At 63.8% G+C, this 54,789-nt stretch carries 57 protein-coding genes, 1 tRNA gene, 1 other RNA gene and 1 riboswitch (2 of these 60 running past the window's edge); of the genes, 34 read left to right on the forward strand and 25 right to left on the reverse strand.

The window, feature by feature from the left end:
- A protein-coding gene (locus CWE16_RS02425) for a multicopper oxidase family protein (RefSeq protein ID WP_330848514.1) crosses the window boundary here: on the forward strand, nt 1-1,106 show its 3' portion. 352 nt of this gene lie to the left of the window's left edge; the window shows 1,106 of its 1,458 coding nt (coding positions 353-1,458); the start codon falls outside the window, past its left edge; its stop codon occupies nt 1,104-1,106.
- A gap of 24 nt (nt 1,107-1,130) precedes the next feature.
- On the opposite strand, the gene CWE16_RS02430 is transcribed toward CWE16_RS02425, so the two are convergent.
- A complete protein-coding gene (locus CWE16_RS02430) occupies nt 1,131-1,508 on the reverse strand; it encodes a MerR family transcriptional regulator (RefSeq protein WP_236629518.1) in 378 nt (125 codons plus the stop codon).
- Nucleotides 1,509-1,566: 58 nt separating this feature from the next.
- Between CWE16_RS02430 and CWE16_RS02435 the strand changes: the two genes are divergently transcribed.
- From CWE16_RS02435 to CWE16_RS02445, 3 genes are all read left to right on the forward strand, one after another.
- On the forward strand, nt 1,567-2,268 hold the full coding sequence (locus CWE16_RS02435) for a DUF305 domain-containing protein (protein ID WP_131592648.1): 702 nt from the start codon (nt 1,567-1,569) through the stop codon (nt 2,266-2,268).
- 89 nt (nt 2,269-2,357) lie between these two features.
- The gene (locus CWE16_RS02440; RefSeq protein WP_236629541.1) at nt 2,358-2,516 is read left to right on the forward strand and encodes a DUF3721 domain-containing protein; all 159 of its coding nucleotides are present in this window, start codon (nt 2,358-2,360) and stop codon (nt 2,514-2,516) included.
- A complete protein-coding gene (locus CWE16_RS02445) occupies nt 2,513-2,782 on the forward strand; it encodes a hypothetical protein (protein ID WP_131455619.1) in 270 nt (89 codons plus the stop codon). The genes CWE16_RS02440 and CWE16_RS02445 overlap by 4 nt, the downstream gene beginning before the upstream one ends.
- Nucleotides 2,783-2,816: 34 nt before the next feature.
- On the opposite strand, the gene CWE16_RS12235 is transcribed toward CWE16_RS02445, so the two are convergent.
- Nucleotides 2,817-3,083 carry a DUF411 domain-containing protein gene (locus tag CWE16_RS12235; protein ID WP_236629519.1) on the reverse strand — a complete coding sequence of 89 codons (267 nt, stop codon included), beginning with the start codon at nt 3,081-3,083 and terminating at the stop codon, nt 2,817-2,819.
- Nucleotides 3,084-3,613: 530 nt separating this feature from the next.
- On the opposite strand from CWE16_RS12235, the gene CWE16_RS02455 reads away from it, so the two are divergent.
- The 3 genes from CWE16_RS02455 (at nt 3,614) to CWE16_RS02465 (ending at nt 6,814) form a co-directional block, all read left to right on the forward strand.
- The gene (locus tag CWE16_RS02455; protein ID WP_236629520.1) at nt 3,614-4,363 is read left to right on the forward strand and encodes a recombinase family protein; all 750 of its coding nucleotides are present in this window, start codon (nt 3,614-3,616) and stop codon (nt 4,361-4,363) included.
- Complete coding sequence (mutT, locus tag CWE16_RS02460) at nt 4,363-5,646, forward strand: 8-oxo-dGTP diphosphatase MutT (protein WP_131593013.1); 1,284 nt, start codon at nt 4,363-4,365, stop codon at nt 5,644-5,646. Before CWE16_RS02455 ends, mutT begins: the two co-directional genes overlap by 1 nt.
- Before the next feature lie 121 nt (nt 5,647-5,767).
- A complete protein-coding gene (locus CWE16_RS02465; RefSeq protein ID WP_131592650.1) occupies nt 5,768-6,814 on the forward strand; it encodes a carbohydrate kinase family protein in 1,047 nt (348 codons plus the stop codon).
- Here the strand turns inward: CWE16_RS02465 and tsaE are convergent.
- The gene (gene tsaE / locus CWE16_RS02470) at nt 6,787-7,317 is read right to left on the reverse strand and encodes a tRNA (adenosine(37)-N6)-threonylcarbamoyltransferase complex ATPase subunit type 1 TsaE (protein ID WP_131592652.1); all 531 of its coding nucleotides are present in this window, start codon (nt 7,315-7,317) and stop codon (nt 6,787-6,789) included. The genes CWE16_RS02465 and tsaE overlap by 28 nt on opposite strands.
- A gap of 24 nt (nt 7,318-7,341) precedes the next feature.
- On the opposite strand from tsaE, the gene ahcY reads away from it, so the two are divergent.
- Both ahcY and CWE16_RS02480 read left to right on the forward strand, forming a co-directional pair.
- Nucleotides 7,342-8,772 carry an adenosylhomocysteinase gene (gene ahcY / locus CWE16_RS02475; protein ID WP_131592654.1) on the forward strand — a complete coding sequence of 477 codons (1,431 nt, stop codon included), beginning with the start codon at nt 7,342-7,344 and terminating at the stop codon, nt 8,770-8,772.
- 60 nt (nt 8,773-8,832) lie between these two features.
- Nucleotides 8,833-9,492, forward strand: coding sequence for a DedA family protein (locus CWE16_RS02480; RefSeq protein WP_131455623.1), 660 nt, complete (start codon nt 8,833-8,835; stop codon nt 9,490-9,492).
- Between the two features lie 108 nt (nt 9,493-9,600).
- Here the strand turns inward: CWE16_RS02480 and CWE16_RS02485 are convergent, their stop codons facing one another.
- Complete coding sequence (locus CWE16_RS02485) at nt 9,601-9,978, reverse strand: single-stranded DNA-binding protein (protein ID WP_131455624.1); 378 nt, start codon at nt 9,976-9,978, stop codon at nt 9,601-9,603.
- 164 nt (nt 9,979-10,142) lie between these two features.
- On the opposite strand from CWE16_RS02485, the gene CWE16_RS02490 reads away from it, so the two are divergent.
- From CWE16_RS02490 to CWE16_RS02520, 7 genes are all read left to right on the forward strand, one after another.
- Nucleotides 10,143-11,195, forward strand: coding sequence for a rod shape-determining protein (locus CWE16_RS02490; RefSeq protein ID WP_131592656.1), 1,053 nt, complete (start codon nt 10,143-10,145; stop codon nt 11,193-11,195).
- Nucleotides 11,196-11,199: 4 nt separating this feature from the next.
- Nucleotides 11,200-11,946 carry a rod shape-determining protein MreC gene (gene mreC, locus CWE16_RS02495; RefSeq protein WP_131592658.1) on the forward strand — a complete coding sequence of 249 codons (747 nt, stop codon included), beginning with the start codon at nt 11,200-11,202 and terminating at the stop codon, nt 11,944-11,946.
- Nucleotides 11,946-12,452: a rod shape-determining protein MreD gene (gene mreD / locus CWE16_RS02500; protein WP_131592660.1), complete on the forward strand. Its 507-nt coding sequence runs from the start codon at nt 11,946-11,948 to the stop codon at nt 12,450-12,452. Before mreC ends, mreD begins: the two co-directional genes overlap by 1 nt.
- A gap of 4 nt (nt 12,453-12,456) precedes the next feature.
- Complete coding sequence (locus CWE16_RS02505; protein WP_131592662.1) at nt 12,457-13,776, forward strand: ABC transporter substrate-binding protein; 1,320 nt, start codon at nt 12,457-12,459, stop codon at nt 13,774-13,776.
- Between the two features lie 111 nt (nt 13,777-13,887).
- Nucleotides 13,888-14,658 carry a response regulator transcription factor RpaB gene (gene rpaB / locus CWE16_RS02510; RefSeq protein WP_131592664.1) on the forward strand — a complete coding sequence of 257 codons (771 nt, stop codon included), beginning with the start codon at nt 13,888-13,890 and terminating at the stop codon, nt 14,656-14,658.
- 47 nt (nt 14,659-14,705) lie between these two features.
- Complete coding sequence (lysS, locus tag CWE16_RS02515) at nt 14,706-16,187, forward strand: lysine--tRNA ligase (protein ID WP_131592666.1); 1,482 nt, start codon at nt 14,706-14,708, stop codon at nt 16,185-16,187.
- A gap of 45 nt (nt 16,188-16,232) precedes the next feature.
- Entirely contained in the window at nt 16,233-16,496 is a 264-nt protein-coding gene (locus tag CWE16_RS02520) for a hypothetical protein (RefSeq protein WP_131455631.1), read from the forward strand.
- Between the two features lie 4 nt (nt 16,497-16,500).
- On the opposite strand, the gene CWE16_RS02525 is transcribed toward CWE16_RS02520, so the two are convergent.
- From CWE16_RS02525 to egtB, 4 genes are read right to left on the reverse strand one after another with little or no spacing between them, the layout of a single operon-like run.
- The gene (locus CWE16_RS02525; protein ID WP_131592668.1) at nt 16,501-16,986 is read right to left on the reverse strand and encodes a hercynine metabolism protein; all 486 of its coding nucleotides are present in this window, start codon (nt 16,984-16,986) and stop codon (nt 16,501-16,503) included.
- Nucleotides 16,986-17,225 carry a hercynine metabolism small protein gene (locus CWE16_RS02530; protein ID WP_131455967.1) on the reverse strand — a complete coding sequence of 80 codons (240 nt, stop codon included), beginning with the start codon at nt 17,223-17,225 and terminating at the stop codon, nt 16,986-16,988. The genes CWE16_RS02525 and CWE16_RS02530 overlap by 1 nt, the downstream gene beginning before the upstream one ends.
- 28 nt (nt 17,226-17,253) lie before the next feature.
- Entirely contained in the window at nt 17,254-18,225 is a 972-nt protein-coding gene (gene egtD / locus CWE16_RS02535; RefSeq protein WP_236629521.1) for an L-histidine N(alpha)-methyltransferase, read from the reverse strand.
- Nucleotides 18,226-18,245: 20 nt separating this feature from the next.
- On the reverse strand, nt 18,246-19,463 hold the full coding sequence (gene egtB, locus CWE16_RS02540; RefSeq protein WP_201737944.1) for an ergothioneine biosynthesis protein EgtB: 1,218 nt from the start codon (nt 19,461-19,463) through the stop codon (nt 18,246-18,248).
- 93 nt (nt 19,464-19,556) lie between these two features.
- Here egtB and CWE16_RS02545 point away from each other — a divergent pair, with 93 nt between their 5' ends.
- Nucleotides 19,557-21,632, forward strand: a complete 2,076-nt coding sequence (locus tag CWE16_RS02545; RefSeq protein ID WP_131592670.1) for a serine/threonine protein kinase — start codon at nt 19,557-19,559, stop codon at nt 21,630-21,632.
- A gap of 7 nt (nt 21,633-21,639) precedes the next feature.
- On the opposite strand, the gene smpB is transcribed toward CWE16_RS02545, so the two are convergent.
- The gene (gene smpB, locus CWE16_RS02550; protein ID WP_131455634.1) at nt 21,640-22,134 is read right to left on the reverse strand and encodes an SsrA-binding protein SmpB; all 495 of its coding nucleotides are present in this window, start codon (nt 22,132-22,134) and stop codon (nt 21,640-21,642) included.
- A 51-nt stretch (nt 22,135-22,185) separates the two neighbouring features.
- On the opposite strand from smpB, the gene ruvB reads away from it, so the two are divergent.
- The 6 genes from ruvB (at nt 22,186) to thiC (ending at nt 27,755) form a co-directional block, all read left to right on the forward strand.
- On the forward strand, nt 22,186-23,313 hold the full coding sequence (ruvB, locus tag CWE16_RS02555) for a Holliday junction branch migration DNA helicase RuvB (RefSeq protein WP_131592672.1): 1,128 nt from the start codon (nt 22,186-22,188) through the stop codon (nt 23,311-23,313).
- Complete coding sequence (locus CWE16_RS02560; RefSeq protein ID WP_131592674.1) at nt 23,310-24,107, forward strand: tetratricopeptide repeat protein; 798 nt, start codon at nt 23,310-23,312, stop codon at nt 24,105-24,107. Before ruvB ends, CWE16_RS02560 begins: the two co-directional genes overlap by 4 nt.
- Complete coding sequence (locus CWE16_RS02565; protein ID WP_236629522.1) at nt 24,104-25,297, forward strand: amidohydrolase; 1,194 nt, start codon at nt 24,104-24,106, stop codon at nt 25,295-25,297. Before CWE16_RS02560 ends, CWE16_RS02565 begins: the two co-directional genes overlap by 4 nt.
- Nucleotides 25,294-25,539 carry a DUF3188 domain-containing protein gene (locus tag CWE16_RS02570; RefSeq protein ID WP_131592676.1) on the forward strand — a complete coding sequence of 82 codons (246 nt, stop codon included), beginning with the start codon at nt 25,294-25,296 and terminating at the stop codon, nt 25,537-25,539. Before CWE16_RS02565 ends, CWE16_RS02570 begins: the two co-directional genes overlap by 4 nt.
- The gene (locus CWE16_RS02575; protein WP_131592678.1) at nt 25,539-26,171 is read left to right on the forward strand and encodes a HEAT repeat domain-containing protein; all 633 of its coding nucleotides are present in this window, start codon (nt 25,539-25,541) and stop codon (nt 26,169-26,171) included. The genes CWE16_RS02570 and CWE16_RS02575 overlap by 1 nt, the downstream gene beginning before the upstream one ends.
- A 32-nt stretch (nt 26,172-26,203) precedes the next feature.
- Nucleotides 26,204-26,310, forward strand: a riboswitch (TPP riboswitch).
- A gap of 44 nt (nt 26,311-26,354) precedes the next feature.
- Nucleotides 26,355-27,755 carry a phosphomethylpyrimidine synthase ThiC gene (thiC, locus tag CWE16_RS02580; protein ID WP_131592680.1) on the forward strand — a complete coding sequence of 467 codons (1,401 nt, stop codon included), beginning with the start codon at nt 26,355-26,357 and terminating at the stop codon, nt 27,753-27,755.
- Here thiC and CWE16_RS02585 read toward each other — a convergent pair whose 3' ends face one another.
- The 7 genes from CWE16_RS02585 to acpP form a co-directional block, all read right to left on the reverse strand.
- Nucleotides 27,756-29,435 (reverse strand): hypothetical protein, encoded by a 1,680-nt coding sequence (locus CWE16_RS02585; RefSeq protein ID WP_131592682.1) that lies wholly within the window; start codon nt 29,433-29,435, stop codon nt 27,756-27,758.
- Between the two features lie 317 nt (nt 29,436-29,752).
- Complete coding sequence (locus CWE16_RS02590; protein WP_131592684.1) at nt 29,753-30,685, reverse strand: UDP-glucuronic acid decarboxylase family protein; 933 nt, start codon at nt 30,683-30,685, stop codon at nt 29,753-29,755.
- Nucleotides 30,686-30,692: 7 nt separating this feature from the next.
- A complete protein-coding gene (locus CWE16_RS02595; RefSeq protein ID WP_131592686.1) occupies nt 30,693-31,385 on the reverse strand; it encodes a glycosyltransferase family 2 protein in 693 nt (230 codons plus the stop codon).
- A complete protein-coding gene (locus CWE16_RS02600) occupies nt 31,385-31,801 on the reverse strand; it encodes a GtrA family protein (protein ID WP_161567564.1) in 417 nt (138 codons plus the stop codon). Before CWE16_RS02600 ends, CWE16_RS02595 begins: the two co-directional genes overlap by 1 nt.
- A gap of 82 nt (nt 31,802-31,883) precedes the next feature.
- Nucleotides 31,884-33,893: a transketolase gene (tkt, locus tag CWE16_RS02605; RefSeq protein ID WP_131592690.1), complete on the reverse strand. Its 2,010-nt coding sequence runs from the start codon at nt 33,891-33,893 to the stop codon at nt 31,884-31,886.
- A gap of 41 nt (nt 33,894-33,934) precedes the next feature.
- Nucleotides 33,935-35,182: a beta-ketoacyl-ACP synthase II gene (gene fabF, locus CWE16_RS02610; RefSeq protein ID WP_131592692.1), complete on the reverse strand. Its 1,248-nt coding sequence runs from the start codon at nt 35,180-35,182 to the stop codon at nt 33,935-33,937.
- A 9-nt stretch (nt 35,183-35,191) separates the two neighbouring features.
- Nucleotides 35,192-35,434, reverse strand: coding sequence for an acyl carrier protein (gene acpP / locus CWE16_RS02615; protein ID WP_131455659.1), 243 nt, complete (start codon nt 35,432-35,434; stop codon nt 35,192-35,194).
- A 138-nt stretch (nt 35,435-35,572) separates the two neighbouring features.
- On the opposite strand from acpP, the gene psaC reads away from it, so the two are divergent.
- Nucleotides 35,573-35,818 carry a photosystem I iron-sulfur center protein PsaC gene (psaC, locus tag CWE16_RS02620; RefSeq protein WP_131592693.1) on the forward strand — a complete coding sequence of 82 codons (246 nt, stop codon included), beginning with the start codon at nt 35,573-35,575 and terminating at the stop codon, nt 35,816-35,818.
- Between the two features lie 53 nt (nt 35,819-35,871).
- Complete coding sequence (glmS, locus tag CWE16_RS02625; RefSeq protein WP_131592695.1) at nt 35,872-37,758, forward strand: glutamine--fructose-6-phosphate transaminase (isomerizing); 1,887 nt, start codon at nt 35,872-35,874, stop codon at nt 37,756-37,758.
- Here the strand turns inward: glmS and CWE16_RS02630 are convergent.
- Together CWE16_RS02630 and rimM are read right to left on the reverse strand one after the other, a co-directional pair.
- Nucleotides 37,745-39,223: a mannose-1-phosphate guanylyltransferase/mannose-6-phosphate isomerase gene (locus CWE16_RS02630; protein ID WP_131592697.1), complete on the reverse strand. Its 1,479-nt coding sequence runs from the start codon at nt 39,221-39,223 to the stop codon at nt 37,745-37,747. The genes glmS and CWE16_RS02630 overlap by 14 nt on opposite strands.
- A gap of 71 nt (nt 39,224-39,294) precedes the next feature.
- Nucleotides 39,295-39,918: a ribosome maturation factor RimM gene (gene rimM / locus CWE16_RS02635; RefSeq protein ID WP_131592698.1), complete on the reverse strand. Its 624-nt coding sequence runs from the start codon at nt 39,916-39,918 to the stop codon at nt 39,295-39,297.
- Nucleotides 39,919-40,010: 92 nt separating this feature from the next.
- Here rimM and CWE16_RS02640 point away from each other — a divergent pair, with 92 nt between their 5' ends.
- Nucleotides 40,011-40,193 (forward strand): NAD(P)H dehydrogenase subunit NdhS, encoded by a 183-nt coding sequence (locus CWE16_RS02640; protein ID WP_131455665.1) that lies wholly within the window; start codon nt 40,011-40,013, stop codon nt 40,191-40,193.
- A gap of 5 nt (nt 40,194-40,198) precedes the next feature.
- Nucleotides 40,199-41,017, forward strand: coding sequence for an ion transporter (locus CWE16_RS02645; protein WP_131592700.1), 819 nt, complete (start codon nt 40,199-40,201; stop codon nt 41,015-41,017).
- Here CWE16_RS02645 and CWE16_RS02650 read toward each other — a convergent pair.
- Nucleotides 41,007-41,729, reverse strand: coding sequence for a ribonuclease III family protein (locus CWE16_RS02650; RefSeq protein ID WP_131592702.1), 723 nt, complete (start codon nt 41,727-41,729; stop codon nt 41,007-41,009). The genes CWE16_RS02645 and CWE16_RS02650 overlap by 11 nt on opposite strands.
- 81 nt (nt 41,730-41,810) lie before the next feature.
- Nucleotides 41,811-42,210, reverse strand: an RNA gene (gene rnpB, locus CWE16_RS02655) — RNase P RNA component class A.
- A gap of 23 nt (nt 42,211-42,233) precedes the next feature.
- Here rnpB and CWE16_RS02660 point away from each other — a divergent pair.
- The 3 genes from CWE16_RS02660 to CWE16_RS02670 all read left to right on the forward strand — a co-directional run bounded on the left by CWE16_RS02660 (nt 42,234) and on the right by CWE16_RS02670 (nt 43,246).
- Nucleotides 42,234-42,307, forward strand: a tRNA-Arg gene (locus CWE16_RS02660).
- A 94-nt stretch (nt 42,308-42,401) separates the two neighbouring features.
- Nucleotides 42,402-42,752, forward strand: a complete 351-nt coding sequence (locus CWE16_RS02665) for a hypothetical protein (RefSeq protein WP_131455671.1) — start codon at nt 42,402-42,404, stop codon at nt 42,750-42,752.
- A 38-nt stretch (nt 42,753-42,790) separates the two neighbouring features.
- Nucleotides 42,791-43,246: a hypothetical protein gene (locus CWE16_RS02670; protein ID WP_131455672.1), complete on the forward strand. Its 456-nt coding sequence runs from the start codon at nt 42,791-42,793 to the stop codon at nt 43,244-43,246.
- Nucleotides 43,247-43,252: 6 nt separating this feature from the next.
- Here CWE16_RS02670 and CWE16_RS02675 read toward each other — a convergent pair whose 3' ends face one another.
- Genes CWE16_RS02675 through CWE16_RS02685 form a run of 3 tightly spaced genes read right to left on the reverse strand, consistent with a single transcriptional unit; the run spans nt 43,253 to nt 49,310 of the window.
- The gene (locus CWE16_RS02675) at nt 43,253-44,305 is read right to left on the reverse strand and encodes an acetate/propionate family kinase (RefSeq protein WP_131592704.1); all 1,053 of its coding nucleotides are present in this window, start codon (nt 44,303-44,305) and stop codon (nt 43,253-43,255) included.
- Nucleotides 44,305-46,833: a glycogen/starch/alpha-glucan phosphorylase gene (locus tag CWE16_RS02680; protein WP_131592706.1), complete on the reverse strand. Its 2,529-nt coding sequence runs from the start codon at nt 46,831-46,833 to the stop codon at nt 44,305-44,307. The genes CWE16_RS02675 and CWE16_RS02680 overlap by 1 nt, the downstream gene beginning before the upstream one ends.
- Nucleotides 46,834-46,880: 47 nt before the next feature.
- Nucleotides 46,881-49,310 (reverse strand): phosphoketolase family protein, encoded by a 2,430-nt coding sequence (locus CWE16_RS02685; protein WP_131592708.1) that lies wholly within the window; start codon nt 49,308-49,310, stop codon nt 46,881-46,883.
- A 206-nt stretch (nt 49,311-49,516) separates the two neighbouring features.
- Here CWE16_RS02685 and CWE16_RS02690 point away from each other — a divergent pair, with 206 nt between their 5' ends.
- A complete protein-coding gene (locus CWE16_RS02690; protein ID WP_131592710.1) occupies nt 49,517-50,911 on the forward strand; it encodes a cation:proton antiporter in 1,395 nt (464 codons plus the stop codon).
- 21 nt (nt 50,912-50,932) lie between these two features.
- Here CWE16_RS02690 and CWE16_RS02695 read toward each other — a convergent pair whose 3' ends face one another.
- Nucleotides 50,933-51,253: a hypothetical protein gene (locus CWE16_RS02695; protein WP_131455974.1), complete on the reverse strand. Its 321-nt coding sequence runs from the start codon at nt 51,251-51,253 to the stop codon at nt 50,933-50,935.
- 53 nt (nt 51,254-51,306) lie between these two features.
- Between CWE16_RS02695 and CWE16_RS02700 the strand changes: the two genes are divergently transcribed.
- Entirely contained in the window at nt 51,307-52,257 is a 951-nt protein-coding gene (locus CWE16_RS02700) for an alpha/beta fold hydrolase (protein WP_443081596.1), read from the forward strand.
- A gap of 49 nt (nt 52,258-52,306) precedes the next feature.
- Nucleotides 52,307-53,167, forward strand: a complete 861-nt coding sequence (locus CWE16_RS02705; RefSeq protein WP_131592712.1) for an aldose epimerase family protein — start codon at nt 52,307-52,309, stop codon at nt 53,165-53,167.
- Here CWE16_RS02705 and CWE16_RS02710 read toward each other — a convergent pair.
- Nucleotides 53,160-54,413, reverse strand: a complete 1,254-nt coding sequence (locus tag CWE16_RS02710; protein WP_131593023.1) for an FAD-binding oxidoreductase — start codon at nt 54,411-54,413, stop codon at nt 53,160-53,162. The two genes, CWE16_RS02705 and CWE16_RS02710, sit on opposite strands and share 8 nt — an antisense overlap.
- Before the next feature lie 32 nt (nt 54,414-54,445).
- Here CWE16_RS02710 and CWE16_RS02715 point away from each other — a divergent pair, with 32 nt between their 5' ends.
- Nucleotides 54,446-54,789: the start of a four-carbon acid sugar kinase family protein gene (locus CWE16_RS02715; RefSeq protein ID WP_131592713.1), read on the forward strand. The gene runs 1,093 nt beyond the window's last position; 344 of the gene's 1,437 nt are visible here — the first part of the coding sequence; the start codon lies at nt 54,446-54,448; the stop codon falls past the right edge of the window.

A 54,789-nucleotide genomic window follows, 5' to 3' on the forward strand; every position in this document is an offset into this window, starting at 1 on the left:
ACAATGTGTTCCTGAGGGTTGCTCCTGGCCAGCGACAGAGCTACAGCTTCTCCTTGCCGGACAATCACCCGGCGGGCCTCTTCTACTACCACCCCCATCACCATGGAACGGTGGCTGACCAGGTGTTTGGTGGCCTGGGTGGTGCGCTGCTGGTGAGAGGCGATCTCGATCGCATCCCTGAAGTGCAGGCGGCCCAGGAAGAAGTGCTTGTGCTCAAGGATCTTCCAGCCGCCAACCAGCGCTCCGGTTCTGGTGTGATGCTTGGCCGAGAAGGCTCGATTCTGAGCGTGAACGGCCAGGTGAAGCCCGAGCTGCAGGTTGCAGCCGGCGGCTTGCTGCGCCTACGCCTTCTCAACGCCTCCAATGCCCGCTTCTGGCGACTGGCGCTGGAGGGTCACACCATGCATCTGATTGCCACTGATGGTGGTGCACTGGAGCAACCACTGCCGTTGCAGGAGTTGCTGCTGGTGCCCGGCGAGCGTGCCGATGTGTTGGTGCAGGTGGCTCCCGAAGGTGGTCGGTTTCGCTTGAACAACCTCCCCTACAGGCGCCTGGGGCGCCCAATGATGGGCGGCATGGGTATGGGCATGGGTATGGGCATGGGTATGGGGAGAGCGGTGTCTGGCCAGGAACAAGCTGATGTCATCGCAACGGTGAGCACCAATGGCGTTGTAGCGCCGCAGCCTCTGCCGCAGCAGCTCTTAGCGGTGGAGGAGCTCCCCAGCCCGCTGCGTACGCGCCGATTTGTGATGAATCACGGCATGGCACCAGGCATGGGCATGGCCTTTTTGATCAACGGCCAGAGCTACAACCATGGGCGCATTGACACGCGCGTGCAATTGGGAGACACAGAGGACTGGGAGCTGCTGAACACAGGCGTGATGGATCACCCCTTCCATCTGCATGTGAATCCGATGCAGGTGATCAGCCGCAATGGCAGGCCTGAGCCCTACCGGGCCTGGCGGGATGTGGTGCTGGTGCGCCCTGGCGAAACCGTGCGCGTGCGCACCCGCTTCAGCGACTTTGCTGGCAAGAGCGTGTATCACTGCCACATCCTCGATCACGAGGAGCTCGGCATGATGGGCAACATCTTGATCGAAGCCTGAGCACTGCGCTGATCGCGCAACGCATCAACGGCCGCCGCAGCGCTCCCAGGTGTTCAGCATCGTGTTGAGTTCGGCTTCCAGGCTCTGTAGTTCGTGGACGCGCTGCTGAATCTCGGTGAACTTGCCGCGGATCGTGGCCTGGAGATCGTTGCAGGTGCAAATCCCGGATCGCCGTGCACCCAGCACAGTGCCAACCGTCGCCAGCGGTAGATCCATGGCCCGCAGACGGCGGATCAAGGCCAGCTCGGCAAACACCGAGTCGTCGAACAGGCGGTAGCGCCCATCAGAGCGCGCCACCGGCTGGAGCAGGCCCTGGTCGCAGTAGAAGCGGATCGTTTTCACCGAAACGCCACTGCGCTCCGCCACCGCACCGATCTTGAGCAACGCATCCGAAGCCGTCACGGGGATTGACTCTCCTGTAAGGGGAGACCAGACACTATCTGGACTCGTGCTGTCCGACATGCGTCGCCTTCTTCCTCTGGTTGCCTTTGCCTCCCTCTGGCTACCGGCCGTGTCCGTGGCACAGCCGGCGATGGATCACTCAGGTCACGATCACAACCACGACCACCATCAACGGCAACCGAGCCAACAGCCGCACCATGGGCATGACCATTCGGTGGGCCCTGCAGGCAGCACCTACGACCTGCGCTTTATCGATGGCATGGTGGAGCACCACGCCGGTGCGTTGCGGATGAGTGAGTACGTCTTCAATATCGGCGCCCCTGGGGTGGGAGCCCTTGCGAACAGCATCTGGGACGAACAGGCCCGTGAGATCAAGGCGATGCGCCAATGGCGCAAGGCCTGGTATCCGGATGCACCGGTTTATCCCGTGGCATTGCGCCCTAACGGGGACCCCAACTCCATGGCAGATCTGGTGCGCATGAGTCCTGATGTGATTGCCGCGATGCGCATGTCGGGAACGAAGCCAACGCGCGACAACAGGGTGCAGTGGTTCTTAGAGGGAATGATTGAGCACCATGGAGGCGCACTTCAGATGGCACATGAGGCTCGGCAAAACTCCACCAACCCCACCGTCCTTCGCCTGGCGCGCGAGATCATCGTCGCCCAGCGCAAAGAGATCATCGAACTCCGCAAGATGCTGCAAAGCGGAGGACTGAATAAGCCGGACTACTACAAATTTGATGGCCTTTTCGCGCTGTGAAAGCAATCACTTTTAATGCCTTCACCACAACGATGATGGGATGGATCTCCATCTCATTCGCCCTCGTCGCTGCTTTCGTTGTCCATCCCATGGCCAGCCATGCTCACAGCAAAGGCATCTACCAATCCAAAGCTGACGCGCAACAACGTGCCAGTGAGATTGGTTGCAATACGCTGCATCAGAACAACGGAAAGTGGATGCCCTGCGCAGATGAGCGTAAACTCCACCGCCAACTTCGCAAGCAATGAACCAACGACCGCTTTCACGGCGAGCACGCAAAGTTCACCGTTGGCTGGTTCCAATCGCCGCTGTTCCGTTGCTGATCACCGCAGGCACGGGATCTCTCTACAGCTTGCTCTTGGAGCAAGACATTGATGCCTTCTGGCTGCTGAAGATCCACACCGGGAATTTCGGTGTTCTGAATCTTCAGCCCGTCTACCCAATGCTCTTGGGTGGGCTCACCGTCATCGTCACAGTTTCGGGTGCAGCGATGCTGTTAAAACCATCGCGATGACCCCCGTTCCCCGAAGCGGTCTCCCTGAAACCGCTCAGTAGCGCGCAAAGACGGAGGTTGTTCCGTCATGGGCAATAGCGAGCACCTCGAAACGTTCAGCCTCAACGCCTGCCACCTCCATCCCAGGGGAACCCATTGGCATCCCTGGAACTGCCAGGCCACGGATATTGGGCCGTTCCGACAAAAGACGGTGGATCGCAGAAGCAGGCACATGCCCTTCGATCACGTATCCCTCCACCACAGCGGTGTGACAAGAAGCCTGTTGCGGACTGACACCACGCGCCTTCTTCACGGCATCCATGTCCTCGGTGACATGGTCCTCAATGCGGTATCCCGCTGAAGCGATGTGGGATCCCCATGACGTACAGCAACCGCAACTCGCCGATCGATACACCGTTATCTGTGGCCCGGTCGCACCACTAGTGACGGGCATCTCACCATCCCCTTTCGCATCACCATGCGCCTCAACCGGTTGACTCGCTGAAAGCAGAGAGACGACCACGAAGGCTCCGACCAAGCTCTGTCGCAAGGCAGTTGAACACAGGTGCGCAAAACGCGAAGCCTTCATGGATTCCTTTAGGAGACAAATGAGATCAAGCTCCGCATTATCGCGAGTTGAGCTTTGTCCAGACCAGTTCCAGGCTCTTGCTGGCATCGATGCGCAGACAGCACGAATCGTGCTGGAGAACTCGGTAGCTCTGAAGGTGGATAACTCGGGGCTTTATTGAGTTCAGCGTCGGCCTTCATGGCATGCGCTGACTACCCATCAATAAAGTTCGCTGTTACAGGTTCAACCGACGTAGACTTGTGGAACAACCGACTGGATTCCCGTTGTCTTTGCCTGATCGTCCTCTGAGTCCGAGTCGTTGGCTGGCCTACTACCGGGTCAGTACAGATCGCCAGGGAAACTCCGGCCTGGGCCTCGAAGCGCAGCGGGCCAAGGTTGAAGTAATGGCTTCCGAGCGGGGGGCTGTGATTGCGGCTGAATTCGTGGAGGTTGAGAGCGGTCGGAAGAACGATCGTCCTCAGTTGGCCGCGGCTCTGGCTCAGGCTCGCGCGGAGAAGGCTGTCATTGCTGTTGCCAAGATCGATCGTCTGGCTCGTGATGCTGGCTTCGTCTTGAAGCTCGCCAACGAGGCAGAAAAGAACGGGATGGGTGGCTTCATCTTCTGCGACTTGCCAGACATTGATGCCACCACCAGTGCTGGTCGGATGGTTCTCACGATGATGGCCAGCGTTGCTGAGTTCGAGGCACGTCGGATCAGCGAGCGAACTAAAGAAGCGTTGGCCGCGGCCAAGGCCCGAGGCGTGTGTCTTGGGGGGTACCGGGAAGGTGCTGCTCAGAAGGCGTCGGAGCGCAAGCAGAAGGCCATTGCTGAGGCGGAGGGACTGCGCGGGGTTCTTGAGCCAATGGTTCGTGCAGGCTTGAGCTACAGGGCCATGGCTGATGCGCTTGCAGGGGTTGGCAAGCTCAGCAGCACGGGAAAGCCACTGGCTCCGGCGCAGATCGGTCGGATCCTGCAGCGCTTGGGTTTGTCGGGAAAGCTGCTGGGCAGTGACCAGGCTTGGGTCGCTGCCTGATGGGTCAACGACGCAGCGCTGAGCATCGCGACTTCAGTCCTCTAGCGGCTGAGCTCAGTCACTCCCTGCTGGCCTGGTGGGAAGTCCACGGCCGGAAGGATCCTGCGCTGAAGCCGTGGATGTTCACCAAGGACGGAAGGTGGCCCGAGCCCCATGAACATCTCAATGTCCTGGAGTGCTGGATTGCCGAGGTGATGTTGCAGCAGACCCAGCTGCGGGTGGTGTTGCCCTACTGGCAGCGATGGATAGCGGCCTTCCCTTCGCTGAAGGCCCTGGCCGCTGCTGATGAGCAGGCGGCGCTGCTGCAGTGGCAGGGCCTGGGCTACTACTCCCGTGCCCGGCGGCTGCTGGCCGCGGCCCGGCAGATGCAGGAGCAGATCACGGCCGGCCGGCCTGGCTCCGTAGCTTCCGCGGATCCCGCTGCCTGGCCCCAGGAGCTGGAAACCTGGCTGGCGCTGCCCGGCATCGGACGCAGCACCGCTGGCGGCATTCTCTCCTCGGCGTTCAACAACCCCCTGGCAATTCTTGATGGCAATGTGCGCCGGGTGCTGGCGCGCCTTCAGGCCCATCCGCGCCCTCCGATGCGTTCGCAGGCTCAGTTCTGGCGGTGGAGTGAGGCGTTGATTGCCGCCGCGCCAGGTCGCGCCCGCGATTGCAATCAGGCTCTGATGGATCTGGGCGCCACCCTCTGCACGCCGCGCAATCCAGCCTGCGGCCGCTGCCCCTGGCAGGACCGCTGCGCTGCTTACGCTTCCGGCACGCCTGATGCCTTCCCTGTGGCCGAACCCTCCCGCTCCATTCCCTTTCAGGTGATCGGTGTAGGCGTCGTGCTCAACGATGCCGGCGAGGTGCTGATTGATCAACGGCTCAACGAGGGATTGCTCGGGGGGCTTTGGGAGTTTCCCGGCGGCAAGCAGGAACCGGGCGAAGCCATTGAGCACACCATCAGTCGAGAGCTGCGCGAGGAGCTGGCGATTGAGGTGGAGGTGGGTGAGTGTCTGATCAGCCTCGAGCATGCCTACAGCCACAAAAAGCTCCGCTTTGAGGTGCATCTCTGCCGTTGGAACTCAGGCGAACCGCAGCCCCTGGCCAGTCAGCAGGTGCGTTGGGTGCGGCCTGAAGACCTCGACGCCTATCCCTTCCCTGCCGCCAATACGCGGATCATCGCGGCCCTCCAGGAGCGCCTTGGCAGCTCTGCGGCCGACTCCATCGCAGATTCCAGCCCAGACTCCACCCCTGATTCCACCTCTGACTCAACCGTCGATCTGCCCCAGGCGAGTTAAGGCTGTGGATCGCTAATGGCTGTGGACCGCCAATAGCTGTTGATTGGAAAGAGCTGTTGGCAGTTGGCTGCTCTCTGGCCACGCTGCAGGAATCGCTTCGTTCCATCGCTCTCTTCCATCCATGGCTGAGTCGTCGCCGCAGGTGCTTTGTCTCGGTGAGGCTTTGGTGGATCGACTCGGTCCCCTCGGTGGCGATCCCTCCAGCGCTGCCCCTGAAGACTGCGATGACCGGCTCGGTGGTGCTCCTGCGAATGTGGCTTGCGCCCTGGCGCGGCTGGGCACGCCCGTTGCCTTCGTTGGCCGGCTCGGTGATGACGCAATCGGCGCCAGTTTCCATGAATTGCTTCAGGATCGTCATGTGGATCTGCGCGGTCTGCAGTGGGATCCGCAGCGGCCGACTCGGGTGGTGCTCGTGCGCCGACACAGCGATGGCGAGCGTGTGTTTCAGGGGTTCGCCGGCGATCACGGTGACGGTTTCGCCGACCAGGCCTTGGATCGAGCCCCCCTTGAGGTGGCCTGGGCACCCCTGGCTTCGGCCCTGCGCTGGTTGTTGATTGGCACCATCCCCTTGGCGAGCGAGGCATCGGCCGCGGCCCTGCAAGCAGCTGTGGCTCAGGCCAATCGCGATCATGTGCGCATCGCCCTTGATGTGAACTGGCGGCCCACTTTCTGGGATCCCTCCGCTTCCCCGGCCGCGGGCCCTGATCCGACTGCCCTGGCGGCCATGGCTCCCCTGCTGGAGCGGGCAGCGCTGCTCAAACTGGCGCGGGAGGAGGCCGACTGGCTCTTCAGCAGTGCTGATCCTGCGCTGATCAGCGCTTCGCTGCCCCAACGCCCCGATGTGGTGGTCACCGACGGCGGCGATCCCGTGCGCTGGTGCATTGCCGGTCACACCGGAGCGATGCCGGTGCTGGCGCCTCCTCGGGTGGTGGACACCACCGGTGCCGGCGATGCCTTCACCGCAGGCCTGTTGCATCAGCTGGTGCGCTTGACCCCGGCTGTTGGGCAGCCCCTCGCTCTGAGTGAAGCGCTGGTAGAGCAGGTGGTGCGGTTCGCAGCAGCCTGTGGTGCGCTCGTGTGCGCCGGGGCTGGAGGGATTGACCCCCAGCCCTCAGCCGCCGATGTGGAGGCTTTTCTGGCTCAGGCACCCGCTCCAGTTTCCGCCTGAACGACCGGCTTGCTTAGCCGAGCCAGTCGCCCCTCAGTTTGGGCACCTACACCCTGCCGTTGGCTGAGCTCCAACCGCCAAGCGTCAGGCAGGGCGAGGCTCAGCCGCTCGGGCCACTCCACCACCAGCAGGGCACCCATGGAAGTCGCCTCCTCTTCCTCCTGCAGAAACAGGTCATCGGCGGCGCTGGGGAGCTCCAACCGATAGAGATCGAGATGCACCAGCGGCGGGGTGCCGCTGGGGTAGTGCTGGGCGAGGGCGAAGGTGGGGCTGGTGATCGGTTCCTCGATGCCCAGGCCGGCCGCCAGACCCTGCACCAGCGAGGTTTTGCCAGCGCCAAGCGGGCCCTGCAACAGCAGCAGCGATCGAGCCGGTAGACGCCTTGCCAAGGCGAGGCCGAGGGCGCGGGTGGCTTCCAGGTCTTCGAGGATCCAGGTGCCATCTGTAGATTGAAGGTCTGGCGAGCCCGAAGCCTCGGCGACTCTGCAGAGATTCCCGTCCACGTTCTCCCCAGGGAGCTTTAACTCATGGTGGCAACACCCACGGCAACGACCGGCCTGCAGGTCGCCGCTGACTACATCATTGCGGACATCAACCAGGCCGCGTTCGGGCGCAAGGAGCTCGACATCGCCGAGACCGAGATGCCCGGTCTGATGGCTCTGCGCGAGAAGTACGGCAGCGAGAAGCCCCTGAAGGGTGCCCGCATCGCCGGCTCCCTGCACATGACGATCCAGACCGCCGTTCTGATCGAAACTCTGGTGGAGCTGGGCGCCGAAGTGCGCTGGGCTTCCTGCAACATCTTCTCCACCCAGGATCACGCTGCTGCCGCCATGGCCGCCCGTGGCATCCCCGTCTTCGCTGTGAAGGGCGAGACCCTTGAGGAGTATTGGGATTACACCCACCGCATCCTTGCCTGGGGCGACGGCGGTTCCCCCAACATGATCCTGGATGACGGTGGTGATGCCACCGGTCTGGTGATGCTGGGCAGCAAGGCCGAGCAAGACAGCAGTGTGCTCGACAATCCCTCCAATGAGGAGGAGACCTTCCTGTTCGCTTCAATCAAGAAGAAGCTTGCAGAAGATCCCAGCTTCTACAGCCGCACCAAGGCGCAGATCCAAGGTGTGACCGAAGAGACCACCACCGGCGTGGCCCGTCTCTACAAGATGCAGAAGAGCGGCGAACTGCCTTTCCCCGCCATCAACGTCAACGACTCGGTTACCAAGAGCAAGTTCGACAACCTCTATGGCTGCCGTGAGTCGCTGGTCGACTCCATCAAGCGCGCTACCGACGTGATGGTGGCCGGCAAGCAGGCCCTGGTGATGGGCTACGGCGATGTGGGCAAGGGGTCTGCCCAGTCCCTGCGCGGCCTTGGTGCCACCGTCTGCATTGCTGAGGTCGATCCGATCTGTGCCCTGCAGGCGGCAATGGAGGGCTACCGCGTGGTCCGCCTCGAGGACGTCGTCGATCAGATGGACATCTTCGTGACCGCCACCGGCAACTACCAGGTGATCCGCCACGAGCACCTGGTCAAGATGAAGAACGAGGCGATCGTCTGCAACATCGGTCACTTCGACAATGAGATCGATGTGGCCTCCCTGAAGCAGTACGAGTGGGACAACATCAAGCCCCAGGTCGATCACATCAGCTTGCCCAGCGGCAACCGGATCATCCTTCTCGCCGAAGGCCGTCTGGTGAACCTGGGATGCGCCACGGGTCACCCCAGCTTTGTGATGAGCAACTCCTTCACCAACCAGGTGCTGGCTCAGATCGAACTCTTCAGCAAGGGGAATGAGTACGACAAGCAGGTGTACGTGCTGCCCAAGCACCTCGATGAGATGGTCGCCCGCCTGCACCTCGACCGCATCGGCGCCAAGCTCACCGAGCTGAGCAAGGACCAGGCCGACTACATCAATGTGCCTGTGGAAGGTCCCTACAAGCCTGACCACTACCGCTACTGATCCCTGCGATCAGCGCTGTTCCCGCCCCATGGAAGACTTGCGCCAACCTGCGCGGGCTCCATGGGGCTTTCTGAATTCGTCACCCAGCTGCCGGACTGGATCGGTCAGGCCGTGGAAGCCAACCCCTGGGCCGGGTATGCCGCCATCTTTGCGGCGATGTTTCTCGAGAATCTCTTCCCGCCGATTCCCTCTGAGCTGATCATGCCCCTGGGGGGCTTTTACGTGCAGCAGGGCCAGCTGCAGTTGATCCCGGTGGTGCTGGCGGGCCTGATTGGCACCGTGCTCGGGGCTTTGCCTTGGTACGGCATTGGCCGTCTGATCAATGAAGAGCGGATCGAGCAGTGGCTGAGCCGCCACGGCCGCTGGATCGGCATCAGCCCAGAGGAATTGGCCCGCAGCCGTCGCTGGTTTAGCCGCTACGGCACCGCCCTCGTGTTCTGGGGACGTCTTGTGCCCGGGATCCGCACCTTGATCTCGGTGCCAGCCGGAATCGAGCTGATGCCGATGGCGCCGTTCCTGATCTGGACCACCGCCGGCAGCTTGATTTGGACCCTGTTGCTCACTCTGGCTGGGGTTGCCCTGGGGGAGAGCTACAGCAACGTCGAGCTCTGGATCGACCCTGTGTCGAAGGTGATCAAGGTGGTGCTGGTGATCGCCCTGTTGGCGGCCGCCATTTGGCTCGGCCTGAGGATCTGGCGCCGCCGCAACACCGCCGACTGATCCGGCCACTGAGCCATGGATCTGAGCAGGTTGAAACTGAGCTCGTTGACCTGGTCAAGGGGCAGATGTGGAGTCCCAAAAGGGGGACGCCTCTGCCCCTTGCTCAGCTCAGAAGGGCACTTCCTCTTCGCTGGGGCTGCCGCCGAAGCCACCTGATGCTCCCTCGCTGTCGCGCTTGGAACCCAGCAGCTCGAGGCGATCCACCCGCACCACGGGCTTGCTGCGCTCCTCACCGCTGTTGCGGTCGGTCCAGCGGTCGAGCTTGAAGCTGCCGATGATTCCGAGCAGGGATCCTTTCTTGACGTAATCGGCGGCAACCTGGGCCTGCTTGCCCCAGATCTCGAGGTTGAACCAGTCCGGCTCGTCGTCGCGGCTGCGGCGGTTCACGGCCATGGTGAGGTTGGCCACCATGCTTCCGGATTCGAAGTAACGCACCTCGGGGTCGCGGCCAGCGCGGCCGACCAAGGTGACGGAATTGACGCCCATGAATGTCTCCTGTGTGTTGGGTCAATGATGCGCCAAAGCGGCCATCTGTGACGGCTGCCCTGGCTGCTTTTTAGAAGTTCCACCCTCGGGGCCGCTTGTATCAGGACAGGGGCTGAAGGGCCGCTCAACTGCCCCTATGATTCGCCGACCTGAGCCGTTCCAAGGTGCTTTTCCGTCGTTTCCAGCTGTCCCGCGACATCGGGATCGACCTCGGCACGGCCAACACGCTGATCTATGTCTCCGGCCGCGGCATCGTGCTGCAGGAGCCCTCCGTGGTGGCCATTGATCTCGAGCGTGGCCTGCCCCTGGCGGTGGGTGATGAGGCCAAGCTGATGCTGGGCCGCACCCCCGGGAATATCAAGGCTGTTCGTCCCCTCAAGGACGGGGTGATCGCTGACTTTGATGCTGCTGAGCAGATGCTCAAGAGCTTCATCCAGAAGGGCAATGAAGGTCGCGGCATCGTCGCGCCCCGTCTGGTGGTGGGCATCCCCAGCGGCGTGACCGGCGTGGAGCGCCGTGCTGTGCGGGAGGCCGGTTTGGCTGGTGCTCGCGAAGTGCACCTGATCGATGAGCCCGTGGCTGCGGCCATTGGTGCCGGTCTGCCGGTGACCGAACCGGTGGGCACCATGATTGTTGATATCGGTGGTGGCACCACCGAAGTGGCGGTGCTGAGCCTGGGCGGCACTGTTCTGAGCGAATCCGTGCGCGTTGCGGGCGACGAGATCAGCGATGCGATTGGGGTGTACCTCAAGAAGGTTCACAACCTTGTGGTTGGTGAGCGCACCGCTGAAGACATCAAGATCCGGATTGGCTCGGCATTCCCCGACAACGACTTCGACCAGACCGTCATGGATGTGCGCGGTCTGCACCTGCTCTCCGGACTGCCCCGGACGATCCAGCTTCGGGCCGGTGACCTGCGCGAAGCGATTGCTGAACCGCTCAACGTGATCGTGGAAGCCGTGAAGCGGTCCCTCGAGCGCACCCCGCCTGAGCTCGCAGCCGATATCGTCGATCGCGGCATCATGCTGGCCGGTGGCGGCGCTCTCGTGCGTGGGATCAGCGATCTGATTAGCCACGAAACGGGAATCTTCACCCACATCGCCGAAGACCCCCTGCTGTGTGTGGTCAATGGTTGCGGCCAGGTGCTGGAGGACTACAAGCGTCTGCAGCGCGTGCTCGACACCCCCGAATACGTGCGCAACTCAGTGACGGCCTGAGCCCATGGGTTCCTCCCAGTGGCCGATGGGCACCCGCCTGCGCAGTTGGCGGCGTCTCTGGCCCTGGCTTGCTCTGATCGCTGCTCTTGCTGCCGTGCGTTGGAGCAAGGGTGCGGCCTTCTCTGATGCCTACGCCCTGCTGAGCCGGCCCTTCTGGCCAGGGTCAGCCCAGCGGGAGTGGCTGCAATCCTCTGGCAACCTTGAGCTTCAGGCTCGCCTGCAGTTGCTCCAGAAGGACAACGATCGCCTGCGCGGTTTGCTGGATCTCGACCGCAACAGCGAGAAGGACAAGCGGGTTTCTGCGGCGGTGATCTCCCGGCGCACGGAGGGTTGGTGGCAGCAGCTGGAGCTGGGTCAGGGTTCCGCTGCAGGGATCGCCCCTGGTGATGCGGTGATGGGGCCCGGTGGATTGCTGGGCCGAGTACAGAGCGTCACCCCTGCGACGTCCAGGGTGCGGCTGCTGACCGCACCGGGCAGCCAGGTGGGCGTCTGGGTGGCTCGCACTCAGCAACACGGTCTTCTGGTGGGACTGGGCACTAGCCATCCCCAGCTGCGCTTTCTCGACAAGGATGTGAAGGCGCGCCCGGGTGATCTGGTGAGCACCTCCCCCGCCAGCACTCTGTTGCCCCCCAACCTGCCAGTGGCGGTGCTTCAGTCGATCAATGGGCGGGCCGTTCCGGCACCGGAGGCCCTGGTGCAGTTGGTGGCGTCTCCTGAGGCCATCGACTGGGTGCAGGTGCAGACCCGCTGATGGCGCGCCTTCACCAACAGCCGATCTGTGTCGCTTCCGCCCTGTTGGTGCCCTTGCTCACCCTGGCGACACCTGGCTGGCTGACCCTCTCAGGGGTGGCCCCCAGCTGGTCGATTCTCTGGTTGCTGCCCTGGTCGCTGGTGGATGGTCCGGTGTCTGGAACAATCGCAGCGGCCTGTCTTGGGCTGGTGCTCGATGGACTCGGGGGCAGTGGCCTCACCCAGCTGCCGGTGCTGATGCTGCTCGGCTGGTGGTGGGGGCGGCTCGGGCGGCGGGGTCGACCGATCGAACGCAGCCTCAATCTCGGCCTGCTCGCCTGGATTGGCACCATGCTGCTCGGTCTCAGTCTCTGGCTGCAATGGCGCTTGCTTTCGGGTCTCGATGCACCGCTCTTTCAGCACTGGGCCTGGCGCCAGTGCTTGCTGCAGGTGTTGATCACCGCCCTGCTGGCGCCGATGCTGGCGTCCTGGCAATTGCTGATCTGGCGTCGACGGGCGCCGGCCTGATCTGATGCTCAAATCGCCTCGCTTCCGAACCCTGTTCACCGGCCTGATCCTGACCGGATCGGTCCTCATGGGTTGGGGCTGCCGCCCGGCCCCGTACTCGGATCTGGCGCCACAGGGGCCGCTCCAGCTCTGGACCCTCCAGCTGGCACCCAAATTCAACCCCTACATGGATGGGGTGATCGATGCCTGGGAACGGGCCCATCCCAAGGCCCCCGTGCGCTGGACAGACCTGCCCTGGGGCTCGGTGGAGCGCAAGCTGCTGGCCGCTGTGTTCGCGCGTACCGCGCCGGATGTGGTGAATCTGAATCCGCCCTTTGCAGCCAATCTCGCCAGTAAGGGCGGCCTGACGGACCTCACGCCCTTGCTGCCCGCGGGAGCGGCGGAGCGCTTCCTGCCCTCGGTCTGGCAGGCAGCGAGGGATCCTCAGGCGGGCCAGATCGCTGTGCCCTGGTATCTCACTGTGCGCCTGAGCCTGGTGAACCGTGGCTTGCTTCAGCAGGCAGGCTTAGAGCAGCCGCCTCGGCGTTGGCAGGAGCTGCCGGCCTTTGCCCGTCGGATCCGCCGCACCACAGGTCGCTACGGCCTGTTTGTGACCGTGGTTCCCGACGACTCCGCTGAGCTGCTCGAATCGATGGTGCAGATGGGGGTGACCCTGCTGGATGACCGGCAGCGGGCTGCTTTCAACACACCGGAGGGGCGACGGGCTTTTGCCTTCTGGACTGATCTCTACAGGGAAGGCTTGCTGCCTCGCGAGGTGGTGAGCCAGGGGCAGCGGCGAGCGATTGAGCTCTATCAGAGCGGTGAGCTGGCGGTGCTGGCCAGCGGCGCTGAGTTTCTGCGCAGCATCCAAACCAATGCCCCCGGCATTGCCGCCCGCACCGAACCCTTCCCACCCCTCACCGGTGCGGATGGCACCGCCAATGTCGCCTTGATGACCCTGGCGGTGCCCCGTCAGAGCAGTCGCCCTCAGCAGGCAGCGGACCTGGCTCTTTTCCTGACCAACGCTCCCAATCAAACCCGTTTCGCCCGGGAGGCCCGGGTGCTTCCCTCCTCGCGCGCTGCCCTGCAGCAGGTGCTCAGGGAGCTGGAGGCAGAGCGACCGGCGAATGGCCAGGAGGCCCAGATCCGCCAGGCCCGCTTGCTATCGGCTCGCACCCTGGAGCGAGCCCGGGTGCTGGTGCCAGCGAGCCCCGGTATCAAGCGCCTGCAGGCCATCATCTACACGCAGCTCCAGCGGGCGATGCTCGGCCAGATCAGCAGCGATCAGGCGGTGACCGAGGCGGCCCGGCAATGGAATCGCTACGCCGAAGCCCGCTGGCCCTGAGCAGAGGCCTTAATCCTTAAAAGAATCAAAAACCTTGGGGCGGCGTGATCCCTTGGCTCGTGTTCTGTTTGGGCTGAACGGTAGGGTTGCGGCTCTTGATGCAGCGTTCGCATGCCCGAGCCCGGGCCATCCACTGCTCCGAAGGCCACGATCCTCGTGGTGGATGACGAACCTGCCGTTCGGCGCGTGCTGGTCATGCGCCTGCAATTGGCCGGCTACCAGGTGATTTGCGCCGAAGACGGCGAGGAAGCCCTCGAGCGTTTTCATAAGGACAGCCCCGATCTGGTGGTCCTCGATGTGATGCTCCCGAAGCTGGATGGCTTTGCGGTCTGCCGTCGGCTGCGGGCCGAATCCTGCGTGCCGATCATCTTCCTGTCTGCGCTGGAGGCGATCTCCGAGCGGGTGGCCGGTCTTGATCTCGGTGCCGACGATTACCTGCCCAAACCGTTCAGTCCCAAGGAGCTTGAGGCGCGGATCGCCTCGATCCTCCGTCGGGTTGGCCGGGGGTCGGCTGCTGCGGAGCCTCGGGATGTGCCCGTTGGTCAGGGGGTGCTGCGGGTCGGTGATTTGGTTGTGGATACCAACCGTCGTCAGGTGACGCGCGGCAGCGAGCGCATTGCCCTCACCTATACGGAGTTCAGCCTGCTGGAGCTGCTGTTCCGTGAGCCCGGACGCGTGGTGCCCCGGGCCGAGATCCTCGAGCAGCTCTGGGGGTATCCCCCTCGCCGCGCTGCCGATCTGCGTGTGGTGGATGTCTACGTCGCCCGCCTGCGCGGCAAGCTCGAGCCCGATCCCCGCAATCCGGAACTGATCCTCACCGTGCGCGGGATCGGTTACGCCTCCCAGCGCATGGGTGATCTGCCTGCCGCTGTCAACGCCTGAACCCGGGCGACTGGTCGGGCAGGATGGCGCCGACTGCATGCGCCCCCTTGTCTGACCTGCGCGAGACCCGTCTGGAGAAGGCCAACGCCCTGCGCGAGCTCGGCCAGGAGCCCTACGCCCTGCGTTTCGAGCCGAGCCATCGCACCGATCAGCTCCAGGCTGACCACGCCGATCTACCCAATGGAGAGGAGCGGCAGCTCGAGGTGGCGGTCGCCGGTCGGGTGATGACCCGTCGGGTGATGGGCAAGCTCGCCTTTTTTACCCTCGCGGACGAAACCGGTTCGATTCAGCTCTATCTGGAGAAGGCCAGCCTGGGTGAATCGTTCAGCCAGCTCACCACCTTGGTGGATGCGGGTGATCTGATTGGTGTGTGCGGCAGCCTGCGCCGCACCGACCGGGGCGAGCTGTCGGTGAAGGTGAGCGACTGGCAGATGCTCACCAAGGCTCTCCAGCCTCTCCCGGACAAGTGGCACGGCCTGGCGGACGTGGAGAAGCGCTACCGGCAGCGCTACCTCGATCTGATCGTCAGCCCCCAGTCGCGGGAGACCTTCCGGCGCCGCGCCCTGATGGTGAGTGCGATCCGGCGCTGGCTCGATGAACGCGCCTTTTTGGAAATTGAAACGCCGGTGCTGCAGGCGGAGGCCGGCGGTGCCGAGGCGCGTCCGTTCATCACCCACCACAACACCCTCGACCTGCCCCTCTACCTGCGGATCGCCACGGAGCTTCACCTCAAGCGACTCGTGGTGGGGGGCTTCGAGCGGGTCTATGAGCTGGGGCGCATCTTCCGCAACGAAGGCGTCAGTACCCGCCACAACCCCGAGTTCACCTCGGTGGAGGTGTATCAGGCCTATGCCGATTACACCGACATGATGGATCTCACCGAGCAGCTGATCGCCTCGGTGGCTGAGCAGATCTGCGGCGGTACCCGCATCGCCTACCAGGGCACTGAGGTGGATCTGACCCCCCCCTGGCGGCGCGCCACCATGCATGAGTTGGTGCAGGAGGCCACCGGTCTCGACTTCAACGCCTTTGCTGATCGCGCAGCAGCAGCAGCGGCGATGGAGGCCGCTGGTCTGGAGGTGCCTGAAAAAGCCGACAGCGTGGGCCGTTTGCTGAATGAGGCCTTTGAGCAACGGGTGGAGGCGGAGCTGATTCAGCCCACCTTTGTGACCGACTACCCGGTGGAGATTTCGCCGCTGGCACGCAAGCACCGCAGCAAGCCAGGGCTGGTGGAGCGCTTTGAGCTGTTCATCGTCGGCCGGGAGACCGCCAATGCCTTCAGTGAGCTCATCGATCCCCTCGACCAGCGTCAGCGTCTCGAGGATCAGCAGGCCCGGCGGGCGGCTGGTGACGATGAGGCCCATGGGGTCGATGAGGATTTCCTTCAGGCTCTCGAGGTGGGCATGCCCCCCACGGGTGGCCTCGGGATCGGCATCGATCGCCTGGTGATGCTGCTCACCGATAGCCCCTCGATCCGTGATGTGATCGCCTTCCCGCTCATGCGCCCAGAAACCCGTACAGAGCCCTGAACCGTCAACGTGGATAATTAGACCCAGTGGCAGGGTCCTCTTCCCATGAGTGGCGAGCGCGTAGGTTTCCGCTTCAAACACGCCGATGCGGTGGTCAAGCGCAATCCCCAGGGGCGTTCTCGCCGCGGTTGGGTGATGGAGCCGGTGGAGCAGACCACCAGCCGTGGCACCAAGATGCCCGCTTACCGAATCCGCTGGCGCGACAGTGAACGCCCCGAGATCGTGCTCCAGCACATGCTGATCGCCGATCCCGATCCCACTCCGCCGCCGGAGAACGTGAGCCTGGTGCCCCCGGCCCCCAAGGCCTGATCCATCAGCTGAAGCCCTGACGGCGCCTCAGCTCCTCCAATTCTTGCTTTGCTTCAAACAGGGCCCAGTCTTCTTCGAGGCTGCGGCCCTGTTGCTGTTTTGCAGCCGTTTGCTGGAGCTGGTTGAGCTGGGTGTTCAGGTCCTGAAACTGTTGACCCAGGCCCTCCAGTTCTCCCCACAGCTGCCGGCCCTGGTCCATCAGGCTCTGCACATGGGCCTCAGCTCGTCCAGCTAGATCCTTGGCGCCAGCTGCGCGAGCCCGGCTGCAGCGGGCCTGCCAGTCGCGCACCTCTGAGGCGAGGGCCAGCAGCTGGCGGCGGTGCTCCTCCGCCTGCTCCTGGAGCTGAGCGCGCCGACGCTGTAGATCCTGCTGACGATCACGCAGATGCTGTTCGCGCAGCAGTTGCTCCTGCTGGGGATTGGAGCGCAGAAAGGCATTGAGGCGTTCCTCGAGGTTGCGCTCAAGCTGATCCAGCCAGGTGGGGGGCATCAGCCGTCGTCCTGCCCATCGGGGGCTTTGGTGATCAACGGGGCTTCGATTTCCTGCTGCAGCGGGGTGATCGCCCCATCACGGGACCGCAGCAGCAGCTGGGTGAGCCGAGCCACCGATCCTTCCCCAACCTCCAGCTCGCTGAGTCGCTCGAAGGCCTGCCGATAGAGCGCTTCCAGTTCATCGATCAGGGATTCCCGCTGCTGGCGGATGGTGCGGCGTTGCTCCTCACGGCTCATGGCGGCAGCGGTGCGCGGTGACTGATGGTCAGTCTGCCGCCTCCAGCAGGTGCAGAGAGAGGCTGTCGTCGGGGTCATGCCAACGGCGCGCGCAGCGCCATCCCGCCTCTGCAGCCAGCTCGATCGCCATCACAGGGCTGTACTTCACGCTGTATTCGGTCACCAGCGCTTCACCGTCGTCGAAGCTCCAGTGCTCATCGGCGATGGAGACCTGTTGGGGGCAGCGGCTGATCAGGGCCATCTCCACTCGACTGGCCTCCGGTTGCCAGCGGGCCCGGTAGCGGAAGCGTTGGGGATCGAAGTCGGCCTGCAGATCTTGGTTGAGGCGATGGAGCAGATTGCGGGCAAAGGCAGCCGACACCCCGGCGGCATCGTCATAGGCCGCCTCCAGTACCGTCGCCGGCTTGGGGTGATCAAGGCCCAGCAGCAGGGGGCCGCCGGCCAGGACCCTCCGGAAGCGCCGCAGCAGCTCCACCGCGTCCTGGCGGTTGAAATTGCCCAGGGAGCTGCCGGGGAAGAACCCCAGCCGTCGTTGGCCCCGCAGCAAGGGATGGTCAGGCAGGGTCTCCAGTTGGCTGTGGTCACAGCAGATGCCGAGCATGGCCACCATCGGATGGGCCTGCTGCAGCTTGGTGATCGCCTGCTGGAGATGGTCGGCGCTGATGTCGAGGGCGACGTAAGCCGGTGGCTGTAGGGCCTTCAGCAGGGGCCCCACCTTGCGGGCACTGCCGGCTCCGAACTCGACGATCACGCCATCACCGAGGGCTGCAGCGATCTCGCGGGCCTTGCACTCCAGCAGGTTGATTTCGGTGCGGGTGAGCCCGTATTCCGGTTGTTCGCAGATCCGGTCAAAGAGCTTGGAGCCTTCGGCGTCGTAGAGAAACCAAGCCGGCAGCTGGCGTGGTTGGCGCGCCATGCCATCGCGCACCAGCTGGCGCATGTCGGCGGCGGGGGGATGGAGGTCGATCAGGTCGATCGCGGGAGGTCTCGGGAGATTCATCTGACTGGTCATCTGGCTGCTTATCTGGCCAGGCGCAGGCCGGCGGCCATCCAGCGGCTCGCCGGTGGGAAGAAGTTCCGGTAGGTGAGACGGCTGTGACCCTCGGGAGTCAGGCGGCTGCTGCCCCGCAGCACGAATTGGGAGGTCATGAACTTGCCGTTGTATTCCCCCACGGCCCCGGCCGCCGGCTGGAAGCCCGGATAGGGGCGGTAGGGGCTGGCGGTCCATTGCCAGAGGTCTCCTGTGGCTTGAAGCAGCTCATCGCTGCGCTCGCCGGCGCTCAGCTCCCACTCCGCTTCGCTCGGCAGGCGGGCACCGGCCCAGCGGGCATAGGCATCCGCTTCGAACCAGCTGATGTGCCTGACAGGGCGTTGCGGTTGCAGCGGTTGCCGGCCCGCCAGGGTGAATTCCCACTGCCAGGGTGCTTCAGGGCCCTCCCGGCGCCAGTAGCGGGGGGCTTGCCACGCTTTCGTTTGGCACAGGCTCCAGCCTTCGCTCATCCATAGCTCCGGCCGCTGGTAGCCACCGTCGGTGACGAACTGCTGGTAGTCGGCATTGGTCACCAACCGGTCCGCGAGCGCGAACGGCTCCAGCCAGACCCGGTGGCGCGGCCCCTCATTGTCGAAATGGAAGCTGTCGTGATGCGAGCTGTCGTGATGCGAGCCATGGCCGATCTCGACCAGGCCTCCGGGATGTTCCAGCCAGCGGCGCTCGCTGCCGGGTGCTTCCTTCGCCTCCTCCCAGTCGCTGCGGTAGCAGGGCTCCAGGGGCTGGCGACTGAACCCATCGAGCAGGTCCATCAGCAGCAGTTCCTGGTGCTGCTGCTCGTGCTGGAGTCCGAGCTCCACGAGGCCGCTCCAACGGCGATCCTCGCCAGCGCTGAACAGCTGCTCCAGAGAGTCATCGACCCGCCGGCGCCAGGCGAGCACCTCGGCGATCGCCGGTCGGCTGAGAAGGCCGCGCTGGGGCCTGGGTTGTCGGGGACCGACGGTCTCGTAATAGGAATTGAACAAATAGCCCCAGCGGGGATCAGCCGGGCGGTGATCTGGCTGAAACGGCCCGAGCACGAAGGTTTCAAAGAACCAGGTGGTGTGCGCCAGGTGCCATTTGGGTGGGCTGGCATCGGCCATGCCCTGCAGGCAGAGATCCTCCGGTTCGAGGGGGTTGATCAGCGCTTCGCTGGCGCGGCGCACCGTCAGCAGGCGAGACAGCAGGGGCTGCTGCGTGCTGAGGACCATCCCATGCGGGCGACTGCGGCAGACCCTAGGTGCGGATCATTTGCGGTGCAGCTGGCGCTGGGCCCCTACCATCGGCCCACTGCGGCTGGAACGATGGAGATCGGATCTGTGCTCGCGGAGCGCTATCGGATCGATCAGCAACTGAGCGCCGCCGCCCAGGGGGTGCTCTGGCGCGCCGCTGATTTGCTCGCCGGCGAGTCCCCTGTAGCGTTGCGCGAACTGCGTGACCCTGCTGCCCAGGAGCGCTTCCGGGCGATCTGGCCTGCGATGCAGGCGGTGCTCCATCCCCAGATTCCCCGCTTCGGTGGCCTGCTGGAGGAGGAGGGAGCCCTCTGGCTGGTGCGTGAGTGGCAGGAGGGGCAGAGCCTGGGGCAGATCCAGCGCCAACGCTCTGAGCGCCAGCTGGTGTTCGGTCCCGGGGAGGTGCTCCTGCTGCTGCGCCAGCTGCTACCACCCCTGGCGGTGCTGCATGGCCGCGAGTTGGTGCACGGCGATCTCAACCCCGGCAACCTGCTGCGCCGGGATCAGGACGGTCTGCCTGTGCTGCTGGATTTCGGGCTGCTGCAGCAGGCCGGTCTGCGCCCACTGACCGGCGCAACGGCCGGCTATGCCCCCCGGGCCCAGGGCCGCGGTGAACCGGCTGCCGCCTGGATGGATCTCCATGGCTTGGGTGTCACGGCCCTGAGTCTTCTCAGCGGTCGGCCCCCGGAACAGTTGCTGGGGCCTGACGGTGCTGCTGCTGCCAGCGCCTGGCGCATTCCCGAGAGCTTGAATCTGGAGGCCCCCTATCGCGCGGTCCTTGAGCGGCTGCTCAGCGAACGGCCCGGGGAGCGTTTCGAGCAGGCCCGCGAGGCGCTGCAGGCGCTGCAGGCCGTGGTCATGCCCGAATCCACTGGTCCCCAGGCGCTCTCGGAACGCACGGTGGTGCTGGCGCCAGCGGCGCCTGTCCCTGTGCCCGTGCCTGCTCCCACGCCTGCGTTGCCTTCCCTCGCCATGGATCCAGACGCTTCAGCCCAATCGCAGCCAGGCGATCAGGCTGTTTCAGTTCGGAGTCGCCCCAGCGCTGAGGCGCGTCAACAGGCCGCCGAAGGGCGTCTCTGGCCGGTGGTCGGCGCGCTCCTGGTTTCGGCGGTGCTGGGCACGGCCATCGGCTGGTTCCTGCTCAGTCGTGGTCGCAGCCCGGATGGCGCCCCCTCCACGGATCGCGATCTGGTGGGCCGGGCCCCGAGTGCCAGCTTGCCGCCGGCGGAGGTGGATCAGCGTCAGCAACTGCTCAGTCGCTTGCGCGCCCTCCAAGTTGATCGCAGCTGGTTCCTGCAGCTGGTGGATGCCAGCCTGCTGGCCCGCTTCCCCGAGCGGAACGGGCGCCTGCCGAGTGATTCCCTTGAGGATGCTCCTTTGCGCCGGGTCTGGAATGAGCTGGCGGAGGAGTGGCTGGCCCGGGTGGAGCAGTTGCCGCCGGATCTGCGGGCCCGGCTTGGCCAGCTCAAGGGTACGGATTGGCAGAAGCAGCGGGAGGCGCTCACGAAGCAGGGGGTGAATCCCCGGGTGGTGGAGCAGCTGGTGAGTGCTTCAGCCCAGAACCTTCTGCCCGGAGTGGTGAGCGGTAGCAAGCCCCCTGAGCCTTACCTGCAGCTCTGGTATGCCGCCGCCATGCGCGGGCTGGGTGATGTGCGCATTGAGAAGCTCACGGCTCGCCCCGGGGCGCCGACGGTGCTCTCCAGTCGTGTGCCTTCCGGTGGGGCGCGCTTGATTGCGATTCAGGTGCCGGCGGGCCGCCGCCTGGTGCTGGGCATCAACGGCACCCCCCTGATGCAGATGACCGTCTACGGCGCCGATGGTGAGGTGGTCGCGGCCCGGGGCCCGCTGCGGGTGGTGACCCTCACGCCTGAAGCGGGCTCGCCCGTGCAGGTGCTGGTGACCAATGAAGGAGTCTCTTCCGGTCTGCTCACGCTCTCGTGTCGGGCTGATCGTCCCGCTCCAACGCCTTTGCCGGAGGTGGACCCGAATCCGATTCCAGATCCGGCGACCGGTGCCACGGGTGCGGTGGATGGCATGGCTGACCCCCCGGGCCCGAAGCCGGCCGGGGCGGCTAAGCCGCCGGAGGCGCCGCTGGCACCGCCACCACAGGCAGGAGCAGCCCAAGGAGACGGTGGTGTCACTAACTAGTAACGATTCAGTAACGGGATAGTGCTGCGCGGGTTTCTTTTTTCACCTGCTTTTCCTTTTCGGCCGCTCGTTTGTCGTGCAGCTTGCGGCCCTTGCCCAGTCCGATCGTCAACTTGATCCACGAGCCCTTGAGATGCATGTTCAGGGGGATCAGGGCCAGGCCCTTCTGGTCAAGCTGGCCCCGTAACTTGTCGATCTCGCGCCTGTGGGCCAACAGTTTGCGCACCCGCAGGGGGTCGTGGTTGTAGTAGCCACTGGCGTGGGTGTGGGGTGAGATGTGAACGTTGTGCAGCTGCAGCTCACCGTTGCGGATGAGGCAGAAGCCATCCCGCAGGTTGGCCTGGCCGGCCCGCACCGATTTCACCTCCGTGCCCACCAGCTCGATGCCGGTTTCCAGGGTTTCCAGGATTTCGTATTGATGGCGCGCCAAGCGGTTATCGGCCAGCAGCCGATTCGCTGCTGCCCTGGCTGCTGCCCCCTTCTTGCCTCCGCCTTTCGCCATCCGGCTGCCTTGGATCTCCCGACCTTATCCAGACATCGGTACCCTTCCACCATGGCGATCGTCTCCTCCAGTGCCGGCTCCGGGCGCAGCAAGCGCAACGCGGTGCCCCGTCTGGTGGATCCAGCCGCGCAGGAGGAGGATGTCGCGGGTACGGATTCCGCGGGAATCAATTCCGCAGGCGCGCCTCTCGTAGGAACCGATGGGGCTTCAGCCCGCGATGAGGGGCTCCGACCGCGACGTCTGAATGACTACATCGGCCAGCGGGAGCTGAAACAGGTGCTTGGCATCGCCGTGCAGGCGGCGATCGGCCGCGGCGATGCCCTCGACCATGTGCTGCTCTATGGCCCCCCCGGCCTCGGGAAGACCACCATGGCCCTGGTGCTCGCCGAGGAGCTGGGGGTGAGCTGCCGGATTACCAGTGCACCGGCCCTCGAGCGCCCGCGAGACATCGTTGGTCTGCTGGTGAATCTGCAGCCGCGGGAGCTGTTGTTCATCGATGAGATTCATCGCCTCACCCGGGTGGCTGAGGAGTTGCTCTATCCAGCGATGGAGGATCGGCGCCTTGATCTCACGGTGGGCAAGGGGAGCACGGCTCGCACCCGCACCCTCGATCTGCCTCCCTTCACCCTCGTGGGCGCCACCACCCGGGCCGGCTCTTTGAGCTCACCCCTGCGCGATCGCTTCGGCTTGATCCAGCGCCTGGAGTTCTATGGCCAAGAGGATCTAGAGGCGATCGTGGAGCGGGCCTCCGGCCTGCTCGGCCTCCGTCTCACGGCAGCGGCCTGTTGCGAAATCGCCCGTCGCTGCCGGGGTACTCCTCGCATCGCCAACCGCCTGCTGCGGAGGGTGCGGGATGTGGCTTGTGTGCGCGGGGTGGACGGAGCGATCGAGGCCGCGCTCGTGGAAGAGGCCCTCAGCCTCCATCGTGTGGATGGTCGTGGATTGGATGCCAGTGACCGACGGCTGCTCGAGCTTCTGCTGCAGGCCCATGGCGGTGGCCCTGTGGGCCTTGAAACCCTGGCGGCTGCCCTCGGCGAAGATCCCACCACCCTGGAAGCGGTGGTGGAGCCTTACCTGCTGCAGCTCGGTTTCCTGCAACGCACCCCCCGGGGGCGAGTGGTGACGGCGGCAGGGCGTCGACATTTGGGCTGGCCGACGGAGGGATCCGAAGCGGCATGATCCATCGCGCCCTTCTACTGGTGTTGCTGGGACTGCTCTGGCTGGTGCAGCCGGTTGAGGCAGGTCAGGGTGTCACGGTTCCAGACCTCTCAGATCGCGATCTGTTCGAGTGGGCCCTCGCGGCCAGTCGTGATGGTGCGGCAGCCCAGGCGCTGCCCCTCTGGGATCGTTATTTGGAGCGCCAGCCTCAGGACGCCGCCGCCTGGAGCAACCGCGGCAATGTGCGCCTGGTGCTTGGTGATGCCGAAGCAGCGATCGCCGATCAGACCCAGGCGCTGGCCCTGGAGCCTGAGGCGATGGATCCCCATCTCAACCGCGGCACAGCGGAAGAGGCGTTGCAGCGGTGGTCGGATGCGGCCACGGACTACACCTGGATCCTGGAGCGGGATCCCCAGGAGGCTTCGGCCCTCTACAACCTGGGCAATGTGCGCGGCTCCCAGGGCGACTGGGCGGCGGCGGCTGAGTTGTATGCCCAGGCGGCCCTGGCGAGGCCGGGGTTTGCGATGGCACGCTCCAGCGAGGCCCTGGCCCGTTATCAGCTTGGTGAGCTGGATGCTGCCGAACAGGAGTTGCGCAAACTGATCCGCCGCTATCCCCTGTTTGCTGATTCCAGAGCGGCCCTGTCGGCCCTGCTCTGGCGCCGGGGCCAGGGTGGCGAGGCGGAGAGCCACTGGGCGGCGGCGGCCGGGCTCGATCCCCGTTACCGCCAGGCCGATTGGCTGCTGGCGGTGCGGCGCTGGCCATCGAGCCCCACGGCCGACCTGGGCGCGTTTCTCAAGCTGGAGAGTCGATGAACACCCCCATGGATCCCTGGCTCACTCGCCTCCGCGAGCAGTTGCCGGAACTGCTGGAATTGCGCCGTCATCTCCATGCCCACCCGGAGCTGAGCGGTGAGGAGCACCAAACGGCCGCGTTGGTGGCGGGGGAACTGCGCCAGCACGGTTGGCGGGTGCGCGAAGGGGTGGGGCGTACCGGTGTGGTGGCCGACCTTGGTCCGTCTGAGGGGCCAAGGGTTGGCCTGCGGGTGGATATGGATGCCCTGCCTGTCGAGGAGCGCACGGGGCTGGCCTATGCGTCCCGCCGTCAGGGGGTGATGCACGCCTGCGGCCATGACCTGCACACCTGCATCGGCCTTGGGGTGGCCCGTTTGCTGGCGGCTGAGTCGCCTCTGCCCTGCGGGGTGCGGCTGTTGTTTCAGCCCGCCGAAGAGCTGGCCCAAGGGGCCCGCTGGATGCGTGACGATGGGGCCCTGGAGGGTCTCTCAGCCCTCTACGGCGTGCATGTGTTTCCGTCCCTTGCGGTGGGAACGATCGGGGTGCGCAGCGGCAGCCTCACGGCAGCGGCAGGGGAACTGGAGATCGAGGTGATCGGTGAGGGGGGGCACGGTGCCCGGCCCCACCAGTCGGTGGATGCGATCTGGATCGCCGCCCGGGTGGTGACTGGCCTGCAGGAGGCGATCAGTCGCCGCCTGGATGCCCTGCATCCCGTGGTGGTGAGCTTTGGGCGGATCGAGGGCGGCAAAGCCTTCAACGTGATCGCCGATCGGGTGCGCCTGCTCGGCACCCTGCGCTGCCTGGATTGCGATCTGCACGGTCGGCTGCCGGCCTGGATCGAAGACACGGTGCAGGCGATCTGCTCCAGCTTCGGGGCTACCGCCACCGTCAGCTATCGCTGCATCGCCCCTCCGGTGCACAACCATCCAGGCCTCACGGATCTGCTCGAACGCTGTGCCATCGAACAGATCGGTCGCGCCCAGGTGCAGCGCCTGGAGCACCCGTCCCTTGGTGCGGAGGATTTCGCGGAGCTGGTGCAGGAGCTGCCGGGCAGCATGTTCCGGTTGGGTGTGGCGGGTCCGGATGGATGTGCGCCCCTTCATAACGGTCGTTTCCTGCCGGATGAAGCCAGCCTGGGGGTCGGCATTCGCGTGCTCACCTCCACCCTGCTGGCCTGGATGAACGCTCCCATTCCCGCGGAGGCTCCGTGAGCTCGCGCATCCGATCCTTGGGCCATGTGTGGCTGTCGCTGGCGGCGCCTCTGTTGGTGTTGCTGGGGTTGGTGGCGCTGTTCTTGCGCCAGGGGCAAGACCGCCTGCAGGCCCTGCCTGCGATTGTGGTGGGCATCACCCTGGTGACCAGCGCCCTGGTGGGCCGTCGACGCCGGCGTCAGCGCTTGTTGATCGCCCTGCGCAGCACCCGGGCCGAACGCCCATCCCAGGAGCGCGACTGATGGCTGCCCAACCCGACGACAGACCCTGCCCCGATGCGGCAACCCTGCGCGAGGCGATTGTCTCCGGTGACCCGATGCGGGCCATGCCCGCCCTGGCGACTCTGAGGGAGTTCCCCGAGGATCAGACCGAGACCGTGGTGGTGCCGCTGTTGCTGCTTGGCGCAGAGCAGGAGGCCTTTCTGGTGCGCTCGCTCAGCTGCAGCGGCTTGGGGGTTCGCCGCAGCGAGGCGGGCTGGGCGCTGCTCGAGCGGCTGCTGCGGAACGACGAGGACGCGAATGTGCGCGCGGAAGCGGCCAATTCCCTCGCCAGCTACGGCGTGAAGCGGGCCTGGCCCCTGCTGCGGGACAGCTTTGCTGCCGACAACGCCTGGCTCGTGCGTTGCAGCATCCTCTCGGCCCTGGCGGAGCAGCCTGGGATTGATCCCGCCTGGTTGCTCGAGCTCGGCCAGCTGGCGATTGAGGATGGCGACGGCACCGTGCGGGTGGGCGGCGCCGAGATCCTGGGCCGGCTGGTGCGGGAGCAAGCCGCCGATGACGTTGGCAGCCAGGCCCGGGCCCTGCTTCAACCGCTGCAGCAGGACACGGATCACCGGGTGGTAGCAGCGGCCCTGAATGGCCTGCAGGGGGGCTGAGCACCTCTTTGACGCGACTCTTGCTACCGTTCCGGCACCACTAGGGGTGCCCAGGTCGCTTGCGACTGATCGGGCTGAGATCACACCCTCCGCACCTGATCCGGGTCATGCCGGCGCAGGGAAGTGACCAAGCGTGATCCCGGGCTGCAGCCCACCTCTGGCTATCCCGTCGCCGATTCGATCATGCGTGCTTCCTGGGTTGCCGCCCGCCAGGGCCAGGCCAATGTGTCGCAGATGCACTACGCCCGCCAAGGGGTGGTGACCGAGGAGATGGCCCATGTGGCCAAGCGAGAGAACCTGCCCGAGTCGCTGGTGATGGAAGAGGTGGCCCGGGGCCGCATGATCATCCCGGCCAACATCAATCACACCAACCTGGAGCCGATGGCGATCGGCATCGCCAGCAAGTGCAAGGTGAACGCCAACATCGGTGCCTCCCCGAATGCCTCCGATGCGGAAGAGGAGGTGAAGAAACTCAAGTTGGCGGTCAAATATGGCGCCGACACGGTGATGGATCTCTCCACCGGTGGTGTGAACCTGGATGAGGTGCGCACGGCGATCATCAATGCATCGCCGGTGCCGATCGGCACGGTGCCCGTGTATCAGGCCTTAGAGAGTGTGCACGGCTCGATCGAGAAGCTCGATGAAGACGACTTCCTGCACATCATCGAGAAGCACTGCCAGCAAGGCGTTGATTACCAGACCATCCACGCTGGTCTGCTGATTGAACACCTTCCCAAGGTGAAGGGCCGCATCACCGGGATTGTGAGCCGTGGCGGCGGCATCCTGGCGCAGTGGATGCTCTATCACCATCGCCAGAACCCGCTCTACACCCGCTTTGATGACATCTGCGAGATCTTCAAGCGCTACGACTGCACCTTCTCGCTGGGTGATTCATTGCGGCCCGGCTGTCAGCACGATGCCTCGGATGCGGCGCAGCTGGCCGAACTCCACACCCTGGGTGAACTGACCCGTCGCGCTTGGACCCACGATGTGCAGGTGATGGTGGAGGGTCCGGGCCATGTCCCCCTCGATCAGATCGAGTTCAACGTGAAAAAGCAGATGGAGGAGTGCAACGAAGCGCCCTTCTATGTGCTCGGCCCCCTAGTCACCGATATCGCTCCCGGTTACGACCACATCACCTCAGCGATCGGTGCGGCGATGGCCGGTTGGCATGGCACGGCGATGCTTTGCTACGTGACCCCCAAGGAGCACCTGGGTCTGCCCAATGCCGAAGACGTGCGTGAAGGCCTGATCGCCTACAAGATTGCGGCCCATGCGGCGGATATTGCCCGTCACCGCCCTGGTGCCCGTGACCGCGACGATGAACTCAGCCGGGCTCGCTACAACTTCGATTGGAACAAACAGTTTGAGTTGTCACTCGATCCCGAGCGTGCCAAGGAATATCACGACGAAACCCTGCCGGCGGATATCTACAAGCAGGCCGAGTTCTGTTCGATGTGTGGACCGAAGCACTGCCCGATGCAGACCAAGATCACCGATGCCGATATCGAAGGCCTGGAAGAGGTGCTGAAGGCTCGAGGTGGCGCCGAACTGGCTGGCGTGAAGATGGAGAAGGCTGATTAATCAAAGCTTTTTGATTGCTTTAGGGATCTGAGAGACAAAGACCCCTGTTTTTTTGTCTACTATCCAGATGTAGGACATTCCTTCTTTGCTGTTGCTATCTGTTATCTCCAGGCGGTTGCCACGCTTTGCAATGTGTGTGATTTGATAATCGCCACGTTCAGCGGGGATTGGCTGGCCGTCCCGTATCAGCAATGTCCAGGCACTCCAGTCGCCATCGCGAGGTTTGGAGCGAACGTAAAGCCGCTGGTTCAGATCTTTTCCGGCCTCGATCCCTGTCGCCGCATAAATGATCTGATTCGGCTCGCTTCTGGTCTCGAGTTCTGAGGGGATGCCCTGGTGATCTTTGATTGTTCGGATCCTTGCCTCTTGCAGGGAGGTGTCGTAGTTCACGATGCAACGGGTTTTTTCTTTGCCATGGGCAGGTTTCAGTCGGTGGTGTTGTTCCGGCTTGCTCAGGGCCAGCCATGAATAGGCACCGATACCAGAGGGTTCGGCGTATGGCCAATCGGTCTTGGGGAAGTGACCGCTGTAGCCATTCAAGGTTGGAATTCCAGTGCGTCTCTGGGCATGCATGGCCATTACCTGGCCTCGCCATGGCGGTTGGTCGCTCCACTCGTGCCAGAACAGATCACAGTCGCTTGTGCTCAAGGCAGCACTGATGGCGTTGTTCTCCTGCTGCCAGGCCGTGAGCGAAAAGGAGGGCTGACCCTTCGGCCAGATCCCAACAAAGCTGCCGATCAGTGCCAGCAGTGCTGCGATCGGCTGCCAACGCTGAATGCCTCGCCGCTGCCAATACCCAGCGGCGAGGGCGATTGCCGGAGCCGCATACAGCACGATCACCATGGCCACGCGGCTGGAGGCGCGCAGGGAGCTGGCACCTGGCAGCAGTTTGCTGATGATGATCCAGAGGCTGAATCCCTTGAAGGAGAGGCTCAGTATCACCATGGCCCCGATGGCGATTAACCAGATCCGTAGGGGGTTCGGGCTGGCTTTTCTCTGCGCGATCGCTGTCAGCAGGACAGCTGCGAACAAGATCAGCAGGCTCCAGCCCGGAAACAGTTCCTGTTCGGCGCCATAAACCCAGTCAGGATTTGTATTGGCCGCGGTCAATGGTGGCTGGAGGAGCCATTGATCACTCCCGAACAGCCAGCTTGCAATCTTGGGGAGATTATTGATGATTTCTCCTATATCCCTTTTGCCGAAGGTCTTTAGTGTTTGCAGATAGGGGAGGTAAATTGTTACGTTGAGACCAATGCAGGCAAGCAGTAGTGTTGTATGAACCCATAGCCGTTGTCCGTGCTTCAGCCTGAACCGGTGTTGATGAAAACGCTTTGAGAGGTGAATAGCGCTGGCGATCAAAACGCCATAACAGGCATACACAAAGATGTAGATATTGAAGAAGCCATTGGCCAGAAGCCAGGAGCCCAACAGAAGCCAGTCACTGATCGTGAAATCGACTGGCGGCTCCTGAATCAACCGATGGCAGAGCCAGAGAATTGGGCCGATCAGAAAGAGGCTGAGCAGCTGGGGATGACCTAACTGTTGGGTGATAACAGGGCTGAAACTGGTGACGAGTGCCGCAATGCTGATCCAGACTGGTTGGGTCTCTGGAGCAATGCGTTTGGCGGCATGGCGGATGGCTAAGTAGTTCAGCCACAGGGTCGTGGTAATCCATCCCACATAGCTTTGAAATGGATCGCAGAATGAACGGAAGGCTCCGTAGATCACGCTGGGACCGAGAAGATGATCACTCCAGGCGAGAGTATCTTGAATCGGCCAAAAAAAGTCTGGTGACCAAAAGTGCGCTGATTTAAAAATCTGAAAATCAATGAAATGCCTGTAAGCATGCTCAAGGAAATACAGGTTGAGGAGAGTATCGCCAGAATCTGTTTGAAATTGCGCGAGTCCACTGGAGAGGGTCGGCCAGAGCGTCATCCCGATTGCGAGGCCAGGAATGGCTAGCCAGTGAAAGAACAGATGTGACGCGCTCTTGAATCTCAAAGGCATTCCCTGAACCAGGCAATCGTGGGGTCCAGACCCTCTTGAAGCGAGATCTTGGGTTCCCATCCCAGCTCCTGTCTGGCGAGATCAATGATCGGCTGGCGTTGGAGTGGATCGTCCTGGGGGAGAGGTTTTGTGATCAGTTCGAGCTTAGGATTGATGCGTTCGCGCACCAGTTCAGCCAGCTGGCGGATGCTGAACTCACCCGGATTGCCGATATTGATGGGGCCTGTGTGGTTGCCGTTCATCAGGCGGATCATGCCTTCAATCAGATCATCCACATAGCAGAAGGAGCGGGTCTGGCTGCCATCGCCGTAGAGAGTGAGGGGTTGTCCTTGCAGCGCTTGCATAATGAAGTTGCTCACCACCCGCCCGTCGTCGGGCAGCATGCGCGGCCCGTAAGTATTGAAAATGCGCATGACGCGAATTTCAGTGCCATGCATGCGTTGATAATCGAAGCAAAGGGTTTCGGCGATGCGTTTGCCTTCGTCGTAACAGCTGCGGATCCCGATCGTGTTCACGCAACCTCGATAGCTTTCGGGTTGCGGGTGCACTTCTGGATCGCCATACACCTCACTGGTGCTCGCTAAAAGTAGGCGTGCTCCCACGCGCCGCGCCAGGCCGAGCATGTTGTAGGTGCCTAAAAAACTGGTTTTGGCCGTTTTGATCGGATTAAACTGATAGTGAACCGGCGAAGCTGGGCAAGCTAGATGCCAGATGCGGTCGACTTCCAGTCGGATTGGTTCCGTTACGTCATGGCGGATCAGTTCAAAGCGTGGATGGCCGATCCACTGGGAGATATTGGTTTTGCGTCCCGTGAAATAGTTGTCGAGGCAGATCACCTCTTCTCCGGCTTGCATTAGCCGGTCGGTCAGGTGAGAGCCAAGGAAGCCCGCGCCGCCTGTGATCAGATTGCGTGTCATTCGCATGATGCGCCTAGCGTTGGGCCCAAAGATTGTATTTCAGGATGCAGTAGATCGCGCGGAATCCATCTCTCCAGCCGATTTTCTTGCCTTCATCGTAGGTGCGGCCGTAGTAAGAGATGCCCACTTCATAGATGCGAAGATTCATTTTTGAGATTTTGGCTGTCACTTCTGGCTCAAAGCCGAACCTGTTTTCGCAGATGTTGATTGCTTGAATCACCTCGCGCCTGAATGCCTTGTAGCAGGTCTCCATGTCTGAAAGGTTCAGATCTGTGAAGAAATTGCTCATTAGGGTGAGCACGCCATTGCCGACCCTGTGCCAGAAATACACAACCCGGTGTGGCCGGCCACTTTGAAAGCGACTGCCGAAGACAACGTCAGCTTTGCCATCCACAATCGGTTGAATGACAATTGGGAACTCCTGGGGATCGTATTCAAGATCCGCATCCTGAACGATGCAGATATCCCCGGTGGCCTTCTGGAAGCCTGTTCTTAATGCCGCTCCCTTCCCTTGGTTCTTGTCGTGGAAGACCACGCGGATTTCATGGTCTTTGATTGTTGCGAGGATATCCCGTGTTCCATCGCTGGAGCCATCATCAACGATGATAATTTCTCGATCGCTTATCGGCGCCTTTTTGACAGCTTCAATGAGTGAAATGATCGTGGCTGCTTCGTTGTAGCAGGGGATAATAATGCTTAGCTTCATTATTTAAATACCCAATATTTTTGTGCGCCGTACGATAGCACGGCTAGGCATGGTATTAGTGCTGCAGCTGCAATATTTTTGCTGAAACCTAGTGTGGTGCCGATATCAATCCCCGCAGTGTTGAGTAGCCACATGGTTGTCATCAGAGCCAGGTAGCGGAGGATTGGCTGATGGTTGCGCAATCCTTTGGCTTGGAACACGACTTTGCCGTAAATCGTGTAGCCAAAGCCCGTGTTAATGGCTTGGCTGATCAATGTGGCCGCGAGCACGCTGACGCTGTTGCTCGCTAGAAGCATTTGCAGCACAAGGTTGGTGACGAGGACATTGCAGAGTCCTGCTGCGCCGAAGCGTCGTTTCTGTCCGCGACGCTTGCCGCGGGGTGGTATCTGATCCGTTGCTTCGCCAGCATCAGTCAAAACCCCCCGCTGCCTCAGGGCACCGGGGGGCGATGGGATCGCTTGATCAGCCTGTGAGTTCTCTGAATTCACAGGCATTAAGTCAACCGAGTAGGGCCTTGGATTTTGCCACGACGTTCTCCACGGTGAAGCCGAACTTCTCCATGCAGGTGCCGCCAGGGGCCGAAGCACCGAAGCGATTCATGGTGACGCTGTCTCCATCAAGGCCGATGAAGCGGTGCCAACCGAAGCTTTCAGCTGCTTCCACCACGATGCGCTTGCGTACGGCTGCGGGGAGCACCTGCTCCTTGTAGGCATCGCTCTGCTCATCGAAGAGTTCCACGCAGGGCATGGATACGACGCGCACCTTGCGACCTTCTGCGCTGAGCTGTTTGGCCGCCTGCACGCAGAGGTCGAGCTCGGTGCCGGTGCCGATCAGGATCAGCTCAGGGGTGCCCTCGCAGTCTTCGAGGATGTAGCCGCCGTGGGCGACCTTCTCGATCGACGAGTTGGCCTGGTTCGCCATGTTCTGGCGGCTGAGGCAAAGGGCGCTGGGGCGCTTGCGGTTCTCGATCGCCAGTTTGTAAGCACCGCTGGTTTCGTTGCCGTCACCAGGGCGGAACACCAGCAGGTTGGGCATCGCCCGCAGGGAGGGGATGGTCTCGATCGGCTGGTGGGTGGGGCCGTCTTCGCCGACGCCGATGGAATCGTGGGTTAACACGTAGATCACACCCAGTTCGCTCAGGGCCGAGAGGCGCATGGAGCCGCGCATGTAGTCGGCGAACACCAGGAAGGTGCCGCCGTAGGGGATCAGGCCACTGTTGTGATAGGCGATGCCATTGAGGATGGCCGCCATCGCGTGCTCGCGTACACCGAAGTGCAGGTAGCGCTTCTCAGGGGTTTCGGGCTGGTAAGAGCCGGTTTCGCCCTTGATGTCGGTGTAGTTGGAGTGGGTGAGGTCGGCGGAGCCGCCGATCAGTTCAGGCAGGTTGGGACCCAGAGCACCCAGGCAGATCTGGGAGTGCTTACGGGTGGCCAGGCCACCGTCTGCAGGGGTGTAGGTGGGCAGGTCCTTGTCCCAACCCTGGGGCAGTTCACCGCGCAGCATCCGCTCGAACACGGCAGCTTCGGCGGGGTACTGGCTCCGGTAGGTCGCCAGGGTCTGATTCCACTCCGCTTCAAGGCTGGCTCCGCGCTCAATGGCCTGACGGAACTGGTCGTAGGCCTCCTGGGGCACTTCAAAGGGGCCGTACTCCCAGCCCAGTTGTTGGCGGGTCAATGCGGTCTCGTCTTCACCCAAAGGAGCGCCATGCACGCCGGCGGTGTCGCTCTTGTTGGGGGAGCCGTAGCCGATGGTGGTGGTCACCTTGATGATCGACGGCTTGTCGGTGACGGCCTTGGCCGCTTCGATCGCCTTGCTGATGGCGTTCACATCGGTGTTGCCATCTGCCACATGCTGCACGTGCCAGCCGTAGGCCTCGTAGCGCTTGAGCACATCTTCAGTGAAGGACACATCGGTGCGTCCATCGATGGTGATGTGGTTGTCGTCATACAGGGCGATCAGCTTGCCCAGCTTCAGGTGCCCGGCCAGGGAGGCGGCTTCGGAGGCCACACCTTCCTGATTACAGCCGTCGCCCATGATCACGTAGGTGTAGTGATCCACCAGGGCGGCGCCGGGCTTGTTGAACTTGGCGGCCAGGTGCGACTCGGCAATGGCCAGGCCGACGGCGTTGGAGATCCCCGCACCCAGAGGACCGGTGGTCACTTCAACCCCGGGGGTTTCGAAGGTTTCGGGGTGACCGGGAGTTTTGGAGCCCCACTGGCGGAACTGTTTGATGTCGTCGATCGTCACCGAGTCGTAACCGGTGAGGTGAAGCAGCGCATAGAGCAGCATGCAGCCGTGACCGGCGGACAGAACGAAGCGGTCACGGTTGAACCACTGGGGGTTCTTGGGGTTGTGCTTCAGGAACTTGTCCCAGAGGGTGTAACCCATCGGTGCACAGCCCATGGGCAGACCGGGGTGGCCGCTCTTGGACTTGTTAATGGCATCGACAGCCAGCATGCGGATGCTGTTGATGCAGAGCGTGTCGAGGGAAGCGGGCGCGGCGACCATGGCGTGTTGACGGGATACTGGGACGGGAACGCAGGGCTGAATCAGCCGATGCGACGGAAGGCAAGGCAGACGTTGTGGCCGCCGAAGCCGAAGGAGTTGGAGAGCACCGCATCCAGTGTGGCTTCACGGGCGGTGTTCGGTACGACATCCAGATCACAGTCGGGATCCGGGTTGGCGTAGTTGATGGTGGGGGGGACAACCCCATGGCGGATCGCGAGCACGCTGGCCACCGCTTCGATGCCACCGGAGCCTCCGAGCAGGTGGCCGGTCATCGATTTGGTGGAGCTCACGGGAATCTGCAGGGCACGGGCGCCGAGGGCGCTCTTGATCGCCGCAGTTTCGTTGCTGTCATTGGCGGGGGTGCTGGTGCCGTGGGCGTTGACGTAGCCAACGCTCTCGGGGGCCAGCCCTGCATCAGCCAGGGCGAGTTTGATGGCGGCCGCTCCACCGACACCGCCCGGGGTGGGGGCGGTGATGTGGTGGGCATCGCAGGTGGTGCCATAACCCACCAGTTCCGCCAGCACCGTGGCCCCCCGGGCTTGCGCGTGGGCCAGGGTTTCGAGAACGAGAATGCCCGCGCCTTCACCGATCACAAAGCCATCCCGCTCCCGGTCAAAGGGACGACTGGCGGTGGCCGGGTCGTCGTTGCGGAAGGACAGGGCTTTGGCGCTGGCGAAACCGGCAACACCCAGAGGAGTGATCGCCGATTCAGCACCACCGCAGATCATGGCGTCGGCTTTGCCGAGCTGCAGGATGCGGAAGGCATCTCCGATCGCGTTGGATCCAGCTGCGCAAGCGGTGGCGACAGCGGAACTGGGCCCCTTGGCGCCGAGGGCGATCGCCGCCAGGCCTGTGGCCATGTTGGGGATCATCATCGGCACCGTGAAAGGGCTCACACGGCTTGGGCCCTTGTCAGCCAGCACATGGGCCTGGGTCTCCATGGTCAGCAGGCCGCCGACGCCCGAACCGATGCTGATACCGATGCGCTCGGCGTTCGATTCGTTGATCTCGAGACCGGCATCAGCAAGCGCCTGCTTGGCGGCGACAACACCGAACTTGCAAAACCTGTCCCAGCGCTTCGCCTCTTTGGCTTCAAGGTAGCCGCTGGGGTCGAAGTCCTTGACCTCGGCTGCGAAGCGGCAGGCGTGGGCGCTGGCGTCGAACAGGGTGATCGGCGCCACTCCGTTCTTGCCGGAGGTCAGACCAGTCCAATAGTCGGCAACGGTGTTGCCGATCGGTGTCACCGCGCCGAGGCCGGTGACCACGACGCGTTGGAGACCCTCCACCATCCGGAAACCTCAGGCCTGCTTGTCTTCGATGTACTTGACGGCGTCGCCGACGGTGGTGATGCCTTCAGCAGCCTCATCGGGGATTTCGATGTCGAAGGCTTCTTCCAGGGCCATCACCAGCTCGACGGTGTCGAGGGAGTCGGCGCCGAGATCGTTTTGAAAGTTGGATTCCGGCTTCACGTCGCCGGCATCAACGCTGAGTTGCTCCGCCACGATCGAACGGACTTTTTCGAGGATCGCTTCCTGGGACATGGCCGTGAAGACGGGACGACGCATCCTACGGGCTGGGCAAGCGGTCGTTAACAACGGTGACGGCCGACCGTTACCGGCGGTTCAGCTGAGCTTGCTGCGGGTACCTTGACGCCAAGCCATCTGTTCAGGAACGGGCACATGTCCCACGCCGTCAAGATCTACGACACCTGCATCGGCTGCACCCAGTGCGTGCGGGCCTGCCCTCTGGACGTGCTCGAAATGGTGCCTTGGGACGGCTGTAAGGCCAGCCAGATCGCATCCTCCCCTCGCACCGAGGATTGCGTGGGTTGCAAGCGTTGTGAAACCGCCTGTCCCACCGACTTCCTCAGCATCCGCGTTTATCTGGGTGATGAGACCAGCCGCAGCATGGGTCTCGCCTACTGATTGGAGCCTCTCCGGCCATAAGCTCAGCCCGGCAATCGCCGGGCTTTTTTTATATGTGCGGAATCGTTGCGGTGATCGGCTCGCGTGAGGCAGCTCCCCTGCTGCTTGAGGGCTTGCGTCAGTTGGAATATCGCGGCTACGACTCCGCCGGAATCGCCACCGTTGAGAACGGAGCGTTGCATTGCCTGAGGGCGAAGGGGAAGCTGGTGCATCTCACCGCCAAGGTGGAGGCCGACGGCGCCCCCGGGCTCTGTGGGATCGGTCACACCCGGTGGGCCACCCACGGCAAACCCGAGGAGCACAACGCTCACCCCCACAGCGACGGCAGTGGCCGGGTTGCCGTGGTGCAGAACGGCATCATTGAAAATCACCGCAGCCTGCGTGAAGAGCTGACCGCAGCCGGAGTGCACTTCCGATCCGAGACCGATACGGAGGTGATTCCGCATCTGATCAGTGCCCAACTGTCGAGTTTCAAGGCCGCTGGCCGGTCCGCTGATGGTGCTCTGCTGCTGGAAGCAGTGCAGGCCGTGCTGCCGCGGTTGCATGGTGCCTATGCCCTGGCGGTGGTGTGGGCCGACGTCCCGGGTGCCTTGGTGGTGGCCCGCAAGGCGGCGCCGCTGTTGATCGGCCTCGGAGAGGGGGAGTTTGTCTGCGCTAGCGATACCCCGGCTCTGGCGGGAATCACCCGCACGATCCTGCCGATGGAGGATGGGGAAGTGGCCCTGCTCAGTCCCCTAGGGATCGAGCTCTACGACGCCGACGGGCAACGGCAGCAGCGATCACCAACGCTGCTGAGTGGTTCAGATCACGTGGCCGACAAGCGCCATTTCCGTCACTTCATGCTCAAGGAGATTCATGAGCAACCGGAAACAGCCGAACTGTGGGTGGCCCGCCATCTGCCCAGTGGTCTGACAGCGACGAATCCGGTGGCGCTCCCCTTTGACGAGTCGTTTTACAGCGGCATTGAGCGGATCCAGATCTTGGCCTGTGGCACCAGTCGCCATGCCGCTTTGGTGGGCGCTTACCTGCTCGAGCAGTTCGCTGGACTGCCCACCAGCGTGTTTTATGCCAGCGAATTCCGCTACGCGCCGCCGCCGCTGGCGCCTCACACGCTCACCATTGGTGTGACCCAGTCAGGCGAAACCGCCGATACTCTCGCGGCTCTGGCGATGGAAGCGGAGCGCCGCAGGGCCCATGGCGACGTCAGTTTCGCCCCGCGGCAGTTGGGGATCACCAATCGGCCAGAGAGTTCCCTGGCCCGTCAGGTGGAGCACATTCTCGACATCGGTGCCGGCATTGAGGTGGGTGTGGCGGCCACCAAAACCTTCCTCGGCCAGTTGCTGGCCTTCTATGCACTTGCCCTCGCCTTTGCGGCTCGGCGCGGCAGTCGCTCAGGCTCTGAGCTCCAGAACTTGGTGGAGGAGCTGAGGCAGCTGCCCAGCCAGCTTCGGGCTCTTGTGGAGCGGCACGACCGTGATTCAGAAGCGCTGGCCCATCGCTTTGCCGAGACCCAGGACGTGATCTTCCTCGGTCGTGGCATCAACTATCCGATTGCGCTTGAGGGGGCCTTGAAGCTCAAGGAGATCAGCTACATCCACGCTGAGGGCTACCCCGCCGGTGAAATGAAGCATGGTCCGATCGCGCTGCTCGATGCCCGCGTGCCGGTGGTCTCGATCGCAATGCCGGGGGTGGTCTTCGAGAAAGTGCTCAGCAATGCCCAGGAGGCGAAGGCCCGAGATGCCCAGCTGATCGGTGTGGCGCCTGAAGGACCCGATACGGCGTTGTTTGACGCGTTGCTTGCGGTGCCAGAGGTGAGCGAGTGGATCAGCCCCCTGCTCACGGTCGTGCCCATGCAACTGCTGAGCTATCACATTGCCGCCCATCGGGGCCTGGATGTGGATCAACCCCGCAACCTGGCCAAAAGCGTCACGGTTGAGTGAGTGAGGCCTGGCTGACGGCAGCCGCAGTCGGATCACTGCGGCCGTAGATGTCGTCGAAACGCACGATGTCATCTTCGCCGAGATAGGCACCGCTCTGCACCTCGATCATCTCCACGGGGATGCGGCCAGGGTTGCTGAGTCGGTGTTTGCAGCCCAAGGGAATGTAAGTGCTCTGGTTTTCGCCGATCAGCTGCTGTTCGCCATCCCGTTCCACAAGGGCCGTGCCCTTCACCACAATCCAGTGCTCGGCTCGGTGGTGGTGCATTTGCAGGGAGAGGCTGGCGCCTGGTTTCACGGAGATTCGTTTCACCTGCCAGCGATGGTCCTCCACCACTCCGGTGTAAGAGCCCCAGGGCCGATAGATCTTGCGGTGGGCCTTGCCCTCCGGGCTGCCGTCGGCCTCCAGCTGCTTCACGATTGTCTTCACGTTCTGCGCTTGGCTGCGATTGGCGATCAACACGGCATCGTCGGTTTCGACCACCACCAGGTTCTCCACCCCCAGCCCCACCACCAGGCGGTGTTCGCTGCGCAGGTAGCAGTTGCGGCTGCCCTCGCTGATCACGCGGCCGCGCAGCACGTTGCCGTCGTCATCGCGATCGGCGGTGTCCCACAGCGCACTCCAGCTGCCCACATCACTCCAGCCCGCTGCCAGGGGCAGCACAGACCCAAGCGCTGTTTTTTCCATCACCGCCACATCGATGGCCACGTTGGGGCACTTGGCGAAGGCCTCCCGCTCGAGGCGCAGGAAGTCCAGATCGGCCACGTCCTGCTCCAGGGCGGCGCGGCAGCAGCTCACCACCTCCGGGGCCAGTCGCTCCAGCTCCGCCAGCATGGCGCTGGCTTTGAACAGGAACATGCCGCTGTTCCAAGTGAAGCGGCCGCTGGCCAGGAATTGTTCGGCGGTGGCTCGGTCGGGTTTCTCGACGAAGCGGGCGATCGGAATCGGGCTGAGGGAGCCGCTCTGTAGCGGTTCGGCCGCTTCGATGTAGCCGTAGCCCGTCTCCGGTGCGGTGGGAACGATCCCGAAGGTCACCAGTCGTCCGGCTTCTGCTGCGCTGCGTCCGGCTTCGATCGCCCTGCGGAAGTGGGCGGCGTCGCGGATCACGTGGTCGGCGGCCAGCACCAGCAGCAGTGGATCCTCACCGCGGGCTGTGGCCTGCAGAGCGGCCACCGCCACGGCGGGGGCCGTGTTGCGGCCCATGGGCTCCAGCAGGATTGCGCCCGGTTCCACATCGATCTGGCGCATCTGCTCGGCCACGATGAAGCGGTGGTCGTCGTTGCAGATCAATAGCGGCGCGCCGAGGGCTTCGATCCCCTCCAGGCGCTGCTGGGTCTGCTGCAGCAGGGTTTCGTCGCCGCTGCCTCCCAGGGGCCAGTACTGCTTGGGATAGCTGGCGCGGGAGAGGGGCCAGAGGCGGGTGCCGGTGCCGCCGCAGAGGATCACCGGGATCAGAGGGGTGGTCACCGTTCGCTTGACCGTGATTGGCGCCAGTGTCGCGCAGCGCCCTAGGGCCTGTCAGCTTTTTGAGTTGGTGTCTAGAGCTCCAGGAGCCCTGGGGGAGGAGTCAGCAGCAGCCAGCCCTCCTCCAGGTGCACCTCTGGAACAATCGTCTCCACGAAGGGGATCAACACCCGGCGCCCTCCATCGCGAAGCTCCATTTCAAGCAGGTCATTGCCGCCGCTGATCAGATCGGTCACGGTGCCGATTACCTCACTGCCAACAGCCTCACTGCCAACAGCCTCACTCCCGACAGCCTCACGGCCGGTCTCGCCATCGGCGTTGACTCGCACCTCAAGACCCACCAGATCCAGCAGATGAAATTCACCATCGGCGAGATCAGGCCGGTCATCGGCACGCACCAGCAGGGTCTGACCCACCAGTTCCTCGGCAGCCGTGCGGTCGTTGATGCCCTCGAAGCGCACCACAAACAGGCTCTTGCCCGGCAGCTGGCGGCCTGCCATCAGCTCAATCGCCTTCACGGCGTCGTTGCGTCCACGTAACCAGCGGGTCCCCGGCACCGTGAAACGCTCAGGAAAGTCGCTGGCTGGATTCACCCGCAGCTCGCCCCGCAACCCCTGAACGCCCACGACCTGTCCCACCGGCAACCAGTCATCGGCCTGCGTGGCTTCAGCGGGCGGGGGCTGAGGGGCTGGGGCCACAGGCAGTCGCTGGAGGGGATGCTCTGATCATGCCTCGGGGCTATGTCGTGGCCTCCTGCGCCAGAATGCATCAACGACTGACGACCGCATCCATGGCCTCCGCCGCTCCGATCCTCCCCGGCGCCACGGTGAAGGTGGTGGATGCCACCTCGATCTACAACGGCTACACCGGTTTCGTGCAGCGCATCAGTGGTGACCGGGCCGCTGTCTTGTTTGAAGGCGGCAACTGGGACAAGCTCGTGACCCTGCGCCTCCGCGATCTGCAGGCGGCCTGAGGGGCATGGCAGCCGGTCTGCGTCAACGGTTGCGGCGGGTCGTCCTCGACTCCGATACCCGCGCCGGCCGTCTCTACAACCTGATCATTTTCGGCACGATCCTGGCGAGCGTGGCCGGCCTGATGGTGGAGCCCCATCCGATGCGCCTTGCCAGCGCCGGGGAAATCCCAGGCTGGGTCACTGGTCTTGAGCGGGGCTGTCTGTTGGTGTTTGTGGCGGATTTCGTCCTGCATCTCTGGGTCAGCCCCAAGCCCATCACCTACTTGCGCAGCTTCTACGGCCTGATCGATCTCTCGGCGGTGCTGTTCTTTTTTGTGCCCCAGATCAGCAGTGGACTGATCCTCTGGATCTTCAAGTTCGGCCGGGTGCTGCGCGTGTTCAAGCTGCTGCGCTTTCTCGATGAGGCCCAGCTGCTCGGCCATGCCTTGCGTGCCAGTGCCCGTCGCATCGGCGTCTTCCTGTTCTTCGTTGTGCTCACCCAGGTGGTGCTGGGGTATCTGATGGTGGTGATCGAGAGCGGTCATCCCAACACCCAGTTCCAGACCGTTGGCCAGGGGGTCTACTGGGCGATTGTGACCATGACCACAGTCGGGTATGGCGATTTCGTGCCCCAGACAGTGCTGGGCCGAGTGCTGGCGGCGGTGGTGATGTTGCTCGGCTTCGGGATCATCGCCATTCCCACCGGCATCGTCACTGTGGAAACGATCAATCAGGCCCGGGAGGACCAGCGCGACTGCATCAGCTGTGGCCGCAGTGGTCACCGCCCGCGGGCAGCCCATTGCGATCAGTGCGGTGCACGTCTGCCGAAGGGGCTCAACAGCTGACCAGCTGATCCAGAAGTGAAGCCGCAGCCTGCTGTTCTGCTTCGCGTCTAGAGCCACCCCAGCCCTCGGCGCTGAGGTCCGTTGGCAGGGTCACTGAGCAATGGAAGCGACGGGGATCGCCATGGCGGTGACTCACCTCCTGGCAGCTGTATTGGGGGAGTCCCAGCCCCTGGCCCTGGCTCCACTCCTGCAGGGCGGATTTGCTGTTGCCGCGATGGGGGTCGGCGAGCACCGCCTCGGCACTCCTTTGCCAATGGGGCGTCAGCCAAGCTTGCACTGTTTGCATCCCGGCAATCCGGTAGATCGCGCCGATCAGCGCTTCAGAGAGCTCGGCGCGAATGGTGGCGGCCGCGGTGGGATCACCGCTCGCCTTTGGGCCGATGCGCCACCAGCGTTCGATGCCGAGAGTCTCCCCCAGCTCCGCCAGCCAGCGGTCACTCACCAGCTGGGCCCGCAGGCTGGAGCGTTCCCCCACCGGCATCTGCGGATAGGCCCCAGCAATGAATTCACTGGCCGCCAGGCGCAACACGGCATCACCGAGAAACTCCAGCTGCTCATGGTGGGGCGTCACACCGCTTGAGGTATGGGTGAGGGCCTCATCGAGCTGGGCCAGAGCCTCGTTCGGCAGCGCCTCGTCTGGCAGTGGGGAGTTCGCCGGCAGCAGTTGAGTCCAGAACGCCTGAAGCTGCTGTTGGCGATCTGAGCTGCCCATGGCAAGACCTGTTGAGCGAAAGGGTTCAGTGTGCGATCAGCAGCCTGTCTCCGATGAACAGGCTGCCTCGGCGCCAAAGGGGGTGAAAGCAGGACATAAGCCGGGTTCTGTTCTCCCTCCCGAAGGAGGGGGGCGGTCATCTATCTGGGATCGCCGTTGCCGACGACCTCGAGCGGCACGCTGTTGGCGGAACGGGGCAGATGGCCAACCGTCGTTCCTGGGCCTTGCTCCCGGCCGGGGTTTACCGAGCCAGCACCTCTCGATGCTGCTGGTGCGCTCTTACCGCACCTTTGCACCCTTGCCTGTGCCCGGGGCGGAACCCCATGGGGCCATCGGCGGTGTGTTTCTGTGGCACTCTCCTCACGGTCACCCGCACTGGGCGTTACCCAGCAAGCCTGGCCATCGGGGAGCCCGGACTTTCCTCAACCGAGCCCGTCAACCCTTGGGCCGACGGCTCGATCGCGACCACCTCGCCTGCTTTCAAACCCCATAATGGCGGGTGATGGGGCTGTAGCTCAGCCGGATAGAGCGACGGTTTCCTAAACCGTAGGTCGTGGGTTCGAGTCCCGCCAGCCCCGTGAGCTCGATCACTGGTCCGGTAGCCGCCACTACATTTGGTGCACTAGCCAGACGCCACACTCCCGCTAGCGTTGCCGTAGTGAACACGGTGCCATGACCCAGCTTCACGATCTGCGCCTGAGGCTCCTCGTGCAGCAGGAAAGCGAGCGCATCGCCGATTCCCAGCCCACCGACCTTGATCTTTCGGTGGTGCAGGCCCGTTGCCTCTGCTGGCTTGCCCTCCTGGCCGAAGCCCATGAGGACCAGGCCAGTGACGCCGAGCGCAGGGGCGATACGGAGCAGGCGATGGGCTGGTTTGCCGACTCCATGCGCCTTCGCGACGTGATCCAGGTGGTGAGCTCGATTGAGATCCCGCTTCCCGGTGCCAGCGAGGAGGGAGACGCTGATGGTCGCTACGGAGACGACGACGGCGGACTTTCGGGAGAACCTCCCCTTGCAGCTTGATCAGGTGCCATAGTGGACGTTGATCTCGAGGGTCTGCGGTGCCTGAAGAGCCCTGTCAATGCCCTGATTGTCAACGCTTCTACCGGGAGCATGACCGTTTGATCCGCGAATGCCCGACCCTGCGACAGCAGCAGGAGCTCAGCTGGGCAGCCTTGCAGGCCTTCCGGACCCTTTCGGGTCGCGTGCTCGAAGATCTCCAGAAGCAGCACGGTTCCCGGGCGTCAGAGGCCCAGGCCCATGCCACCCCTGTCGGTGGCAGCGAAGAGCCGACCGATGCGATCCAGCAGGCCATGGCCGACCTGGAAAACATCAATGCCCACCTCTTCTCAATCGAGGCACTGATGGAGCGCATCTTCGATGTGCGCGTGCCCGACGATATTGAGCAAAAGTTCCAGGAGCTGGCTGGTGAGCTCGCCCCGGATCCCCTCAACGCCGATCGTTTGCGGCTCAATCGCCTGCTGCACCAGACACCGGATCTCCCCGACCGCGGCTGATCGTCGTCAGGTCTCGGCTCGCACGCAGAGCCTGGCGATCATTCCTTCCTCATCGGCCGGCACCACCAGGATCTCCAGTTCGGGGATCCAGTCCAGCGCTTGTGCGAGTTCGTCGCGTAAGGCTCCATCGTGCTCCCCAATCCCACCCGTTAGGGCAAGCACATCCACTCCGCCAAGGCTGGCGGCCATCGCGCCAATTTCTTGGAGCAGCCGGTGCCTGAACACCTCCAGGGCCAGGCTCGCTCCGGCATGACCTTGCAGTGCCTGTTCACGGATCTCGCGCATGTCGCCGCTCAGACCTGACAGGCCCTTCAGCCCTGCCTGCTTCTGCAATTGATCGGCCAGCTCTGCCGCCGTGTGCCCCTCGCGCATCAGTTCCAGCAGCACACCGGGATCGACACTGCCGCAGCGGGTGGCCATCACCAGACCTTCGAGGGGCGTGTAGCCCATGGTGGTGTCGATGCAGCGGCCCCCTTGGACCGCCGCCAGGGAGGCGCCGGCCCCCAGATGGGCGCTGATCAGACGCAGCTGGCTGGGCTGCTTCCCTTGCTCCTGCCAGCGCCGGCTCACCGACTCGCTCACGTGCTGGTGGTTGAGGCCATGGAAGCCGAAACGACGGAAGCCTCGGGCCCGTATCGGTGCCGGCAGGGCGTAGGTGCGGGCCCCATCCGGAAGGGTGCTGTGGAAAGCCGTGTCAAAACAGGCCCATTGGGGAAGCTCGGGCGCCCAGGCCCGAGCCCAGGCCACCCCTTCAAGCGCCGGTGGATTGTGCAGCGGGGCCAGCGGGATCAGCGCCTGCAGGGCCGCTTCCATGTCCGTGCTGATCAGCGTTGGTGCGGTGAAGCGTTCGCCGCCATGCACAATCCGGTGGCCGATGCGCCGCACGGCAGCACGGTGGGGCTGGAGTGCCGGGGCCAGCCAGCTCTCGAGCACGTCTTTGAGTGCTTCGCCGGGGGCCAGGCTGCGGCCTTCGTGCCAGAGGCTGGCCCCGCCCGCATCGAGCAGGGCCGCCTTGAGGCTGGAACTCCCCAGGTTGATCACCAGGGAGAGATCCAGCATCAGCGCACGTCGCAGGTGATCTCCACGTTCAGCGGTTGCACGTTCCAGATCGACTGGCAGTACTCCCGAATCGAACGATCGGAGGAGAAGAAGCCGGAGCGGGCCGTGTTCAGCAGCGACATGCGGTTCCAGTGCTGGCGGTCACTCCAGGCGCGGCTGACCTCATCCTGGGCACGCAGGTAGTCGGCGAAATCAGCCATCACGAAGAAGGGATCGCTGCCGGTGAGGTTGTCGAGTAGGGGACGGAATAGGTCGCCATCTCCGTTGCTGAAGTGGCCGATCTCCACCAGGCGGATCGCCTCGGCGAGCTCGGGCTGACTCTGAATCACGTCCCAGGGGCGATAGCCCGCTTGCTTGAGGGCACTGATCTCCTCCACGGTCTTGCCGAACAGGAAGAAGTTTTCGCCGCCCACCCGCTCGCGGATCTCCACATTGGCGCCATCGAGGGTGCCGATCGTGAGCGCACCGTTCATGGCGAATTTCATGTTGCCGGTGCCGGAGGCTTCCTTGCCGGCGGTGGAGATCTGCTCGGAGAGATCCGACGCCGGATACACCTGCTCGCCCAGCTTCACGTTGTAATCCGGCAGGAACACCACCCGCAGGCGGCCATCCATGTCTGGATCAGCGTTCACCGTTTCGGCGATGCCGTTGATGAAGCGGATGATCAGCTTGGCCATGTAATAGCCCGGTGCTGCCTTGCCGCCAAAGATCACCGTGCGTGGGGCCATGCCGTCGGCCTGGCCGTTCTTGATCCGCAGGTACTGCATGATCACCTGCAGGGCGTTGAGGTGTTGGCGCTTGTACTCGTGGATGCGCTTCACCTGCACGTCAAACAGGCTGGCGGGGTCCACCAGCACGCCGGTGTGTCGGTGGATGTAGCTGGAGAGCTTGCGCTTCACCGAGAGCTTGGTGTTGCCCCAGTGCTCCAGGAAACCGTGGTCATGCTGGCGCTCCTCGAGGCGGCGCAGCTGTTCCATGTCGGTGATCCAGCCCTCGCCGATGTGCTCGTCCAGCAGGGTGGAGAGTTCGGGGTTGGAGAGGGCCACCCAGCGGCGGGGGGTGACGCCGTTGGTCACGTTGGTGAATTTTTCCGGCCACAGCTCGGCGAATTCAGGCAGCAACTGGCTCTTCACCAGGTCGGAGTGAAGAGCGGCCACGCCATTCACGTGGTGGGCGCCAATCGTGGCCAGGTGGGCCATGCGAACCGCCTTGCCGCCCTCCTCGTCAATGATCGAGAGCTTGCGCTGAATCGTGTCGTTGCCAGGGAAGCGCAGGCGCACCTGCTGCAGGAAGCGGCGGTTGATCTCGTAGATCAGCTCCAGGTGGCGGGGCAGCAGGTCGGCGAACAGGCTCAGATCCCACTTCTCCAGCGCCTCAGGCAGCAGGGTGTGGTTGGTGTAGGCGACCGAGCGGCTGGTGATGTCCCAAGCCTTCTCCCACTCCAGGTGGCGGTCATCGATCAGCAAACGCATCAGCTCGGCCACGGCGATCGCCGGATGGGTGTCGTTGAGCTGAACGGTCCAGTAGTTGGGGAAGTCCTCGACGTTGAGACCGCGATGGTCAAGGCTGCGCAGCATGTCCTGCAGCGAGCAGCTCACGAAGAAGTGCTGCTGCTTCAGGCGCAGGCGGCGGCCCTCATCGGTGCCGTCATTGGGATACAGCACCTTGGAGAGGGTTTCACTGCCCACTTTCTCCTCAACGGCGCCGTAATAATCGCCGATGTTGAAGGCATAGAAATCGAAGCTTTCCGTGGCATCGGCGCGCCACAGGCGCAGGCGATCGCAGGTGTTCACCCGGTAGCCCAGCACGGGCACGTCGTGGGGCACACCGATCGCATGCTCGGCTGGGATCCAGCGGGAGCGGTAGTTGCCTTTGTCGTCGATGTAGCTCTCGGTGCGGCCGCCGAAGCCCACGAAGCAGGCTTCATCCGGCTGGGGTAGCTCCCAGGGCCAACCGCCTTTTAGCCACTTGTCGGTGACCTCCACCTGCCAGCCGTCGCGGATCAGCTGATCGAAGATGCCGAACTCGTAGCGGATGCCATAGCCGGTGGCGGGCACCTGCAGGCTGGCCAGCGATTCCATGTAACAGGCGGCAAGACGACCAAGGCCGCCATTGCCCAGCCCGGGCTCCTCCTCGACCTCGAGGATCTGTTGCAGCGACTCGATGCCAAAACGTTGGAGCGCTTCCTCTGCCTCCTTCTGGATTCCCAGGTTGAGGAGGTTGTTGTTGAGCTGGGGGCCAATCAGGAATTCCGCCGACAGGTAAGCGACGGTTTTCTGCGGCTGGGCACGGATCGCTTCCAGGCTGGCCAGGTAGCGGGTCATCAGCCGGTCACGCACCGCATAACTGAGGGCCATGTAGAGGTCATGGCGGCTGGCGGTGGGAGCCAGCTTGCCGAGCGTGAAGAAGAGGTGCTCGGTCATGCCGTCAAACACCGAGTCAGCGTCAAGGCCCGCCCGTTCCGGGTCGGCGTAGCAGCCGGGGGTGGGCAGACGCAGGTCGAGGCGTTGGGAAGGTGTGGTGCTCATGGCTGGGACGATGGGGAAGGGGGGCTTGGCAGTTCAGGCGATGCAGTTCAGGCGTTGCAGGAGGAGCGGCCGAGGCTCCAGCGCCAGTTGTTGATCTCCGGAGCATCGGTGCCGTGCTCGTAGGCGTAGGCACGTTGCTTCTGGATCTCGTCTTTCATCTGCTCCTTCACGTGGGCGGCGCGGGAGCCGAGACTCTCCACCCGGTCGATCACATCGATCACCAGGTTGTAGCGGTCGATCTGGTTGCTGATGGCCAGCTCCAGAGGGGTGTTGATGTTGCCTTTTTCCTTGTAACCACGCACGTGGAAGTTGTCGTGGTTCGGGCGGTTGTAGGCGAGACGGTGAATCAGCCAGGGATAGCCGTGGAAGTTGAAGATCACCGGCTTGTTGGGCGTGAACAGGCTGGCGAAGTCCAGGTCGCTGAGGCCATGGGGGTGATCCTTGGGTGCCGCGAGGGCGAACAGCTTGACCACATTCACGTAGCGAACCTTGAGATGTGGAATCCGCTCCCGCAGGATTTCGATCGCCGCCAGGCACTCTTTGGTGGGGATATCGCCGGCGGAGGCGAGCACCACATCGGGCTCATCCGGTTCATTGCTGCAGTTGTCATTGCAGGCCCACTCCCAGATGCCGGCGCCCTTGGCCACATGGCGGCGGGCTTCATCAAGGGTCAGATATTGCAGGTGTTTCTGCTTGTCGGAGACGATGATGTTGGCGACATTGGTTTCGACCAGCGCCTTCTCGGCCACCGCCAGCAGGCTGTTGGCATCGGCAGGTAGGTACACGCGGGTGATGCTGCCCTTCTTGTTGCCGGCCAGATCGATAAAGCCGGGGTCTTGATGGGTGAAGCCGTTGTGGTCCTGGCGCCAGACGGTGGAGGAGATCAGGCAGTTCCAGGGTCCGATCGGGGCGCGCCAAGGGATCTCCTCACAGTGCTCGAGCCACTTGCAGTGCTGGTTGAACATCGAGGCGACCACATGGGCGAAGGCCTCATAGGTGTGGAAGAAGCCGTTTCTGCCCGTGAGCAGATAGCCATCCATCATTCCCACCAGGGTGTGCTCGGACAGCATCTCCACCACCTGGCCATCCCGGGCGAGTTCACTGCCGTTGAGGTCCTCGGGCAGGAATTCGGCCATCCAGGCTTTCTTGGTGGCTCCGTAGACCGCCTGAAGGCGATTGGAGGCAGTTTCGTCGGGACCGAACAGGCGATAGCCGCCTGGATTGAGACTGATCAGGTCGCGGATCAGCTCCCCGAGTGGGTAGGTGTTCTCCTTCTCAGTGGCGCCCGGCATCGGCACAGGCACCTCAAAGTTGCGCAGGTCGGGCATAACAAGCGCCTTGCGTAGGACGCCTCCATTCGTGTGCGGATTGGAGCCCATCCGCCGCTCACCTTTCGGGGCCAGGGCGCGGATTTCCTCGCGCACGGCCCCGTTGTCATCGAACAGCTCCCAGGGGCGGTAGCTCTTCATCCAGTCCTCGAGCAGGCGCAGGTGGCTCTCGTTGGTCTTGACGTCTGCCACCGGCACCTGATGGGAGCGCCAGAAGTTTTCGATTTTTTTGCCGTCGATCTCCTGGGGGCCGGTCCAGCCTTTGGGGGAGCGCAGCACGATCATGGGCCAGCTGGGGCGGAAGGCCTCCCCGCTGTTGCGGGCTTGCTCGCGGATCGCACGGATCTCAAGCACGGACCGCTCCATCGCCACCGCCATCTGGCGGTGCATGGCCATCGGGTCGGACCCTTCAACAAAAATGGGCGTCCAGCCATAACCGCGCAGCAGGCTCTCGAGCTCCTCGTGGGGGATGCGGCTGAGGATTGAGGGATTGGCGATCTTGTAGCCGTTCAGATGCAGCACCGGCAGCACGGCGCCGTCCTGGATCGGGTTCAGGAATTTGTTGATGTGCCAGCTGGTGGCCAGGGGACCGGTTTCGGCTTCTCCATCGCCGACGCAGGCGATCGTGATCAGCTCCGGGTTGTTAAACACCGAACCGCAGGCGTGGGAGAGCACATAGCCGAGCTCACCGCCTTCATGGATCGAGCCAGGCATCTCGGCGGTGCAGTGGCTGCCGATGTGCCCGGGGAAGGAGAACATCTTGAAGAACTTCTTCAGCCCCGCTTCGTCCATCGACTTGTCGGGGTAGCGCTCGCTGTAGCTGCCGTCGATGTACACCGGACCACGGGCGCCCGGGGCTCCGTGACCGGGGCCGGACATGTAGATCATGTCCAGGTCGTATTTGTTGATCAGCCGGTTGGCATGGGTCCAGATGAAGGCTTGCCCTGGGCTGGATCCCCAGTGACCGAGCAATCGGTTCTTGATGTGCTCGGGCCGCAGCGGCTCCCGCAGCAGCGGGTTGTCCTGCAGGTAGATCATGCCAACGGCCAGATAGTTGGCGGCACGCCAGTAGGCGTCGAGGCGTTGGAGCTCCTCCTCCATGGGCGCCTGCACGGCCGCGGCTGAGGCCTGATAGGGCGTCATCGTCATGGGCCTGTCAATCCAGGGTGCGTACGCGGAAGGTAGCCATGGCCCCTTGGCCTGGTCGTTAACGACCGCACATCGACACCGTGTAATGGCAAACGGTGTAGTGGCAAACGGTCCTGATCGGGCCGGTTTGGGCCCCATTGCTCGCTGGAAGCGTCGCCCCGAGACGTTTGCCCTTAAGGTCCCCCACAGTTCAAAGTGATGCCTGGATGGCTCCCCCCCTTGTGCTGGCCCAGCTGCCCGAGCTGCTGACCCAGCTCAGCAGTCATGACCTGGAGGTGGCCGAGACCCTGATCGGGGTCATCCGCTTTCTGCTGATCTTCGTGGCGGCTCGCACCCTGGCGGAGGTGCTGGTGCGGCTGCAGCTGCCCACGATTCTCGGGGAGCTTCTGGCAGGTGTGATCATCGGCGCCTCCGGCCTGCACCTGCTGGTGCCGCCCGAGACCCAGGCGCAGCTCAGCAGCGGTTTTGTGTCGCTGATCAGCGGTTTGGCGGCGATCCCGCCGGAAACGATTCCCGAGATCTACAACGAGACCTTCCCCTCCCTGCAGGCCGTGGCCACCCTCGGCCTTTACGCCCTGCTGTTTCTCACCGGACTGGAGAGTGAGCTCGATGAGCTGGTCGCCGTCGGCGGTCAGGCCTTCACGGTGGCCGTGGCCGGAGTGGTGCTCCCCTTCGCTCTCGGCACCTTCGGCTTGATGTCGCTCTTCCATGTGGAACTCATCCCGGCGATCTTTGCCGGTGCCTCAATGACGGCCACCAGCATCGGTATCACGGCCAGTGTGTTTGGCGAGCTGGGCTATCTCAAAACCCGCGAGGGGCAAATCGTGATCGGTGCCGCCGTGCTCGACGACATCCTCGGGATCGTGATCCTGGCGGTGGTGGTATCGCTCGCCACCGGCGGCTCCTTGGCGATTGCGCCGATCGTGAAGCTGGTGGCTGCGGCGGTGATCTTCGTGGTGGCAGCGATCGGCCTCAGCCGCACGGCGGCCCCTGCCTTCGATTGGCTGATCGACAAGCTCAAGGCCCCGGGCGAAGTCTTGGTGGCCTCCTTTGTGATCCTCTCGCTCAGCTGTTTTGCTGCCACGGCCATCGGCCTGGAGGCCGCACTGGGGGCCTTCGCTGCCGGCCTGATCCTCAGCGGCTCAAAGCACAACCACGCCATTCAGCAGGCGGTGCTGCCGATCGTGACCCTCTTCGCCACGATCTTCTTTGTGCTCGTGGGCGCCGGCATGGACCTGTCGGTGATCAACCCCCTCGATCCCTCCAGCCGTTCAGCCCTCGTCGTGGCCGGCTTCCTTTTGGTGGTGGCCATCATCGGCAAAGTCGTTGCCGGTTGGGCCTTCGTCAGTGACAAGCCCACCCGTCGGCTGGTGGTGGGTTTGGGCATGATGCCCCGCGGTGAAGTGGGCCTGATCTTCCTGGGCCTCGGTACAAGCGCCGGTTTGCTTTCACCCTCTCTTGAGGCGGCGATTCTGCTGATGGTGATCGGCACCACGTTCCTGGCACCGATCCTGTTGCGATTGGTGCTCGGGGGAGACAAGCCTGGTGACGCAGACCAGGTTAACGAGGAGGTCGCGGCCGATCCGGTCGGCCTGGTCTGATCGCGTGCATAAAGGTGGGCTTCAGCCCTGTTCCCGTCGGGCGAGCAGCAGAAACAGGCTCCAGCCCACCGTGATCAGGGCCAGGCTGGAGCCCCATCCGGGCCCAAGGGTCCAGCTCAGCAGCAACTGCACCACAAGGCCCACGGCCAAAGCCAGCAGCAGGCTGCTGACCACCAGAGCGATCTGCTGGCTCTGCCCGTTCAGGGGGCCTTGGGTCAGGCTCTCCTCCAGCCGTTGCAGAGGCCCGCTCAGGGGCACGTAGAGGGCCAGGGCCCAGAACAGGCCACCCCTCAGGATCGCTGGATCGGCCAGGGGACCGATGGCGCCGCTCCACTCCTGCATGAACCGCACCTAGGCAAGGCTGTCTAGCATCGCTGGCCTTGCGGGCGATTGTGGTGACCCCTGCTCCAGCTGCTGCTTTGGATCGGAACCAGGGCGCTGACCTGCCCCCCTGGAGCTTTCAAGGCCACGCTGTGCACTGCCTGCGGCAGGGCCCCCTGGAGCCTGATGCAGCCCTTGATCAGCCGGCTCTGTTGCTGGTGCATGGCTTCGGTGCCTCCACGGATCACTGGCGCCACAACATCCCCGTGCTGGCCCGCCGCCATGAGGTGCATGCCCTTGATCTGCTCGGCTTCGGGCGGAGCAGCAAGCCGGCTGAACTGGCCTATGGCGGTGCCCTCTGGCGCGATCAGTTGGTGGCCTATGTGCGCGAGCGGATCGGCCGTCCCACGGTGATCGCTGGCAACTCCCTGGGTGGTTTTGCCGCCCTTGCGGCCGGAGCTGCCCTCGGGGAGCAGGCCGGTGGGGTGGTGCTGCTGAATGCTGCCGGCCCTTTCAGCGATGAGCAGAAGCCTCCCCAGGGCTGGGGGGCGATCGCCCGTCAGACGATTGGTTCCTCCCTGCTCAAGAGCCCCGTGTTGCAGCGGCTGCTGTTTGAGAACCTGCGCCGTCCGGCCACGATCCGGCGCACCCTCAATCAGGTGTACATCGACCGCACGAATGTGGATGAGGCCTTGGTGGAAGCGATCCGTCGGCCGTCCCTTGATCCCGGTGCCTTCGGGGTGTTCCGCACCGTGTTTGACATTCCCCGCGGTCAGCCTCTTGATGAGCTGTTCGCCCAGCTGCAGGCCCCCTTGCTGCTGCTCTGGGGCATTCGCGATCCCTGGATTAACGCGGCCGGGCGCCGCGCCAGTTTTCAGCGCCATGCGCCGGAGTCGACCACAGAGGTGGTGCTGGAGGCCGGGCATTGCCCCCACGATGAGGTGCCTGATCAGGTCAATGCCGCCCTGCTGGATTGGTTGGCGAACCTGCCGCGTCACGGGGCATGTCAGCCAGAACACCCGTGATTCGTGGGCGGGTCGGTAGTTTCCCGCCAATCTTGGGTCTCCGGAATCGATGGCCATGACGCTCACCCAGCAGTCCGAGCCCTACGCCCACTGGGAGTTTGTGCATCCGGACAGTGGGGATCGCCTCAGGATCGTCCCTGAGCGTGGCGGTCTCGTGAGCGAGTGGCGTTGCAATGGCCGCGAGCTGCTCTATTTCGATCAGGAGCGTTACGCCGATCCGGCTAAGAGCATCCGTGGCGGCATTCCGGTGCTGTTCCCGATCTGCGGCAACCTGCCTGGCGATCGGTTGCCCCTGGCCAGCGGCGACTACACCCTCCAGCAACACGGGTTCGCCCGCAATCTGCCCTGGCAGCTGCAGCTGCTTGAGGATCAGAGCGGCGTTCGCCTCAGCTTGAGCGACACCCCGGAGACCCGGGCGGCCTACCCGTTCGCGTTCCTGGTGGCGATGGAGGTGCGTCCGGTGCGGGATGCCCTGGACATCGTCACCACGATCAGCCATTGCGGCGATGAGGGCGAAGCGATGCCCTTCAGCTTCGGCCTGCATCCTTACTTCAATGTCACCGATCTGGGCCGGACCCAGCTCGAGGGCCTGGCACCGGTCTGCCTCAATCATCTGGAGATGGCTGAGGCCGAGACGGCCACTCAGCTGGCCCGTCTGCCGGAGGGCGTTGATTTTCTGACCCGTCCCGCGGGGCCGGTGACCCTTGTGGATGAAGCCGCCGGCACCCGCCTGCAGCTCCAGCACCTGGATCCGATGGATCTCACCGTGGTCTGGACCGAGCCGCCCCGACGGATGGTGTGCCTCGAGCCCTGGACCGGGCCCCGGCAGTCATTGATCAGTGGTGATCGCAAGCTGGAGCTGGCCCCGGGCCAGAGTCAGACCCTCACCTGCCGCTACTCGGTCAGCTGAGGAAGGGCTGGGCCACCCCCGGCAGCCGCCCGCGGCTGAGCTGCTGCAGGGGGTCGAATTCCCGCTTCACCGCCTCGATCAGTGGCTTTGAGGGGGCGTCGAGCCAGGCGGGCAGGGCCAGCTCTGGGTTACCGGCATTGGGTTGCAGCAGAATGCTGAGCTGTCCCCCCAGAGTGCTGAGCTTGCGGCGCAGCGCCTGCACCTGATGGTGGGCGGAAGGCTGTTTTGAGGCCTGCCAGAGCTCACCGCTGCCTGCTCCTGCCGCCAGCTCTCCGCTCCAACCCCGCAGGCCGCGCAGTTCTTGACTCGCCAGCAGTTCGCTTACACGGGCGGGTGGCAGGGCCAGTCGCAGCAGCCAGCCAGGTTCAGCGTCCGCTCCCTCAGCAGGCAGCTGTGAATGGATCGGTGTTGGAAGTGGGCTCGCCCAGGGGTGGCGTTCCGCGCTCAGGCGCCGGGGCAGCGCGAGCGCTTCGAGGCGGTTCAGCTGGGCCTCCACGGCCAGCTCACTGACGCTGGCGATGCCCGCCCGGATCGACCAGCCTTGGTCGGGACCACCCCGCCAGTTGATCCACTCCGGCGTCAGGGTGCTGGCCAGCACGTCGGCCCGCCAGGCCTCGAGGGCCTCCAGCTCGCCCTGCACCAGCAGTTGGGCCCGGGCCGGACGGATCGGCTGGGTGCGCAGGGTGAGGGTGTGGATCAGGGCCAGGCTGCCCCAGCTGCCGCAGAGCAGGCGCATCAGGTCATAGCCGGCCACGTTTTTCACCACGCGTCCGCCGGCGTTGGCGCTGATGCCATCGCTGCGGATCAGGCCGATGCCAATGATCTGGTCGCGGAGGCCCATGTGCCGGTGGCGCAGGCCGCCGCTGAGGCCCCGAGCCACCAGCCCGCCGATGCTGCCGGAGCCGTCGGAATGGCTCGGGTCACTGCCCCAGGGCCAGTCCACCGGCAGCCACTGGTTGTGTTCCATCAGGGCTGCCTGCAGCGCCGCCAGGGGCAGGCCCGCCTCCACGGTCACGGTCAGGTCGTCGACCGAATGGTTGAGGATTTGGTTCAGGTTCCGGGTGCTGAGCGTTGGGATCGGCTCCCCTGCGGCGTGGGTCTGCAGCGGTGCCCCCCAGGTCAGCCTCGTGCCTAGACCGCTGGGCACCCAGGGGCACCCTCCCCGGTTCCAGTCACTGACGAGCGACTGCAGCTCCGCCTTGGAGTCGGGGCAGTGGAGTTGCTGGTGGGCCGGTGACGCAGTGATGACGGCAGAGCGGTGCAGGCCATGATCGTGCCATGACCATCGTGGTGATCGACGACGACCCCACCGGCTCCCAGACGCTGCACAGCTGCCCACTGCTGCTGCGCTGGGACCTGGACAGTCTGCGCCGTGGTTTGCGTCAACGCCCGCGCTTGTTGTTTCTTCTCGCCAATACCCGGGCGCTGACGGCGGCCCAGGCGGCGGCACGCAACCGCGAGATCGTGGCGGCGCTGGCTGAGGCACTGGCGGCGGAGGGGATCCCAGCGGATCAGGTGCAACTCGTGAGTCGCGGAGATTCCACCCTGCGCGGCCACGGGGTGCTGGAACCCCAGGTGTTGGCGGAGGCTTGGCAGGGGCTGGTGGGGCCGGTCGACGCCAC

Source organism: Synechococcus sp. BS55D (genome assembly GCF_004332415.1).
Classification (GTDB): Bacteria; Cyanobacteriota; Cyanobacteriia; order PCC-6307; family Cyanobiaceae; genus Synechococcus_C.

Excerpts from the sequence above, each read along its gene's own strand:
- CWE16_RS02465 (WP_131592650.1), top strand. The coding sequence starts at position 5,768 with ATGGCTGAGTCGTCGCCGCAGGTGCTTTGTCTCGGTGAGGCTTTGGTG.
- CWE16_RS02445 (WP_131455619.1), top strand. The coding sequence starts at position 2,513 with ATGAACCAACGACCGCTTTCACGGCGAGCACGCAAAGTTCACCGTTGG.
- tkt (WP_131592690.1), bottom strand. The coding sequence starts at position 33,893 with ATGGTCGCCGCGCCCGCTTCCCTCGACACGCTCTGCATCAACAGCATC.
- CWE16_RS02520 (WP_131455631.1), top strand. The coding sequence starts at position 16,233 with ATGAGTGGCGAGCGCGTAGGTTTCCGCTTCAAACACGCCGATGCGGTG.
- egtD (WP_236629521.1), bottom strand. The coding sequence starts at position 18,225 with ATGAATCTCCCGAGACCTCCCGCGATCGACCTGATCGACCTCCATCCC.
- CWE16_RS02675 (WP_131592704.1), bottom strand. The coding sequence starts at position 44,305 with ATGCTGGATCTCTCCCTGGTGATCAACCTGGGGAGTTCCAGCCTCAAG.
- CWE16_RS02665 (WP_131455671.1), top strand. The coding sequence starts at position 42,402 with ATGACCCAGCTTCACGATCTGCGCCTGAGGCTCCTCGTGCAGCAGGAA.
- ahcY (WP_131592654.1), top strand. The coding sequence starts at position 7,342 with ATGGTGGCAACACCCACGGCAACGACCGGCCTGCAGGTCGCCGCTGAC.
- CWE16_RS02505 (WP_131592662.1), top strand. The coding sequence starts at position 12,457 with ATGCTCAAATCGCCTCGCTTCCGAACCCTGTTCACCGGCCTGATCCTG.
- CWE16_RS02640 (WP_131455665.1), top strand. The coding sequence starts at position 40,011 with ATGGCCTCCGCCGCTCCGATCCTCCCCGGCGCCACGGTGAAGGTGGTG.
- CWE16_RS02545 (WP_131592670.1), top strand. The coding sequence starts at position 19,557 with ATGGAGATCGGATCTGTGCTCGCGGAGCGCTATCGGATCGATCAGCAA.
- smpB (WP_131455634.1), bottom strand. The coding sequence starts at position 22,134 with ATGGCGAAAGGCGGAGGCAAGAAGGGGGCAGCAGCCAGGGCAGCAGCG.
- CWE16_RS02705 (WP_131592712.1), top strand. The coding sequence starts at position 52,307 with ATGGCCATGACGCTCACCCAGCAGTCCGAGCCCTACGCCCACTGGGAG.
- egtB (WP_201737944.1), bottom strand. The coding sequence starts at position 19,463 with ATGGTCCTCAGCACGCAGCAGCCCCTGCTGTCTCGCCTGCTGACGGTG.
- CWE16_RS02645 (WP_131592700.1), top strand. The coding sequence starts at position 40,199 with ATGGCAGCCGGTCTGCGTCAACGGTTGCGGCGGGTCGTCCTCGACTCC.
- thiC (WP_131592680.1), top strand. The coding sequence starts at position 26,355 with ATGCGTGCTTCCTGGGTTGCCGCCCGCCAGGGCCAGGCCAATGTGTCG.
- mreC (WP_131592658.1), top strand. The coding sequence starts at position 11,200 with ATGGGTTCCTCCCAGTGGCCGATGGGCACCCGCCTGCGCAGTTGGCGG.
- CWE16_RS02565 (WP_236629522.1), top strand. The coding sequence starts at position 24,104 with ATGAACACCCCCATGGATCCCTGGCTCACTCGCCTCCGCGAGCAGTTG.
- CWE16_RS02440 (WP_236629541.1), top strand. The coding sequence starts at position 2,358 with ATGGCCAGCCATGCTCACAGCAAAGGCATCTACCAATCCAAAGCTGAC.
- CWE16_RS02435 (WP_131592648.1), top strand. The coding sequence starts at position 1,567 with ATGCGTCGCCTTCTTCCTCTGGTTGCCTTTGCCTCCCTCTGGCTACCG.
- CWE16_RS02560 (WP_131592674.1), top strand. The coding sequence starts at position 23,310 with ATGATCCATCGCGCCCTTCTACTGGTGTTGCTGGGACTGCTCTGGCTG.
- psaC (WP_131592693.1), top strand. The coding sequence starts at position 35,573 with ATGTCCCACGCCGTCAAGATCTACGACACCTGCATCGGCTGCACCCAG.
- CWE16_RS02595 (WP_131592686.1), bottom strand. The coding sequence starts at position 31,385 with ATGAAGCTAAGCATTATTATCCCCTGCTACAACGAAGCAGCCACGATC.
- glmS (WP_131592695.1), top strand. The coding sequence starts at position 35,872 with ATGTGCGGAATCGTTGCGGTGATCGGCTCGCGTGAGGCAGCTCCCCTG.
- fabF (WP_131592692.1), bottom strand. The coding sequence starts at position 35,182 with ATGGTGGAGGGTCTCCAACGCGTCGTGGTCACCGGCCTCGGCGCGGTG.
- acpP (WP_131455659.1), bottom strand. The coding sequence starts at position 35,434 with ATGTCCCAGGAAGCGATCCTCGAAAAAGTCCGTTCGATCGTGGCGGAG.
- CWE16_RS12235 (WP_236629519.1), bottom strand. The coding sequence starts at position 3,083 with ATGGATGCCGTGAAGAAGGCGCGTGGTGTCAGTCCGCAACAGGCTTCT.
- rpaB (WP_131592664.1), top strand. The coding sequence starts at position 13,888 with ATGCCCGAGCCCGGGCCATCCACTGCTCCGAAGGCCACGATCCTCGTG.
- mreD (WP_131592660.1), top strand. The coding sequence starts at position 11,946 with ATGGCGCGCCTTCACCAACAGCCGATCTGTGTCGCTTCCGCCCTGTTG.
- CWE16_RS02650 (WP_131592702.1), bottom strand. The coding sequence starts at position 41,729 with ATGGGCAGCTCAGATCGCCAACAGCAGCTTCAGGCGTTCTGGACTCAA.
- CWE16_RS02590 (WP_131592684.1), bottom strand. The coding sequence starts at position 30,685 with ATGCGAATGACACGCAATCTGATCACAGGCGGCGCGGGCTTCCTTGGC.
- CWE16_RS02530 (WP_131455967.1), bottom strand. The coding sequence starts at position 17,225 with ATGAGCCGTGAGGAGCAACGCCGCACCATCCGCCAGCAGCGGGAATCC.
- CWE16_RS02680 (WP_131592706.1), bottom strand. The coding sequence starts at position 46,833 with ATGAGCACCACACCTTCCCAACGCCTCGACCTGCGTCTGCCCACCCCC.
- CWE16_RS02525 (WP_131592668.1), bottom strand. The coding sequence starts at position 16,986 with ATGCCCCCCACCTGGCTGGATCAGCTTGAGCGCAACCTCGAGGAACGC.
- mutT (WP_131593013.1), top strand. The coding sequence starts at position 4,363 with ATGGGTCAACGACGCAGCGCTGAGCATCGCGACTTCAGTCCTCTAGCG.
- CWE16_RS02685 (WP_131592708.1), bottom strand. The coding sequence starts at position 49,310 with ATGACGATGACGCCCTATCAGGCCTCAGCCGCGGCCGTGCAGGCGCCC.
- CWE16_RS02690 (WP_131592710.1), top strand. The coding sequence starts at position 49,517 with ATGGCTCCCCCCCTTGTGCTGGCCCAGCTGCCCGAGCTGCTGACCCAG.
- CWE16_RS02695 (WP_131455974.1), bottom strand. The coding sequence starts at position 51,253 with ATGCAGGAGTGGAGCGGCGCCATCGGTCCCCTGGCCGATCCAGCGATC.
- CWE16_RS02575 (WP_131592678.1), top strand. The coding sequence starts at position 25,539 with ATGGCTGCCCAACCCGACGACAGACCCTGCCCCGATGCGGCAACCCTG.
- CWE16_RS02480 (WP_131455623.1), top strand. The coding sequence starts at position 8,833 with ATGGGGCTTTCTGAATTCGTCACCCAGCTGCCGGACTGGATCGGTCAG.
- ruvB (WP_131592672.1), top strand. The coding sequence starts at position 22,186 with ATGGCGATCGTCTCCTCCAGTGCCGGCTCCGGGCGCAGCAAGCGCAAC.
- CWE16_RS02485 (WP_131455624.1), bottom strand. The coding sequence starts at position 9,978 with ATGGGCGTCAATTCCGTCACCTTGGTCGGCCGCGCTGGCCGCGACCCC.